The sequence below is a fragment of the Pseudoxanthomonas sp. GW835-FHT14C01 genome, assembly GCF_058793715.1.
In genome coordinates this window covers 508501-564310 of the sequence record NZ_JBXAGB010000002.1, presented here as the reverse complement: position 1 = coordinate 564310, position 55810 = coordinate 508501, and the positions used below count along the sequence as shown (strand labels likewise).

Sequence of the window (55810 nt, the reverse complement as noted above, 5' to 3'; positions counted from 1 at the left end):
GTGAGGGTACGGCGGAATCCAGGAGAGGGGAACGCACTGGACCCCGCCCGCTCTCATCCGCCCCATCGGGGCACCTTCTCCCGGCGGGAGAAGGAACAAGCATTTACGCGCGCGCTTCCTTCAGCAGCTTTCCACCGGCCTTCTTCTCGCGCGCAGCGCGGATGAAGCCGACGAACAGCGGATGCCCGTCGCGCGGCGTGGACAGGAATTCCGGATGCGCCTGGCAGGCCAGGAACCACGGATGCACGGCGCGCGGCAGTTCCACCATTTCCACCAACAGGTCGTCCATCGACTTGGCCGCGATCACCAGGCCGGCGTCTTCCAGTTGCGTGCGGTATCGGTTGTTGAACTCGTAACGGTGGCGGTGGCGTTCGGCCACCACGTCCTTGCCGTACAGTTCGCGCGCCAGCGTGCCGGGCTTCAGACGCTGCTCCTGCAAACCGAGGCGCATGGTCCCGCCGAGGTCGGAGCGCTCGTCGCGCTTCTCGACATCGCCGGTCGCCGTGCGCCATTCGGTGATCAGGCCGATCACCGGGTGCGGCGACTGCTTGTCGTTCTCGGTGCTGTTGGCGTCGGCCATGCCGGCGACATGACGCGCGTAATCGACGACCGCCGCCTGCATGCCGTAGCAGATGCCGAAATACGGCACCTTCTGCTCGCGCGCGAAGCGTGAGGTCAGCACCTTGCCCTCGAAACCGCGATCACCGAAGCCACCGGGCACCAGGATGCCGTCCACGTCGCGCAGCACGGCCATGTCGGTGCCTTCCAGCTCCTGCGCCTCGATCCACTTGAGGTTCACGCGCGTGCGCTGGCGCAGGCCACCATGCTTGAGCGCCTCACCGACGGACTTGTAAGCGTCCTGGTGGTCGACGTACTTGCCGACGACGGCGATGGTCACTTCGTCCAGCGGATTGAGCGTGGCATCGACCGCCGCTTCCCACTCGGACAGGTCCGCCGGCTGCGCGTTCTCGATGCGGAACTGGCGCAGCACGATCTCGTCCAGCCCCTGGCCGTGCAGGCCCATCGGGATGCGGTACAGCACGTCCACGTCCGGCACGCTGATGACGGCGCGCTCGGGCACATTGGTGAACAGCGAGATCTTGCGGCGTTCGGAATCCGGAATCGGCTGTTCGGAACGGCACAGCAGCACGTCGGGCTGGATACCGATCGAACGCAGTTCCTTCACCGAATGCTGGGTGGGCTTGGTCTTCAACTCACCCGCGGCGGCGACGTACGGCACCAGCGTCAGGTGCATGAACAGCGCCTTCTCCGGACCGCGCTCGGTGCGGATCTGGCGGATGGCTTCCAGGAACGGCAGCGACTCGATGTCGCCGACCGTGCCGCCGATCTCCACCAGCGCCACGTCGAAGCCTTCGGTGGCCTCGTCGATGCAGCGGCGGATCTCGTCGGTGATGTGCGGGATGACCTGTACGGTCGCACCGAGGTAGTCGCCGCGGCGCTCCTTGCGGATCACGTTCTCGTAGATCCGGCCGGTGGTGACCGAGTTCTTGCGGCTCAGGCGCGTGCGCACGAATCGCTCGTAGTGGCCCAGGTCCAGGTCGGTCTCGGCACCGTCGTCGGTGACGTACACCTCACCGTGCTGGAACGGGCTCATCGTGCCCGGGTCGACGTTGATGTAGGGGTCCAGTTTCATCATCGTGACCTTCAGGCCACGCGCTTCGAGAATGGACGCAAGCGAAGCGGCGGCGATGCCCTTGCCTAGCGAGGACACAACGCCGCCGGTAACGAAAATCAGGGGAGTCATGGGCGGGGCTCCGGAAAGCCATAGTCTACAGGCAACGCGTGTCTCCCGGAAGCGCGACGCCCCGCCGAAGCGGGGCGTCTGCCAGTGCTTTGTGTGCCGGAAAGCCTTGCCACGCAAGGCTTTCGCTGAGACCAGAAGCGTCAGGGCTTGCGCTCTTCGTCCTCTTCGCCAGCCTTCTTCTGCTGGCCTTCGGCGGCCTTGCGCTGTTTGGCGGCGGCCTCGTTGGCGGCGCGACGGCGCGCCTTGGCCTCCGGATCGGAAGGATCACTGGTCTGGGACTGGTCCTGCTTCGGCTTGTCGGCGTCGTTCCCGGTACGGGACTGGGCGAACGCCTGGACCGCGAACAGCGCGCCGATGGCAGCGGCGGACAGCAGCAACAGGTTGCGGGACTTCATGGCGAGGCTCCTCGTGGATAACGGAAATCTGGGGACGCCGGCTGGCGTTACCAAGGGCATCCCTGTCCACGGGCGCAGTGTCAGCATGTGAGACTGAACATGGCAAAAATCCGGTCCAGGCGGCACACTGCCGCACCCTTCGATCCCGACACAGGACGTCGCATGCGCTTCCCCCTTCGGCTGCTCGCCGCCCCCATGGTTGTCCTGGCCCTGCTGCCCGCGGCGGCCTGGGCGCAGCGCACGCCGCTGCCCCTGAAGGACATCCGTCTGGACCAGATGGCGCAGGATACCCAGCGCACCCACATCGGCGACGACACCATCGAGCTGGTCTGGGTGATCCCGTCGCTCTACTGGCAGGTGTCGGCGACGCAGCAGCAGGATCTGGCCGAAAGCGACCGCAAGCGTTTCCTCGGACAACTCGACGACTACCTGCTGATCGCCACCGTGCGTGGCAAGGTCGGCCTGCTGGGCATCGACCAGTTCGCCGGATCCGACACGCTGCTGGAAGACCTCCGCATCGTCGACGCCGGGGGGACATCGCACGCGCCGTTGGCGCCGGCACGCGTCCCGACGCAGCTCAAGAACCTGCTCGCCGTGCTGCGGCCGGTGATGGCCAACATGATCGGACCGATGGGCGACAACATGCATTTCGCCGTGTTCAATGCCCGCGACGCCAAGGGCAAGCCGCTGTTCGATCCGCTGGCGGACGGCCGCCTGCAGGTGCGCACCGCAAGCAATGCCTACGCGTTCCGGACGCCGCTGGGCAGCGTCCTGCCGCCCCAGCACGACCCGAAGACCGGCGAGAGCTTCCCCGGCGACTATCACTACAATCCCTATACCGGCGGAGCCCTGCAGGACTCCGCGCCGCTTCGCTGAGGCCACGCACGCATCATGAGCAGTCGCTACAACGCCGCCGACATCGAAGTCCTTTCCGGCCTGGATCCCGTCAAGCGCCGGCCGGGCATGTACACCGACACCGCGCGCCCGAACCACCTGGCGCAGGAAGTCATCGACAACGCGGTGGACGAAGCGCTGGCGGGCCACGCCGGCAGCATCGAGGTCACCCTGTACAAGGACGGCAGCTGCGAGGTCAGCGACGACGGCCGCGGCATGCCGGTCGACATCCACCCCGAGGAGAGGATTCCGGGCGTGGAACTGATCCTTACCCGCCTGCATGCGGGCGGCAAGTTCAGCAACAAGAACTACACCTTCTCCGGCGGCCTGCACGGCGTAGGCGTCAGCGTGGTCAACGCGCTGTCCACGCTGGTCGAAGTGCACATCAAGCGCGAAGGCAGCGAACACCGCATCACGTTCCGCAACGGCGACCGCGCCACGCCGCTGGAAGTGGTCGGCAGCGTCGGCAAGAAGAACACCGGTACCCGCGTGCGTTTCTGGGCCGACCCGAAGTACTTCGACACGCCGAAATTCAACGTGCGCGCACTCAAGCACCTGCTGCGCGCCAAGGCCGTGCTGTGCCCGGGCCTGAACGTCACCCTGTTCGACGAAGCGAGCGGCGAGCGCGACAGCTGGCATTACGAGGACGGCCTGCGCGACTACCTGCGCGGCGAAATGGCGGGCCGCGAGCTGCTGCCGCCCGATCTGTTCGTCGGGCAGCTGAAAAAGGACAGCGAGGTCGTCGACTGGGCCGTGGCCTGGATGCCGGAAGGCGAGCTGGTGCAGGAAAGCTACGTCAACCTGATTCCCACCGCCCAGCACGGCACGCACGTGAATGGACTGCGCAGCGGCCTGACCGACGCGCTGCGCGAGTTCTGCGATTTCCGCAACCTGCTGCCGCGTGGTGTGAAGCTCGCGCCGGAAGACGTGTGGGACCGCGTCCCCTTCGTGCTGTCGCTGAAGATGACCGACCCGCAGTTCAGCGGCCAGACCAAGGAACGCCTGTCGTCGCGCCAGGCCGCCGGTTTCATCGAAGGCGCCGCGCACGACGCCTTCAGCCTGTGGCTGAACCAGCACGTCGATCTCGGCGAGAAGATCGCGCAGATCGCGATCGAGCGCGCCAGCGCGCGCCTGAAGACCGAGAAGCAGGTCGTCCGCAAGAAGGTCACCCAGGGTCCTGCGCTGCCCGGCAAGCTGGCCGACTGCATCAGCCAGGACCTGTCGCGCACCGAGCTGTTCCTGGTGGAAGGCGACTCGGCGGGAGGCTCGGCCAAGCAGGCGCGCGACAAGGATTTCCAGGCGATCCTGCCGCTGCGCGGCAAGATCCTCAACACGTGGGAAGTCGCTTCCGGCAGCGTGCTGGCCTCGCAGGAAGTGCACGACCTGGCCGTGGCCATCGGCTGCGACCCGGGCAAGGACGATATCAGCGGGCTGCGCTACGGCAAGGTGGTGATCCTGGCCGACGCCGACTCCGACGGCCTGCACATCGCCACGCTGCTGACCGCGCTGTTCCTGCGCCACTTTCCTGCGCTGGTCGCGTCGGGCCACGTGTTCGTGGCGATGCCGCCGCTGTTCCGCGTCGACGTGGGCAAGCAGGTGTTCTACGCGCTGGACGAGGAAGAGAAGCGGCTGCTGCTGGAGAAGATCGAGCGCGAGAAGATCCGCGGCGCGGTCAACGTCACCCGCTTCAAGGGCCTGGGCGAAATGAATCCGTCGCAGTTGCGCGAGTCCACCATCCACCCCGACACGCGCCGCCTGGTGCAGCTCACCGTGGATGACGAGCCGCAGACGCGCGGCCTGATGGACATGCTGCTGGCGAAGAAGCGGGCATCGGATCGCAAGTCGTGGCTGGAAACGAAGGGCGACCTGGCTTCCTTGGAAGTCTGACCGGAACTGCTCATCGCTTGGAGCCGTTGCGACGGCCTCGTTGCCATCCGCATCGGATTTTTCCGGCGGCGCGGCCCGGAGACGGGCGCGATCCGGCTTCGCGGAAGGCCTGACGCCTGTTTCCGTTGCATGCGGCCGTCGCGACGGCCCTGTCGAGAGGCAGGATGTGCGTCGTGGCGCGGTTGAACACGTCGTTCACTCACCCGATGCGATAACCGTGGCATGGCAACGGATCGCGACACACACCCCTACACCTTCGGCCTGGAAGAAGAGTACTTCCTCGTCCGCCGCAACGGCCGTCGCCTGCGGCACATGCCGCGGCGATTTTTCAGCGAGTGCCGCGAGGCGCTGGGCGAGCGCTTCGGCAGCGAAATGCTGCAGACGCAGGTCGAGGTGCAGACCGGCGTGCACGACGACACGCGCGCCGCCGAAACCGACCTGCGCACGCTGCGTCGTACCGTCGGCGGGATCGCGCACCGGCACGGGCTCGGCATCCTGTCGGCCGGCACGCACCCGTCGGCGCAATGGCGCGGGCAACGCAGCACCGACAAACCCCATTACGATCAGGTGATGGGCGAACTGCAGATGCTGGGACAGCGCAATCTGCTGTGCGGCCTGCACGTGCATGTACAGCCGGCCGACCCGGACCAGCGCGTCGCGCTGATGGCGCGCATGCAACCGTTCCTGCCCCTGTTGCTGGCGCTCAGTACCTCGTCACCCTTCTGGATGGGGCATGCGACCGGCCTGATGGGCTACCGCCAGACCGCGTACCAGGAGATTCCACGCACGGGATTGCCGCCACTGTTCCGGAACCAGGCCGAGTACGACCACTACGTGCAGCGCATGACCGACGGCCGCGCGATCAAGGATGCGAGCTTCCTCTGGTGGGCACTGCGGCCGTCACTCGCATTTCCCACGCTGGAGCTGCGCATTACCGACGCGTGCACCGACCTGTGCGATGCGTTGGCGATCGCGCAGATCTACCGTTGCCTGGTACGGCATCTCGAGCGCAGGCCGACGCTGTACGCCGACCTGCACGCAGGCGACCAGGCGATCGTGGCCGAAAACCTGTGGCGGGCCCAGCGCTACGGATTCGACGCCGGCCTGATCGACCTGGGCAGCCGTCGCCTGGTGCCGGTGCGGGAGATGCTGGAGAACACGCTGGAGGCCCTGGACGACGACGTCCGCGCGCTGGACTGCGCATCGCAGGTCGAGCGGGTATGGCAGATCCTGACGGAAGGCACCAGCGCGCACGGACAGGTGGCGCGGTACCAGGAACGCAGGCGGGCGGGCGACAGTCACGCCGACGCGCTGTCGCACGTCGTGCACTGGCTCGCCGACGCGACCTTGGCCGGCTGACCGGCCGATCAGCGCGCGACGGTCTTCTGCTGCGACACCGCGAACACGCCCGCCATCACCAGCACGGTGCCCGCCACCTGCCAGGGCCCCATCGGTTCGCCGAGCAGCAGCAGGCTGAGCAAGATGGTCGATACGGGACCGATCATGCCGACCTGCGCCGCCAGTGCGGAGCCGATGCGCGCCACCGCCATCATCACCGCCAGCACCGGCAAAACGGTGCACAGGGTGCCGTTGACCAGCGACAGCGCATAGACTTCCCAGGGCAGTACCATCGCCTGCATCGGACGTACCACGACGAACTGCAGCAGGCACAGCACGCTGGCCACGCTGCTGGCGTAGGCGGTCAGGCGCACGGCGCCGACGCGTGCGACCAGTTCGCCGCTGCCGACGAGGTACAACGCATACGCCAGCGCGCTGCCGAACACCAGCGCACCGCCGAGCAGGATGTTGGAACCACCGGTCTGCAGGTCGTGCCCGAACGCCAGCGCCACGCCGGCGTAGCTGACCAGCAGCGCCAGTACCTGCCGCCGCGAGATCCGCTTGCCGAACGCCAGCCAGCCGATCAGTGCGACCAGCGTCGGCGTCAGGTAGAGGATCAGCCGCTCCAGCGTGGCGGTGATGTACGCCAGGCCCGCGAAGTCGAGGAAGCTTGCAAGGTAGTAGCCGAGGAAGCCGAGGAGCAGGATCCGCACGCGGTCCGCGCGCGACAGCGGCGCGCTGCGGCGGGCGGCCCAGAACCCCATCAGCAGGAAGAACGGGAACGCCACCAGCATGCGCAATGCCAGCAGCGTTACGGCATCGGTGTCGTAACGGTAGCCGAGCTTGACGATGATGGCCTTGCCCGAGAAGGCGATGGCGCCCAGGGCCGCCAGCATCAGGCCGGACCGGCTGACGGCATGCAGACCCGGCGGCGGATGCGGCGCCTCCGGCGCCTCGGCGGGCGCCACGTCGAGCGGTTGCGCCAGTTCGTCTTCCGCCTCCGGCCGTTTCATCGCGAGCGCCTCACGCCAGCGTACGCTCCAGCAGGCGACGGATCAGGGCCTGCGTCCGCGCCGCACGCTCCGGCAGGTAGACGAACGTGTCCTCGTCCATGTAGTTCAGCTGTGCCAGCTCCAATTGCACAGCCTGGACGCCATGGGCGACATCCGCGTAGTGGCGGGTGATGTAACCGCCACGGAAACGCCCGTTGGCCACGAAGCTGTAGTCCGATTGCGACGCCAGCACGGCTTCCAAGGCCTGCTGCAGGGCGGGCGAGCAGCTCGTTCCTCCCGCCGTGCCCAGGTTGAAATCCGGCAGGCGACCCTCGAACAGGAACGGCACCACGCTGCGTATCGAGTGGCCTTCCCACAGCACCACGCGCCCATGCGCGCCGTGGATGCGCGCCAGTTCGTCCTGCAGCGCGCGGTGGTAAGGCCGCCAGTACCTGTCGACGCGCGACGCGATCTCGCCGGGTGCAGGCTCCAGGCCCGGCAGGTACACGGGATCGCCGCTGAAGCGCACGGTCGGACACAGGCCGGTGGTGTTCTGTCCGGGGTAGAGCGAGACATCGTCTTCCGACCGGTTGAGGTCGACGACATAGCGCGAGCAGGTCGGCGCGATGATCGAGGCGCCCAGCTCGCGCGCGAACGCGTAGAGCTCCGCCACGTGCCAGTCGGTGTCCGGGACGCGGCGCGCTTCCGGCGTGAGGCGCGCCGCGATGTCGTCCGGAAGCGCCGTCCCGTTGTGCGGCAGGCTGATGAACAGCGGCGCGGTACCGCGATGCAGGGTGAAGGTATCCATGCCGCCATTGTATCGCTGCGCCCGACGGGGCCGGCTCACCGCATCAGCACGACTTCCTCGGCACTGGTCGGATGAATCGCCATGGTGTCGTGCAGATCGGCCAGCGTGATGCCCTTCTTCAGCGCCACGGCGAAGCCCTGCAGCATTTCGTCCGCACCTTCGCCGAGCAGATGCAGGCCGACGACGCGCTTGTCCGCGCCCGCCAGGACCAGCTTGAAGAGACTGCGCTGCGGCGAATCGGCCAAGGCATGCAGCATCGGGCGGAAACGGGTCGTCAACGCAGTCGTTTGATCGCCGTATCGCGCACGTGCCTCGGCCTCGGTCAGGCCCACCTGCGCTACCGGCGGATGCGAGAACACCACGGTCGGAATCAGCGTGTAATCCAGCCGCGCGTCCGCCTGGCCACCGAACAGGCGATCCATCAGCCGGCGTGCCGCCGCGATCGCCACCGGCGTCAACGCCGCCTGCCCGGTGACGTCGCCGACGGCGTGGATGCCGGCGACGCGCGTGTCCTGCCATTCGTCCACCTGCACGAAGCCCTTGGCATCGAGCGCCACGCCGACCGATTCCAGCCCCATGTCGCGCGTCGTCGCACGACGGCCCGTGGCGAAGATCACTTCGTCGAACGGCGACGTACGCGTGCCATCGTCGGCCAGCAGCACCACGCCGTCCTCCGGCGCACGCTCCAGCGCCGCGACGGAGTGTCCGAAGTGCAGGCGCACGCCATGCTGCCGCATGTCGGCGGCCAGTTCGTCGGTGATCTGCGTATCGAAGCCGTCGAGCAGGCGTGGCCCCCGCACGAATACTTCCACCTGGCTGCCCAGGGCCTGCAGAACGCCCGCCAGCTCGACCGCCACATAACCGCCGCCGATGACCGCCACGCGCGGTGGCGCGGCGCACAGGTTGAAGAAATCATCGGATACCTTGCCCAGGTCGGCGCCCGGGATGTCCGGCCGCGCCGGATGGCCACCGGTCGCGATCAGCATGTGCTTCGCATGCAGCTGCACGCCATCGGCGTTGACCACGGTACGGGCATCCAGCAGCCGGCCGCGGCACGGCATCACCACCACGCCGCTCTCGTCCAGCCGCTTCATGTAGCTGGCATGGATGCCGGCGATGTAGCGCTGGCGGTGGACAATGAATTCCTTCCAGTCCAGGGTCGGCGGCGCCGTGTCGAAGCCGAGCGACGATGCCATCGCGATCTTCTGCGACAGTTCGGCGGCCAGCCACATCGCCTTCTTCGGCACGCATCCCACGTTCACGCAGGTACCGCCGAGTTCCTTGGGCTCCAGCAGCGCGACCTTGGCGCCATGCGATGCGGCACGGAACGCGCCCGCGAGGCCGCCGGATCCGCCACCGATCACGATCAGGTCGAAGTCCTGCGGTTTCATGCGAATCGCTCCGGTCGGTACGGCGAAGGGTCGAAGGCGGGCGGGCGGCCGCTCATCAGGTCAGCCATCAGCTGGCCCGATGCGGCGCTCATGCTGATGCCCAGCATGCCGTGGCCGGCGGCCATCCAGACATGCGCATGCCCCGGCGCGCGCCCGAGCAGGGGCAGGTCGTCCCAGGTCATCGGACGCCAGCCGCACCAGCGCTCATGCACCTCGGCGCCGACGGGCTCGCGCAGGAATTCACGCGCACCCCGCTCCAGCGCCGCCAGCCGGGTTTCGTTGAGGGTGTTGTCGTGACCGGAGAACTCCATCGTGCTGCCGAGCCGGAAGCCGCTGTCCCAGACCGTCACGCACACGGAACGGTCCTTCAGCACCATCGGACGGCGCGGCACGAGGCCGGGGCGCGAATAGGTGATCGAATAGCCCTTGCCGGGCTGGATCGGCGCGCGAAGGCCCAGCGTGCGCGCGAAGGCCGGCGTCCATGCGCCGAGCGCGATCACCGCATCCCGCCCCTCGCGCTGGCCTCCCGGCGTGGTCAAGCGCACGCCGGTCGCGGTCGGCTCCAGCCGTTCCACGCGGCAATGCTCCTCGATGATGCCGCCCTGCCCGCGCACCACGCGGGCCAGTTCGGCCACATAACGGTCGGGACGCAGGCGTCCGTCGCCCGGGAAGCGGATCGCGCCGGTGACGCCCGGCAACATGGCGGGCTCGTCGCGCTCGTAGGCGGCGCCGTCGAACACCTGGGTGGCGATGCCGAACTCCGCCAGCACCTTCGCTTCGTCCACGTACTGCTGGAACCTGCGTGGATCGCGGAACACATAGTCCAGCCCTTCTTCCTCGAACTCGCACGCCAGGCGATAGCGCGCCACCCAGTCGGCCAGCCGCACCCTTGAATCGTTGAGCAGCGCCGCGCGCGACTGCGTGCTCTGCCGCCAGTCGCGCAGGTTGCAGCGCGCCGCGAAACGCAGCAGCCAATGCCACAGGGCCGGATCGATGCGGGGTTTCAGATAGAGCGGCGCATCCGGCGTGAACATCCAGCGCAGCGCCTGCGCCACCACGCCGGGTGCGGCCAGTGGCGGCGCATGGCTGGGCGTGATGGTGCCGCAGTTGCCGTGGGATGCACCGCCGCCGGCAGCGCCCGCGTCCAGGATGCAGACGCCGCGACCGGCTTCCAGCAGCGCCAGTGCGGTCGCCAGGCCGATGGCACCGCCGCCGATGATGAGGACGTCGTCGTGGGAAGTCACCGCGACAGTCTAGTCCGAATCACACGGTACGAAGCCGCAGCGGCTGCGGCTTCAGGTAGGTCAGCGAGCGCCACACCCACTCCATCGGACCGAAGCGGAAGCGCGACAGCCACCATCGGCTCAGCAGCACCTGCACGGCGAACAGCGCCAGCGCGAACAGCGGCTGCCACGCCCGCGCCAGCTGCTCGAAGTAGCCCAGGCCGTAACCGTAGAAGATCCACGTGCAGACCAGCGACTGCATCAGATAGTTGGTCAGCGCCATGCGGCCCGCCGGAGCCAGCCAGGACAGCAGTCGCCGCAATACCGGCGCGTCCAGCGCCCGCACCAGCCACGCCACGTAGCCCAGGCACATGAGCAGGTTGGCGAGCATCTGCAGCGCAAAGGCGTTGGACGTACGGAGGTTGAACGTCACCCCATCCATGGTGGGCGCCAGCGCCACCGAAGCCAGCATCGCGACCAGGCCCACCGGCAGGGCACCCCAGCGCAGGCCCGCGTAAAGACGGGGGAACCCGCGTGGACGCACGATGGCGCCGCTGCGCACGAACCACGCGCCCAGCAGGAACATGCAGACCACGATGAAGCCGAACAGGGTGATGTTGCTGAGCGCCATGACGGTGCTCTTCAGCCGCTGCCACGTGGCTTCGGCGTAGGTGCCGCTGCCGTAGGCCGCGCGCTCGCTCTCGATGAGCGCCTGCATTTTCGCGCCCGTCTCGGCGACGAACCTGTCCCAGCCCTCGGTGCCGCCGAGCAGCGAGCCCATCGCGCCCATCAGGTACATCAGGCCGATCGGTACGACATACGCGGCCAGTCCCAGCCAGAGACACCAGCGGGGAGGCAGCGGCCGGAGGGCCAGCAACAGGAAGGAGCACAGCGCGTACATCACCAGGATGTCGCCGGCCCAGAGGAAGACGCCGTGGAATACACCGAAGGCCAGCAGCACCAGGCCACGGCGCCAGTACACGCCGGCGAACGGCCTGCCCGCCTGCTCGGCCCGCTGCGACATCACCGCGAACCCCATGCCGAACAGCAACGAGAACAGGGTGTAGAACTTGCCCTGCACCAGCACATAGACCAGCAGGTCGACGGTGCGATCCATGTCCGTGAGCGTGGGATCCAGCCCCGTGCCGGACGCCATCACCGGCCCCACGAAGCCTTCCAGATTCATCAGCAGGATGCCCAGCAGCGCGAAACCGCGCAGCACGTCCATCGCCTCGATGCGCTCCGTTACCGCGACCGGTGCGAAGTTCTCCGTGATCGTCGCCGTCATTCCTTCCCCCTGTTTGATCGGACCGATTAGAGCATGCGCGATGCCGCATCCGGCCCGCCAAATGAAACGGCCCGCTTGCGCGGGCCGTCCGGATCGCACGATGCCGCACGACTCAGTGGTGGTGGCCGCCGTCGCCGTGCACGTGGCCGTGCTCGATCTCTTCCGCGCTGGCTTCGCGCACGTCCACGATCTCCACGTCGAAATGCAGGTCCTTGCCGGCCATCGGGTGGTTGAGGTCCACGTCCACCACGCTCATGCCGATCTTCTGGATGGTCACGGCGCGCGGACCGAAGTTGGTCTGCAGCACGACCTGCTGGCCCGGCGCCAGGCGCTGGTTGCCGAAGTGCTTCTTGGGCACGCGCTGGGTCAGGCCGTCGCGACGCTCGCCGTAGGCATCGGCCGCCGCCACGTCGACGCCGAACTTCTCGCCGGCCTCGCGGTCCTGCATGGCGTTCTCCAGACCCGGAATGATGTTGCCGTGGCCGATCAGGATCGCCAGCGGCTCGCGGTCGGTCGAGCTTTCGATCGGCTCCTGGCCGGCTTCGGACACGGTGTAGTGGAAACGGACGACGCTGTCTTTTGCGATTTTCATGCGGGACTCTGGACGGGGCCTGCCGACGGGCAGGACAGGCGCGGCTTGTCGGCCGCAAGGGAATGCGGCGAAGATGCGCCGCGATGAAGGCCCGACATTATCCCGGCTTGCCCATGCCCGCGCCACTTCGGCCCGGGACCACCGCCCTGCTCTGCGCGGTTCTGCTGGCGCTCGCCGGCTGCGGGGGTTCGAAACCCCAGGCCCACAAGCCAGCCCCGCCTCCGGCCCAGCGCGCATGGCCCGTGGTCGAGGCCGACGATCCGGCCGCTGCCACGTCGGTGCTGATGCGCGCGATCGGCCTGGTCGGCACGCCCTACCGGTATGGCGGCAACACGCCGGAGTCCGGCTTCGACTGCAGCGGCCTGGTGACCTACGTGTACCGGGACATGCTGGACCTGCGCCTGCCACGCACATCGCGCGAACTGGCGCAGGTGCAGGGACCGAAGATAGAACCGCGCCGCCTGGCGCCGGCCGACCTGGTGTTCTTCGGCACCCAGGGCAGCGTCACCCACGTGGGCATCTATGTCGGTGAGGGCCGCTTCGTCCACGCCCCCAGCACAGGGGGCACGGTACGTCTGGACCATCTGGACGGGCCCTACTGGCGGGACCACTACAGCGGCGCGAAACGCGTCCTTCGTTAGGATTCGGTCAAGTCTGTGACAGCGAACGTTCACGCTTAACGAATAAATAACGATTTATGAACCAAATCGGGCCGATCAGCCGGCATTATCACCCCTGACTTGTTAAATCCCTTCCGCGCGTGACGACCGACGACGACCTGCCAACAGGCCAGCCTGCCGCCACCCACCGCCTGCCGCGGAGGGTTTCCCGACTCCTCATCTGCCTTGGCCTGTGCGCCATGGCGTCCGTCGCGCAGGCCCAGACTGCCGCGACGGCCGTCGACGCCGCGTCAACGCCGGTCTCGCCCGATGCGGCGGCCCCCTTGCCGGTACCGGCGGCCAAGCCGGTCATCGCCAGCGTCAAGGAAAAGGCGGCCGAAGCCGCCACCGCCACGCTCTCCGCCTTGCTGCCGCGCCTGGCCGCCAGCGACACGCTGCCGCTGGTGGACCGTTCCGCCATGGTGGCCGGCGACATCAGCAAGCTGCTGGCCGCTTACGACCTGAGCAAGGAAGGCGTGGTCGCGCAGGAACAGCAGGGCGGCAAGGTCAACGTGGTCCTGCAGCGCGCGCTCGCCCTGATGGGCACGCCGTATCGCTGGGGCGGCACCTCGCCCGACAGCGGCTTCGACTGCAGTGGCCTGGTCGGCTATGTATTCCGTACCGCGCTGGGCATCGAACTGCCGCGGGTCTCCCGCGACATGGCCTCCAAGGCCGACGCCGAGCTGGTCGGTGCGCGCGAAGAACTGCGCCAGGGCGACCTGGTCTTCTTCGGACTGAAAGGCCGCATCAACCATGTCGGCATCTACGTCGGCGAAGGCCGCTTCCTGCATTCGCCGAGCAGCGGCAAGGACGTGCGCGTGGACAGCCTGATCACCGGCTATTGGGCCAACCGCTACCTCAGCGGCCGCCGCGTCGCGATGTAACAAGCACTTCCTCCGCAACTGCATGCAGAAGGCCGCCTCGCGCGGCCTTCGTGCTTTCCGGCGCCGGCTGCGGTGCGGCGCAGCTTGCACCTGACGTCGCATTGCCGCCATCCTCCGGTGGCGCGCCGATGACCGCGCATTACCTGTCCGTTGCGCGAAGGGGAGTCGTACGCGATGCAGGCTTCATTGTTGACCAATCTGCTGTTGCCACTGGCCCTGGGCATCATCATGCTCGGCCTGGGGCTGGGACTGACGCTCGAGGATTTCCGCCGCGTCGCACGCTATCCGCGTGCGGTGCTGATCGGCCTCGGGCTGCAGACGCTGGTGCTGCCGTGGGTCGCGTTCGGACTGGCGCTCGGTTTCGGCTTGCCGGCCGAGCTCGCGGTCGGGCTGATGCTGCTGGCGGCCTCGCCCGGTGGTGCGACCGCGAACATCTACAGCCACCTCGCCCACGGCGACGTGGCGCTGAACATCACGCTGACCGCGATCAACAGCCTGCTCTGCCTGCTGACGCTGCCGGTGATCCTCAACCTGTCGCTGGAGTACTTCCTCGGCGCTGGCCAGTACGTCCCGCCACCGACCAAGAAAGTGGTCGAGGTCGCGGCGATCATCCTGCTGCCTGTCGCGATCGGCATGCTGTTGCGCGCGAAGGCGCCCGGCTTCGCGGCACGTGCGGAGAAGCCGATCCGCCTGCTGTCTGTCCTGGTGCTGGCCCTGCTCGTGGTCGCCGCCGTGGCACAGGAATGGAAGACGCTGACCACGTACTTCGCCATCGTCGGCCTGGCCTGCCTCTTGTTCAACCTCGCGAGCATGGGCGCCGGCTATGCGGCACCGCTGGCATTGCGGCTGCCGAGGAGGCAGGCCATCGCCATCGCGATGGAAATCGGCATCCACAACGGCACGCTGGCGATCTTCATCGCGCTCAACGTGCTGCAGAACCCGACCGTGTCGGTACCGGCGGCGGTCTACAGCCTGCTGATGTTCGTCACCGCGGCGATATTCGCCTGGTGGGTGTCGCGCGAGAAGGCGTCGCCTGCCTGAGTCTTGTGAAAGCGTCCTGTGGGAGCGACGTCAATCGAAGAGACGGGATGCCTCCATCGCGACTGACGTCGCTCCCACAGCATCCCATCAGCCGGTCCGCGCCCCGCTTTCGTCGAGACCCACGTTGCTGGAGGCGCGCTCGTAGACCTCCCGGTCCAGCAGGCCGGTTTCCTTCGCCACCAGTACCGGCACCAGCATCTGGCCGGTAACGTTGGTCATGGTGCGCATCATGTCGAGGATGCGGTCGATCGCCACCAGCAGGCCGATGCCTTCCAGCGGCAGGTTGGCCGCGCTCAGCACCAGCGTGACCATCACCGTCGCCGTGCCCGGCACGCCGGCGGTGCCGAAGCTGCCCAGCACCGAGGCCAGCAGGATGACGAAGTACTGGTTCATCGACAGGTCCAGCCCGAAGTACTGGGCCACGAAGATCGAGGTCAGCGCTGGATAGATGGCACCGCAGCCGTCCATCTTGATGCTGGCGCCAAGCGGCACCGCGAATGCGGCATAGTCCTTGTCCACGCCGAGGTTGTGGGTGACGCTGCGCAGCGCGACCGGCATCGACGCGAAGCTGGACGAACTGACGAACGCCACCTGCATGCCCGGCGCCGCGCCGCGGAAGAACTTCCAGGGGTTCAACCCGTGCGCGAGCAGCAGGCTGCCGTACACCACCACGATGTGGATCGCGCAGGCGACATACAGCGCACCGATGTAGCTGCCCAGCGGCAGCAGCTTCTCGAACCCGTAGGTGCCGACCAGCGAACCGATCAGGCCGAACGTGCCGATCGGCGTCATTTCCAGCACGAAGCGCGTGACCTGCACCATGGTGTCGCTGGCCTCGCCGGCCAGCTTGCGCAGCCCGGCGCTGCGCTCGCCCAGCTTGACCAGCGCAAAGCCGAGCAGGCCCGCGAAGAAGATGACCTGCAGGATCTTGCCTTCGGTCAGCGCCTTGAACGGATTGGCCGGCACGATGTCCAGCAGTACCTGCACCGGCGTGGGGACTTCGCGCACCTGGTAATCGGGCGCCATCATCAGTCCGGTGAGGCCCTTGCCAGGCTGCACGATCCAGCCCACCGCCAGCCCCACGCATACCGCCAGCGCAGCGGTGGTGGCGAACCACAGGAACGTGCGTCCGCCGAGCGCGGCGACCGATTTCTGTCCGTGCAGGCTGGACACGGCGTTGATCACCGCGAAGAACACCAACGGCACCGCGATCATCTTGATCAGCGTGACGTAGAGATCGCCCAGCGGCTTGAGCCAGACGCCGGCCGCCGGCCCCATCAGCCAGCCCGCCAGTGCGCCCAGCACGAAGCCGGCGACGACGCGTTGCCAGAACGGGATCTTCAACCAGGCCGAGACCAGCTTCATCCGGACGACTCACACAAGTGGACGCGACACCTTAGCCGAAGGCCCTGCGGCCGGCGACCCTGCACGCGGAATGGCGGGTGTCATGAACAGGACACTGCGTGGACGGCATAATTGCGTACCCCGCCCGTGCCGGCGCGTGAAGGACACGCCGCCCGCAGACAGGTGGCCGACCGCCGCCACGGCGACAAGACGACTGAGGACAACGCACGCCCCGGCGTCATGAGATGAGCAACACTCTGCCCCGACAAGGAAACTCGATGCACCGGCTTCCCCCGTTCCTGACCGCGTTGCTGGCCGTATCGCTGGCCGGCTGCGCCAGCGCGCCGCCCTCCCCCGCTTCCCGTGCCACCGCGCCGCACGTCGATGTCCCCACCGTCGCGCACCCGCAAGGCGAAACGCCGCAATGGTGGTATCGGAATGGTGCGGCGAAGGCCGCCGCGAACGGCGCGATGCAGGGCCGGGCGAAGAACGTCATCGTGTTCCTCGGCGACGGCATGAGCCTGACCACCGTGGCGGCGGCACGCATCTTCGAAGGCCAGCGCAAGGGCACGCCCGGCGAGGAGAACCTGCTGAGCTGGGAGCGCTTCCCGCACACCGCCTTCAGCAAGACCTACAACACCGATTCGCAGACGCCCGACTCCGCCGGCACGATGACCGCCGTCGCCACCGGCGTGAAATCGCACATGGGCGCGATCGGCGTCTCCGCGGGACGCAAGGGCGAGTGCACACCCGATGGCAGCAAGGACCTGCTCAGTTGGCTGACGCTGGCCGACAGCGCCGGGCTGGCCACCGGCATCGTCACCACGGCTCGCATCACGCACGCGACGCCGGCCGCGACGTACGCGCATGTCTCGCACCGCGACTGGGAGAACGACAGCGACCTGCCGCCGGACGCCATCGCGGCGGGCTGCAAGGACATCGCACAGCAACTGCTCGCCGCATCGCGCTTCGGGAAAGGCCCCACGGTCGCGCTGGGCGGCGGTCGCGGCGAATTCTTCCCGGTCGACGTGCGCGATCCCGAAGAGGACGACAAGGTCGGCCAGCGCCTGGACGGCCGCAACCTCGTGGAGGAATGGAAGCAGGTGCATCCGCAGGGCGCCTACGTCACCAACACGCAGCAACTGGAAGCGGCAGCCGGCGCACCGCAGCTGCTCGGCCTGTTCGAGTACGACCACATGCAGTTCGAACACGATCGCCGCAAGGACGCGCAAGGCGAGCCGTCGCTGGCCGACCTGACGCGCGTCGCCATCCGTACCCTGTCGCGCCACCACGAGGGCTTCGTGCTGCTGGTCGAAGGCGCACGCATCGACCATGCGAACCACTACGGCAACGCCTACCGCGCGCTCGACGAGACCGTCGCGATGTCGGACGCCGTGCAGGCCGCCGTGGACGCGACATCGCGCGACGACACGCTGATCCTAGTCACCGCCGACCATTCGCACACGCTCAACTTCGTCGGCTATCCGGTGCGCGGCAACCCCATCCTGGGCAAGGTGCGCGGCCAGGGCGGCGAAGACGACATGCCGGGGGATCTCGCCCGCGACCAGAACGGCCAGACCTTCACCACGCTCACCTACGCGAACGGTCCCGGCTACACCGGCGCCAGCAACCGCCAGCCGGCCGGCCCGAAGCGCTTCCTGCATGCGCCCAGCAGCGTCGAACCGTCGGAAGGCCGCCCCGACCTGAGCCATGTCGACACCGAACATCCCGATTATCTGCAGGAGGCACTGGTGCCGCTGAAGTCGGAATCCCACGGCGGCGAAGACGTCGGCATCTGGGCGATCGGCCCCGGCAGCGACGCGGTGCGCGGCACCGTCGAACAGAACACGATCTACCACGTCATCGTGCAGGCGGCGCCGGCGCTGCGTGCACGCCTGTGCGCGGCGGGGACGTGCGATGCGAACGGCGTGCCGGTGGAACTGCCGAAGCCGGCGGATTTCCAGAAGAAGTGAGGCCGACGCCCCGCGCATGCCGGGGCGCGTGGATCAGAACGGCTTGGCCAGGACGAGCCAGATGACCGCGATCAGCGCGAACAGCGGAAGTTCGTTGAACCATTTCAGCGCCGTCGGCGAAGGCAGCGCCTTGCCCTTCGCCACGCCCTTCAGCCAGCGGCCGGTGACGATGAAGTGCACCAGGATCAGCGCGACCAGCGTCAGCTTGGCGTGCAACCAACCGCCGCTGATGCCGAAGTGGAGCCACAGCACGGCACCCAGGATCACCGCAATGCCGAACATGCTGTGGCCGAAACCATACAGGCGACGGCCCATCAGCAGCAGGCGCGCCTGCACGTCGGCTTGTCCCGTCGTCTCGGCGAGGTTGACCAGGATGCGCGGCAGGTAGAACACCGTCGCCATCCAGGCGATGACGAAGACGAGGTGGAAGGTCTTGACCCACAGGTACATGCGGCTGGCTCCGTCTGGCGGCGCGGGAGGGTGTGCGCCTAGGATAGCGCGCCGCATCGCGTAAGCTTCCCGCCTTTCCGCACCCCGGGACCCGCGCATGACCAAGCAGTACGACGCCGACTATTTCCAGCGCTGGTACCGCGACGGGGACATCGGCGGTGCGCCGCGGCTCGCACGCAAGGTGGCGCTGGCCGTGGCGGTGGCCGAATACCACCTGGAGCGCCCGGTCCGCACCGTGCTCGACATCGGCTGCGGCGAAGGCGCGTGGCGGGCACCGCTGCTGAAACTGCGGCCGAAGCTGCAGTATCTCGGCTTCGACGCCAGCGAGTACGCCGTGCGCCGCTTCGGACGCACGCGCAACCTGCACTACGCCCGCTTCGAGGACTTCCAGTACCTGCGCCCCTGCGAACCGGCGGACCTGCTGGTGTGTTCCGACGTGCTGCACTACGTGCCGACGCGCGAGTTGAAACGCGGCCTGCCCGGGCTGGCGGAACTCTGCGGGGGCGTGGCGTTCCTGGAGACCTTCGCGAAGGAAGACGCGTTCGAGGGCGACCATGACGGCTTCCAGCCGCGCAGGGCCGCGTGGTACCGGCAGGCCTTCGACGGCGAGGGCTTCCAGTCCATCGGCAACCACTGCTGGCTGGGGCCGCGGCTGGCCGGCGATGTCGCGGTACTGGAGGCCACCGACTACCGGCCGATAACCTGAACAGGCCACGCGCGGCCACCCTGCCTTTGGGGTATGCTGCGGCGCAGCACCACGCACCAAAAGCGGGATTCCGGAACGCCATGACCCTGTACCAACTGCACGAACTCGGACGCGCATGGATGGCGCCGCTGGCCTACATGGCCGAAGCCAATGCACGGATGTTTTCCACGCCGACCAGTTGGCTGTCCAACGTGCCCGGTGCCGAGCGGATCGCGGCCGGCAACGAACTCGTCCACCGCATCGGCAAGGATTACGAAAAGCCGGCGTGGGACATCCGCGAAGTCGAAGCGCACGGCCGCACCGTGCCGGTCGTGGAACTGGAAGCGCTGAAGAAGCCGTTCTGCCGCCTGTTGCGCTTCAAGCGTTACACCGACGATGCCGCGACCATCGCCGAGTTGAAGGACGACCCCACCGTGCTGGTGGTCGCGCCGCTGTCCGGGCACCACGCCACCCTGCTGCGCGATACCGTGCACACGCTGCTGCGCAACCACAAGGTCTACGTGACCGACTGGGTCGACGCACGCATGGTTCCCGAGTCGGACGGCGCGTTCAGCCTCGACGACTACGTCGCCTACGTGGAGGAATTCATCCGCCACATCGGCGCGGAGAAGCTGCACGTCATCAGCGTCTGCCAGCCGACGGTGCCGGTGCTCGCCGCCGTCTCGCTGATGGCCGCGCGCGGCGAAGCGACGCCGCGTTCGCTGGTGATGATGGGCGGCCCGATCGACGCGCGCCGCAGTCCCACCGAGGTCAACAGCCTGGCCACGCGCAATCCGCTGTCGTGGTTCGAGAACAACGTCATCCACACGGTGCCGATGCCCTACCCGGGCGAAGGCCGCCGCGTGTATCCCGGCTTCCTGCAGCATGCCGGCTTCATCGCGATGAACCCCAGCCGCCACTTCATGTCGCACTGGGACTTCTACGCCGACCTGGTGAAGGGCGACCTGCAGGACGCCGAATCGCACCGCAAGTTCTACGACGAGTACAACGCCGTGCTGGACATGCCGGCCGAGTATTACCTGGACACCATCCGCACCGTCTTCCAGGAGTTCCTGCTGCCGCGCGGCAAGTGGAAGGTCAACGGCGAACTGGTCACGCCGGCGGCGATCAGGAAGACCGCGCTGATGAGCATCGAGGGCGAACTCGACGACATCTCCGGCCAGGGCCAGACCGCGGCGGCGCACGACCTTTGCACCGGCATCGCAAAGGCGCACCACAAACATCTGACCGTCGAGGGTGCCGGCCACTACGGCATCTTCAGTGGTCGTCGCTGGCGCGAGAAGGTCTACCCGCAGGTACGCGACTTCATCGCCAAGTACGCCGACTGACGTCACACGATGTAGAGCCGAGCCCGCTCGGTTCCGCACGATGACAAGGAACAGCGGAGCAAGCGCCGCTCTACGCAAGAAAAGCCGCCCAATGGGCGGCTTTTCCTGTGATGGTGGAGCGATCTCACACCACCGGCGTGCGCACCAGCAGGTGCTTGGCGAGCCAGCCGTGGAAGATGCCGACGACGCGCGCCAGGTGCAGGGTGGCGAACAGCAGGATGACGCCGACCACCGATGCCAGGGGCAACAACCACGGCGCCTCGGTGACGAGGTTCCAGTCGCCGAAGTTCATCACGTAACCATGGGGCAGGAAGAACGCCACCGGTGCCGCGATCAACCCCAGAGACAGCGCCAGCAGGGTGATGGCGACCGAGAAGTACAGCACGCCCAGCGGGTGCATCAGCAGCAGGTACAGCGTCGCCGTCCAAGTGCGTCCATCGGTGAACAGCTCTTTCAGGCGGGTGAGCCAAGGCTTGTCGCGCTGCGTGTACAGCGGCCGGCGCGGCATGCGCTCGCCGAGCAGCACTTCGACCACGCGGCCTTCGACCAGCGACAGCAGCCGCACCGACATCAGGAACAGCAGCAGCAGCGGGATGCCGACGATCAGGATCAGCAGGCCGATCGACAGGCTGGCGCCGGTGACGACCCAGGTGAAGTAGAACGTACCGGTCGCGAGCGACAGCAGCATGTAGAACAGCGCGCCATACGTGCGCGGATCCGCCGCGACGCCGAAGAACCGGCCCAGCACCGAGGTGCGCTTCCGCGGCACCGGCGGACGCAGCGCCTTGGCGACGGTGACCTCGGTGTCGCGGTAGATGTCGGCGACTTCCTCCGGCGCGCCGTAGCTGCCGGCGACCGAGGCGATCACCTCGGCTTCGGACTTGCCCGGGTTTTCCGCCAGCTCCGAGCGCAGGTATTCCTCCGCGTCGTAGACGGCGTCCTGGATCATCGCCTTGTCGGCGCCGGCCAGCGCGGCGCGCAGCTGATCGAGGTATTCCGGAATGGTGGTGGGCAGGCGGCTGCCCGCGACGGTGGTGGTGTTCATGCAGGAATCCCCTCAAGCACGGAATCGACGGAATCGCGGGTGGCGCGCCAGGCGGCGGCCCAGGACTGCAGGGTCTGCCGCCCTGCCTCGGTGATGCGGTAGTAGCGGCGCGGCGGTCCGGCGACGGAGGGTTCGACGAAGCTGTCCAGCAGCCCGCCGCCTTCCAGATTCCGGAGCACCGGATAAAGCGCGCTCTGCTTGCCGCTGAGCACGCCGTCACCGATGCGCTCCAGCTGCTTGGCGATCAGGTAGCCGTACAGCGGCTCGGCGGCACGGGACAGCACCGCCAGCAAGGCGAGCGACACCGTGCCGGCGCTGAGCTCTTTCTGGAACTTCTTCAGATGGATGTCGGGTTCGTTCATCGCCTTCCCCCTGCGGAACCACCGCTAGGTTGGAGACGATGCTATTGCGAAGTCTGATATAGCGAATGTGCCAGTAGTCATCCAATCCTTCGGCTGTGTCGCACGACGTCCAAGTCCCCCAGGGCACGCCCGTCAGGCGTCCGTCCGCCGTGCCTGTGCGCGGGCCACGCGCAGCAGCAGCGGCAGCGCGACCGTCCACGCGGCGGCGAGCCAGGCCAACCCATGCCACGCAGGCGGGTCAAGCGCACGGCGGCCCAGCCGTTTGCCGCGGCGAGGTAAGCCAGCGGCCCGCCGATGCCCCCCACCACCGCGCCCGCCCACGGACGCGACTGCAGCGCGCGCATGCCCGTGTCGAGCGTGACCGCCAAAGATGCCCACAAGGCCAGGATCCATGGCGGCGCCAGCAGGCCACCGAAGGCGGCGGCGCGGTAGACCAGCCACTCTTGCGCCGACGCCACGCCATCGACCAGCAGACCGCACAGCAGCGCCAGGGCCACCAGCCGCACTTCGTCCCGGCGCCGAGCGACCTTCAGCAGGTGCAGGCAGACGAAGACGGCGGCGGCCACCACGGCCGGCCAGGCATGGCCGCGTCCCGCGGCGATGACGGCAATGAACCAGACGATCTGGTTTCCCAGCAGGTTGAAGATCAGGCGCTTCGATTCGGGACGCATCGCGTCGTACCGGAGGGACGTGATGCAGGTACGCGACGCCGTGGCGGATGGATGCGGGCACGCGCCCGCGGACCGCTACTTGACCCGCCGCTTCTCGAGCTTGCGCGCCAGCGTGCGCCGGTGCAGTCCCAGACGGCGCGCGGCCTCGGAGATGTTGAAGTCGCTGGCAGCGAGCGCCTCGTGGATATGCTCCCACTCGAGGGTCTTGATCGACGTGGTGCGCGCGGTCAGTTCCACGTCGGCATCGCCGGCGGCACGCTGGAAGGCGGCTTCGATGTCGTCGGTATTGGACGGCTTGGCCAGGTAGTGGCGCGCGCCCAGCTTGATCGCCTCAACCGCAGTCGCGATGCTCGCGTAGCCGGTCAGCACGATGATGACCATGTCCGGGTCGAAGGCATGCAGGTGCTTGACGCTGGACAGGCCCGACGCGCCGGCGGCGAGCTTGAGGTCGACGACGGCATGGGTGGGCGCGAAGTCCTCCAGCAACGCCGGCATGCCCTCCTCCCCGGCGAGATGCCGCACCCGGTAACCACGGCGCTCGAACGAACGGACCAGCGTGCGCGCGAACGCCGCATCGTCCTCGACGATCAGCAGGCGGCGATCACTCTTGCTCATCATCGTCGTCCTCCTCGATAGCGATCGCGCCCAGCGGAAGCGTCAGCGTGACCATCGCCCCGCCCTGAGGCCGGTTCTTCGCCGTCAGGCTACCACCCAGCGTGCGCGCGACATTCACCGAGAGGAACAGGCCCAGCCCGCCTCCGGGCCGGCCCTTGCTGGTGTTGTAGGGCGTTCCGAGCTTCTGCAGGACGTCGGGCACGAAACCCGTCCCCGCGTCGCTGATCTCGATCACCAGCGTGTCGCCGTCGCTGCGCGCGTCCATCGCCACCCATTGCGGCGACGATTCCAGCGCGTTGTCGAGCACGTTGAAGACCATCTGCCGCAGACCGACGTCCGACACGATGTCCGGGTCCACATCGCAGCGGTTGCTGTAGCGGAACGACAGTGGATTGCGCGCCTCGCGCCATTCGGCCGCGAGGTCGTCCAGCATCGCGTGCAGCGTGGTCTCGGTCGGCGCCTCGGCGCGCGGTCCGCCGGCGGCCAGCAGGATGTTGGTGACGATGGACTTGCAGCGGGCCACCTGCGCCTGCATTTCCAGCACGTCGTTGTGCAGTTCGCCGTCGGACGCCATCGTCGGCAGGTGCTGCCAATCGCCCAGGATCACCGACAGCGTGGACAGCGGCGTGCCCAGCTCGTGCGCTGCACCGGAGGCCAGCAGGCCCATGCGCACGATGTGCTCCTCCTCGACCGCCCGCTGGCGCAATTCGGCCAGGCGCGCGTCGCGCTCGCGCAGGATGCCGCCGATGCGGGTGATGAACACCACCAGCAGGCCGGCGATCAGCAGGAAACACACCAGCAGCCCCTGCACGTAGTGGTCGGCCAGCCCGCGTGCCGGCTCCACGGCGAGTTCGATCGGCGTGCGGACCAGCGTCAGTCCGGTGACGCAGAGCGCGGCGGCGGCGGCGATCACCCAGCTCAGGGACGCGCGCAGCAGCACCGTGCCCAGCACCACCTGCAGCAGGTAGAGGAAGACGAAGGGATTGGTGATGCCGCCCGACAGGTACAACTGAATCGTCAGCGACGCCACGTCGACCAGCAGGCCGATCAGCAATGCGATGCTGGAGACATGCTCGCTGCGTCGCCACCACAGTTGGCTGACCAGGTTGAATAGGGCCAGCGCGGCCAGCACGCCGCACATCAGACCCAGCGGCAGCGCAATGCCGAGGCCGTAATGCACCACCAGAATGGTCGCCACCTGTCCCACTACGGCGATCCAGCGCAGTTGGATCAGCTGCTGCATGTTGCGCAGCCCTGCCCGGTCGCGGGAACTGCTCACGGTGGAGGTCCTGCGTGCGGGGCCGGCTACCTCATCCTGGCTCGTGGCTGCGTGCATGGTCGGGGTGCGTGCCTTTCCGGCGCCGATCATGGCGCAATCGGCGCTCCGACGCGACCAGATGGCCGCCGGCGAGCAGCGTCAGCAACGCCAGACCGAACCAGGTCAACGCGTAGGACAGGTGCGAATCGCGGAACTTCACCACCGTCAAGCCGCCGCGCGGCCAGTCGGGCGACGTCGCATCGCGATCCGCATCGATGAAGAACGGTGCGACCCGCCCCGCGGGGAGCCCCTGCTTCTGCGCGATGGCGGCAACGTCGCGCGAGTACCAGCGGTCCTGCTCCGGCACGTTGTGGCGCAGGAAGCCGCCCTCCGGTTCGCTGATGCGCAGCAGGCCCTGCACCGACACCTGGCCTGCCGGCGCTGGCGCAGTCGCAGCGCCGCTCGGCACGAAGCCCCGGTTCACCAGCACGTAGTCGCCCTCATCGGTCTGCAGGGGCTGCAGCACCCAGAAGCCGCCGCCGAGCTCGGTGACCGCCTGCGTGCGCGTTTCGTTGTCGGACACGAACCGACCCGTGACCGACACGCGCCGGTAGCTGTCGGTCGCGTCGCCGACGGCGGGCCACTGCGCACGAGGGGGTGCAGGCACGGCATCGGCGTGGATGCGCGCATCGACGCGGGCGATCAGGTCGTGCTTCCACGCCATCCGCTGCAGTTGCCAGATCCCCAGTGCGACGAATCCGCAGAAGGCGACCGCCAGCAGTGCGCCGAACGCGACCCGCCATCGCCTGCGCGGCGCATGCAGGGGGATCGCGGCGGCCGGATCGCTCACGGCAGGCTCTGCGCCGCTTCCTGCATCTGATGCATATCGTGCGTGCCGGGCATCATGTTGGTGTTCATGTTGTGCATGACCCACAGCGTGCCGATCAGCACGATCACCAGCAGGACCGCGGTGAAGATCAGCGCGAACAGGTTCCAGCCGCCTTCCGACTTCGGATTCATGTGCAGGAAGTAGACCATGTGCACGACGACCTGCACCATCGCGAAGGCCAGGATCACCAGCGTGGTGATGGCGGGCGTGGGCAGCACCTTGCCCATCACCAGCCAGAACGGGATCGCGGTGAGGATGACCGCCAGTACGAAGCCGGTCACGTACTCCTTCACGCTGACGTGCGGAATGCCGTCTTCGAGGAAATCGTCGTCGTGGTGCGAAGGGGAGGAAGGGTTGCTCATCACTGCACGCCCATCAGGTAGACGAAGGTGAAGACGCCGATCCAGACGACGTCGAGGAAGTGCCAGAACATCGACAGGCAGGCGATGCGGCGCGTGGTGGTCCGGTTCAGGCCCCACTTGCGTACCTGGAAGCACAGGACGACCAGCCAGACGACGCCGAACAGCACGTGCAGGCCGTGCGTGCCGACCAGCGTGAAGAACGCCGACAGGAACGCGCTGCGCTGCGGGCCCGCGCCGATGTGGATCAGGTGGTGGAACTCGTAGAGCTCGATCGACAGGAAGCCCAGGCCCAGCAGGCCGGTGACCAGCAGCCAGCCGATCGTGGCACGGCTGTTGCGCTTCATCATCGCCAGCATGGCGAAACCGTAGGTGATCGACGACACCAGCAGGATGCCGGTATTGATCGCGATCAGGTGCAGGTTGGGCAGGAACAGGTCGCGACCGGACGGGCCGGCGGCGTAGCTGCCGGAGAACACGCCGAAGGTCGCGAACAGGCTGCCGAAGATCATCAGGTCGCTGAGCAGGTAGATCCAGAAACCCAGCAGCGTGCCGTTCTCCGGATGGTGCCTGCCCTCGGTGTCCAGGAACACCGGCGAGCCGTCGGGTCGGGTCAGGGCGATGGACTCAGACATGGGCGTGCTTCGCGAGGCCTTGGTTCAACAGTGCGCGTTCCAGCTGTCCGGTGCGCGCCTGCTCGGTTCGCGCAACCTCGTCGGCCGGGATGTGGTAGTCACGGTCGCGATCGAAGCTGTGCCAGATCGCATAGACGATCGTCGCCAGCAGCGACACGCCTGCCAGCCACCAGACATGCCAGATCATCGCGAAGCCGCACAGGGTGCTCAGCACCGACAGGATGACGCCGGCGCCGGTATTGCGCGGCATATGGATGGCCTTGAACCCGTCGCGCGGACGCTGGAATCCCCGCTGTTTCATGTCCGTCCAGGCATCGGTGTCGTGCACGACCGGGGTGAACGCGAAGTTGTAGTCCGGCGGCGGCGACGAGGTCGACCATTCCAGCGCGCGGCCACCCCACGGATCGCCGGTGTGGTCGCGCAGCTGTTCGCGGCGGCGGAAGCTGATGTAGATGCAGTAAAGGAACGCGGCGATCCCGATCGCCACCAGCACGGCGCCGAACGCGGCGATCTGGAACCAGATCTGCAGCGACGGGTCGTCGAAGTGGCTCATGCGGCGGGTCACGCCCATCAGGCCCAGCACGTACAGCGGCGTGAACGCGAACCAGTAGCCGGCCAGCCAGAACCAGAACGAGACCTTGCCCCAGAAGTCGTCGAGTCTGAAGCCGAAGGCCTTCGGGAACCAGTGCGTCATCGCCGCGAACAGGCCGAACACCACGCCGCCGATGATGACGTTGTGGAAGTGCGCCACCAGGAACAGCGAGTTGTGCAGCACGAAATCCGCCGGCGGGACGGCCAGCAGCACCCCGGTCATGCCGCCGACCACGAAGGTGACCATGAAACCCATCGTCCACAGCATCGGCACCTCGAAGCGGATGCGGCCGCGGTACATGGTGAACAGCCAGTTGAAGATCTTCGCGCCCGTCGGGATCGAGATGATCATCGTGGTGATGCCGAAGAACGAGTTGACGCTGGCGCCCGAGCCCATCGTGAAGAAGTGGTGCAGCCACACCAGGTACGACAGCACGGTGATGCAGACCGTGGCGTAGACCATCGACGAGTAACCGAACAGGCGCTTGCCCGAATACGTGGACACGATCTCGGAGAACACGCCGAACAGCGGCAGGATCAGGATGTAGACCTCCGGGTGGCCCCAGATCCAGATCAGGTTGACGTACAGCATGGCGTTGCCGCCAAGGTCGGTGGTGAAGAAGTTGGTGCCGACGTAGCGGTCCAGCGTCATCAGCGCGAGCACGGCGGTCAGCACCGGGAACGACACCACGATCAGCACGTTGGTGCACAGCGCCGTCCAGGTGAACACCGGCATCTTCATCATGCCCATGCCCGGCGCGCGCATCTTCAGGATGGTCACCAGCAGGTTGACGCCGGACAACAACGTGCCGACGCCGGCGATCTGCAAGGCCCAGATGTAGTAGTCCAGCCCCACCCCGGGATCCTGGTTGCCCAGGTTGGACAGTGCCAGCCAGCCCGAGGTCGAGAATTCGCCCAGGAACAGCGACAGCATGACCAGCACCGCACCGGCGGTGGTCATCCAGAAGCTGAAGTTGTTGAGGAACGGGAACGCCACGTCGCGCGCGCCGATCTGCAGCGGCACCAGGTAGTTCATCAGGCCGGTGACCAGCGGCATGGCCACGAAGAAGATCATGATCACGCCGTGGGCGGTGAAGATCTGGTCGTAGTGGTGCGGCGGCAGGTAGCCCAGGTTGTCGCCGAAAGCCATCGCCTGGTGCAGGCGCATCATGATGGCGTCGGCGAAGCCGCGCAGCAGCATCACCAAGCCCAGCACCATGTACATGATGCCGATCTTCTTGTGGTCGATGCTGGTGAACCACTCGCGCCACAGCCAGCCCCACAGCTTGTACTTCGTGATCACCGCGACCAGCGCGAGACCGCCGAGGCAGGTACCGATGAAGGTCGTGGCGATGATCGGGTCGTGCAGCATGGGAATCGCGTCCCAGGCCAGGCGACCGGTGATCGGAGAATGCGTGACGGTGCTGGTATCGAAAGCCATCGGGCGAATCCGGTGAATCCAGTAGTGCGGCGGCGAAGCGCGTCAGGGCGCTTTCAGGCCGCCCGCGGTGGTGACAGGCGAAGCGAGGGCCGCCGCCTGCGCGGTCTCGACGGTGCAGAGGTCGGCGCGGACGAACGGACCAGCGGCGAGATTGCCGCGACGCGGACGTTGCAACGGGTCGGCGCTGTCCAGTCCACGCCCGCCCATCGCGTCGTAGGCCATCACCTGGTCCATGCACAGGCGGTCGGTGTCGACGCAGCGGTTGACCACCGCATCGAACAGGCCGGCATCGACGGATGCGTAGAGACGCGCCGGCTCGCGCGAACTCGGCACTTCGAGCTGCAGGTACTCGCCGCGGGTCAGCGCCTTGCCGCCCGCGCGGGCGGTTTCGATCCAGCGGTCGAAGCCTTCGTCGGTCAACGCATGGAAACGGAAGCGCATATGCGAAAAGCCCGCGCCGCTGTAATGCGACGAGAAGCCTTCGTAGTCGCCTTCCTTGTTCATCACCGCGTGGAGCTTGGTCTCCATCGCCGGCATCGTGTAGATCATGCCCGCCAGTGCCGGCACGTAGAACGCGTTCATCGTGGACGACGATGTCAGACGGAAGGTGATCGGACGATCGACCGGCGCGGCCATCTGGTTGACCGACGCGACGCCGTACTCGGGATAGACGAACAGCCACTTCCAGTCCAGCGCCACCACCTGCACTTCTAGCGGCTTGACCGCTTCCGGCACCGGACGCCCTTCGGCGATGCGGCCCAGCGGGCGATACGGATCGAGCAGGTGGGTACCGATCCACGTCACCGCACCCAGCGCGATGATGATCAGCAGCGGCACGCCCCAGATGACCAGTTCCAACTGCGTGGAGTGGTCCCAGTCGGGCTTGTAGGTGGCCTGCGTGTTCGACGCGCGGTAACGCCAGGCGAACCAGAACGTCAGCGCGATCACAGGAATGATCACGACCAGCATCAGCGCCGTCGCCACCAGGATCAGGTTGCCCTGGCGGGCGGCGATGTCGCCGGCGGGATTGAGGACCTGCAGGTTGCAGCCCGACAGCACGGCGGCGGCGGACATCGCCACGGCGGCCTGCAGGGCTCTGCGCATGAGGGACATGGGCGTGGGGCTTACGGATTGATCCGGATCAATGTAGTGCGCCGGCCCTGCGCGGAGTATTGGACGTTTTGTCCTATCGCGACGGCGGGTGCGGTCTGCGACCCTATGGGCGTACCTTTCCCGCAGTCCGACCCGGCAGCCCTTCCCATGGCGTCCACCAGCCCCACGACTTCCACCCACGACCACGGCACCAAGGCCCATGCCGATGTCGCCCCGGGCGAGATCGCCGTCGGTGTGGTCATCGGGCGCGCATCGGAATACTTCGACTTCTTCGTCTTCGGCATCGCATCGGCACTGATCTTCCCGTCGGTGTTCTTCCCGTTCGTGGATCGCCTGGAAGGCACGCTGTGGTCGTTCGCGCTGTTCGCGCTGGCGTTCGTCGCGCGTCCGTTCGGCACCATGCTGTCGATGAAGATCCAGGCCCGCTGGGGCCGCGGCCTCAAGTTGACGGTCGCGCTGTTCCTGCTGGGCACGGCGACCGCCGGCATCGCCTTCCTGCCCGGCTATGGCGCGCTGGGCGCGGTGTCGATCGCGCTGCTCGCGTTCCTGCGCGTGCTGCAGGGCCTGGCGCTGGGCGGTTCGTGGGACGGCCTGCCGTCGCTGCTCGCGCTCAATGCGCCGAAGGAGCGCCGGGGCTGGTACGCCATGCTCGGCCAATTGGGCGCGCCCGTCGGTTTCATCGTCGCCGCCGGCGTGTTCGCCTTCCTGTACGCCAATCTGGAAGAGGCCGATCTGCTGACGTGGGGCTGGCGCTATCCGTTCTTCGTCGCCTTCGCCATCAACGTGGTGGCGTTGTTCGCACGCCTGCGCATCGTGGTCGCGGACGAATACCAGGACAAGATGGGCGAACTGGAACTGGAACCCACCCCGGTCCGCGAACTGTTCCAGGCCAAGGGCCGCCACGTGGTGATCGGTGCGTTCGCCGCGCTGGCGAGCTATGCGCTGTTCCACATCGTCACCATCTTCCCGCTGTCGTGGATCCTGCTGTATTCGCAGCAGTCCGTCGTCAGCTTCCTGCTGGTGCAGATCCTCGGCGCCTTCATCGCGGCCGGGGCGATCGTGGTCTCGGGCCTGATCGCCGACCGCGTCGGCCGTGCGCGCACGCTGGGCGGACTGGCGGTCGGCATCGCGATGTTCAGCGGCTTCGCACCGACGCTGATGGAAGGCGGCCCGGTCGGCCAGAGCGCCTTCATCCTGATCGGCTTCGCCCTGCTCGGCCTGTCGTACGGCCAGGCGGCGGGCGCGGTCACGGCGAATTTCGGTCGCCGCTACCGCTACACCGGCGCCGCACTGACGTCCGATCTTGCGTGGCTGATCGGCGCCGGCTTCGCGCCGCTGGTGGCGCTGGGCCTGTGCGCCAACTTCGGCCTGTCGTGGCTGGGCGCCTACCTGCTGTCGGGCGCGCTGGGCACGCTGATCGCGCTGGGCATCAACCGCGCGAAGAACTACAAGACCTGATCGGCCGCGGCTCCGTCCTCGACAGAGCCGGCTACCCGCGCGCCGGGCGCACTACAATCGGGGCATCCCGTGCCCCGGAGTGTCCATGCGCCGTCTTCCGCTGCTGCTCGCCTGCCTGCTCGCCCTGCCCCTTGCCCACGCGTCCGAACCGCCAAAGCCGATGACGGCCAAGGAGATCCTCGACGCCTCGCCCGACGCGGACTGGCGCACGCTGGATCCGGCCAACACGCTGTACATGGACGTGCCCGGCGGCCGCGTGGTGATCGAACTGGCCCCGGCCTTCGCGCCCGAACACGTCGCCAACATCCGCACGCTGGCGCACGAAGGCTTCTGGAACGGACTGGCCATCTATCGCTCGCACGACAACTTCGTCGTGCAGTTCGGCGATGCCGATGCGGAAGACACCGCCAAGGCCAAGTCGCTCGGCACGGCGAAGACGAAACTGCCGGCAGAATTCTCGCGCAAGAGCGCAGGTCTGAACTTCACACGCCTGCCGGATGTCGATGGCTGGGCACCGCAGGTGGGTTTCGTCGACGGCTTCCCCGCCGCGCGTGATCCGAAGGCTGGCGACGCCTGGCTGACGCATTGCTACGGCGCGCTGGGCGCAGGCCGCGGCGGTCCGCCGGACAGCAGCAATGGCAGCGAGCTGTACGTCGTCACCGGACAGTCGCCCCGCCAGCTCGACCGCAACATCACCCTGGTCGGCCGCGTGGTGAAGGGCATGGAACTGCTCAGCGCGATCCCGCGCGGTCCGGAGCCGATGGGCTTCTACGAGAAGGCTGAAGAACGCACGCCGATCACCGCGATCCGCCTCGCCCGCGACGTGCCGGACAACGAACGCGTTCCGCTGCAGGTGCTGCGCACCGATTCGAAGACCTTCGCCGCCGCCACCGAAGCGCGCCGCAACCGCCGCGACGACTGGTACGTACGCACGGCGGGCCATATCGACCTGTGCAACGTGCCGCTGCCCGTGCGCGAAGCGAAGCGTTGAATCGATAGCCTCACTGTGGGAGCGACGTCAGTCGCGATGACGCTGTCCTGACGCCGTGATCGCGACTGACGTCGCTCCCACAACGGCCATCAGTCTTACGTCGCCCGCTGGCTCACCGCCACGCTGCCCAGGATCAATGCGCCGGCAGCCAGCATCGCCGGCGTGACCGGTTCGTTGAGGAACAGCCACGCGAAGCCCGCACCGAACAGCGGCACCAGGTACGTCACCGTCGCCGCGCGCGCGGGACCGATGCGGTGGATCAGCCGGTAATAGAGCAGGAACGCATAGCCCGTGCAGAGCACGCCGATGGCGATGGCCGCACTCCACGGACCGGCACCGATGGCGGCCGTCGGCCAATGCGTCGCCGCGAACGGCAGCACCAGCAGCGCCGCACAACTCAACGTGGCGGCGGCGGCCGCCGCCGGTGGAATGCCGGCCAGATGCTTGCGCACCAGGTTCACGCCGACCCCGTACAGCAGCGCGGCGGTCGCGCCCGCGACGACGGCACCGCCCACGCTCAGCCCACCCGCCTTGCTGGTCGCCAGGACCACCACGCCGATGAAGCCGACCAGCAGCGCCAGCGAACGGCGCAGGCCGATCTTCTGGCCGAAGAACAGGAAGCCGACCATCGCGGCGAACAGCACCGTCATCGCATTGCAGATCGCGCCGATCGCCGCCGGCGAGCGCTGCGCAGCCCAGGCGAACAGCAGGAACGGGATCGCTGAATTGATCGCCCCGATGATCGCGAGCGTCGGCCACAGCTCCGCGCGGAAATGCGCGCGCTCCCGCCACAGGAACGGCAGCAGGACGGCGGCACCGAGCGCGAGCCGCACTTCCACCAGCGCGAACGGACCGAACGGATTGGCGGCGATGCGCATGAACAGGAACGAGCCGCCCCAGATCGCCCCCAGGAGCAGCAACTCCAATGGCGTGCGCCAGTCGCGCCCCACCACGTGGGGCGGTGTCATGACGACGCTGTCTCCCTGTGCCATCGCGGCCGTCCTCGTTCGTGCCTGCGCCCATTCTGGCGGAAGCGGCATGGCCCACAAGCGCGTACCATGCGCGCGAGCCACAAATCTGGCTTGTGCCTGGAGCGATCATGAGCCTGCGCCCCGCCCTGCTGCCCGCCCTTGGCGTCTTCGCCGCTGCCGCCCGGCACCAGAACTTCGCCCACGCGGCGGACGAACTCCACCTCACCGCCAGCGCAGTCAGCCATCACGTGCGCAAGCTGGAAGGGCTGCTCGGGGTGGTGCTGTTCCAGCGCCATGCGCGCGGGGTGAAGCTCACCGCCGAAGGCCGGCAACTGGCGGACGCGGCCAATGCGGCGCTCGGCGACATCGACGCGGTGGCCTCGCATCTGCAACTGGCCGGCAGGACCACCACCCTGCGCATCACGACGCTGCACTCGCTGGCCTACTGCTGGCTGCTGCCGCGGCTCCCGCGCTTCTGTGCGCGGCATCCGGATATCCGCTTGCACGTGGATACCGGCATCGCGCTGACGCGTTTCGATGACGACGGTCCGGAACTCGGCATCCGCCACGGCCCCGGCCACTGGGCCGGACTCACTGCCCACCACCTGATGGACGACGAACTGTTTCCGGTCGCCTCGCCCGCGTTGCCGGGACTGGATGCCGTGCAGGAGCCGCGCCAGATCGCCCAACTGCCGCTCGTTACCGACCTCGCACTGCAGGGCTGGCGCGACTGGTTCCGTGCTGCCGGTGTACGCGGCCTGCGCCTGCCGCCGATGCACAGCTTCAACGACAGCACCGACGCGATGCGGGCGGCCGTGTACGGCGTGGGCGCGGCACTGGCGCGTCGCCATGTGGCGCAACCGTACCTGCAGCGCTACGAACTGGTGCGACTGCCGGGCCCCGCGCTGAAGGCCCGCTTCGCGTACTACGCCGTGCATCCCGCGCACCGGCCGCCAAGTGCGACCGCACAGGTCTTCATCGACTGGCTCAAGGAGGAAGCGCGCGACGCGCGCACGCCGCTGCCGCCGATGCCGGACGACTTCCTGGGACGGAACGCGCAGCGGGTGCGCTAGAGGCTGGCGCCGTCGTACGCCGTGACCTTGAGCGAAGACAGATCCAGGGCCGGCAGGCAACGCACGTTGACGGCGGCCATCTGCACACCGGTCTTCGGATGCGCGGCTTCGCCATACGGCGCAATGCCGCAGACCGCGCAGAAATGATGCTGGATGTGATGCCTGTTGAACGTGTAGGTCGACAGGTCGCCTTCCGGCGTCTTGAGCACCAGTGCCTCGCGCGGCGCGAACCATAGCAGGCCGCCGCGGCGGCGGCACAGCGAGCAGTTGCAATCGATGACGTCGGCGATGTCGCCCTCCACCTCGAACGCGATGCGCCCGCAATGACAGCTTCCTTCGTGCTTCATGACCGCGATTCCGGGACCGGGGGCGCCAGCGTATATCGAATGGCACAGGCCCGGGCATGACCTTCGGCCTATGCTGCCGGCTCCGCCCCATCATGCACCGCAACAGGACTCCCATGCGCAAGACCCTGCTCGCCGCCGCCCTGCTGGCCTCCCTGTCCGCCTGCCAGAAGAGCGAAGCGCCCGTGGCCACCCCCGGCGCGGTATCCGCCGCCACGGCCGCGGATACCGCCAAGGCCGACGCGGCCTTCGCCGACCTGTCCAAGCGCGCGCTCGAGGGCTGGCTGCAACTGTCGCCGGTCAGCGCCACCCAGATCGGCGAACACCGGTACGACGGCGAACTGGACGACCTCAGCGCCGCCGGCCGCCAGAAGGGCCTGGATTTCAGCAGGAAGACGCTGGGCGAACTGGATGCGATGGACGTCGCGGCGCTGTCGCGCGAGAACCAGGTCGACGCCGCCATCCTGCGCAACCAGCTGCAGTACGACATCTGGACCGCGGAAACGCTGCAGAGCTGGGCCTGGGACCCGCAGGTCTACAACAACGTCGCCGGCGGTGCGCTCTACAACCTGATGGCGCGCGAATTCGCCCCGCTGCCGGAGCGCCTGAAGTCGGCGACCGCGCGCATGCAGAAGATCCCGGCGCTGCTGGCGCAGGCGCGCGAGAACCTCGACCCCGCGCGCGTGCCGAAGATTCATGCCGAGACCGTCGCCAGGCAGAACGCCGGCATCCTCAGCATCGTCGAGACGTTCATCGCACCGAACCTCAAGGATCTGCCGGAAGCCGACCGCCAGCAGGCGGAGGCCGCGATCGACGGCCTGAAGAAGGCGGTCGCCGAACACCAGGCGTGGCTCGACAAGACGCTGGTACCGAACGCGAAGGGCGACTTCCGCATCGGCCAGACGCTGTACGACCAGAAACTGCAGTTCGCCCTGCTGTCGTCGCTGTCGCGCGCGGACATCAAGCAGCGCGCGGAAGGCGAGTTGAAGCGCGTGCGCGAAGCGATGTACGGCATCGCCCGCACCGTGCTGAAGGACAGGCCCGGCGCGCCGGCGCTGCCGGACACGCCGACCGCCGACGAGCAGCAGAAGGCCATCGAGGCGGCGCTGGAACTGGCTTACGCCGAGCGTCCCGCACGCGACAAGGTGGTGCCGGATGCGGAAGCGGCGCTGGCGCAGGCCACCGAGTTCGTCCGCAAGCACGATCTGGTCACGCTGCCCGATGCGCCGGTCGAGATCATCGAGATGCCGGAGTTCCAGCGCGGCGTCGCGGTGGCTTACTGCGATTCGCCAGGCCCGCTCGACAAGCACCTGAAGACCTTCTACGCCGTCTCGCCGATCCCGGAAGACTGGAGCCAGCAGCAGGTCGATTCGTTCCTGCGCGAATACAACAGCCGGATGATCCACCTGCTGAGCATCCACGAAGGCACGCCGGGCCACTACCTGGAAGGCTGGCACTCGGCCAAGTTCCCGTCCACGCTGCGCGCCGTGCTGCGCTCGGGCATGTTCGCCGAAGGCTGGGCGGTCTACACCGAGAAGATGATGTCCGACGCCGGTTACCTGGACAACGATCCGCTGTTCCACCTGGTGCAGATGAAGTTCTACCTGCGCACGATCGCCAACGCGATCCTCGACCAGGGCGTGCAGGTGGATGGCTGGACGCGCGAGCAGGCGATGGACCTGATGGTGCGGCAGACCTTCCAGCAGGAGCGCGAAGCCGCCGGCAAGTGGACGCGCGCGCAGCTGACCTCGGCGCAGCTGCCGACGTACTTCGTCGGCGTGCAGGAGCACTTCGACCTGCGCAAGGCCGCCGAAGCCAAGCAGGGCGCGCAGTTCAACCTGAAGGCCTACCACGACCAGGTGCTGTCCTACGGCGCCCCGCCGGTGCGCTTCGTGCGCCAACTGATGCTGGACGAACCGATCAAGTGACGTCCCGGTGTGCGCGCAGCGCGCCTTTGCCGGGACGTCATCCCCGCGAACGCGGGGATCCAGTGGCTTCCGGCAACTCGACCACCCCGTAGAGCGGAGCTTGCTCCGCTGCTACACCAACAAGCAGCCGAGCAAGCTCAGCTCTACGTAAAGCGGAACAGCGCGCCTGTGCGGGGACGCAACACACGCGCAGGCGGCGCGGGCAGTGACTTCCGGCACCGCCAACGTTCTTGTAGAGCCGAGCTTGCTCGGCTACGCGCAGAAAAGCAGCGGAGCAAGCTCGGCTCTACGCCAGGCGCGCGTGGGCGACCAGCACGCCATTGGCATCCGCATAGATCCAGTCGCCCGGCGTGACCGAGACACCGGCGAACGATACCGGCACGTCCACCTCGCCCAGACCACGCCGGTCCGTCTTCATCGGATGCGCGGCCAGCGCCTGCACGCCCAGCGGCAGCGTGGCCAGCACCTCGACGTCACGCACGCAACCGAAGATCACCAGGCCGGACCATCCGTTCTTCACCGCATTCGCCGCAATCAGGTCGCCCAGCAGTGCGCGCGTCAGCGAACCGCCCCCATCGACGACGATCACCCGGCCCTCGCCCGGCGTCGCCGCAAGTTCGCGTATGCGGGAGTTGTCGTTGAGGCACTTCACCGTGACCGCCGGACCGGCGAAGCGCGCCTGCCCGCCGAAGCCGCGGAACACCGGTTCGGCCACCTGTACATCGGGAAACTGGTCGCAGAGGTCGGGCGTGGTCCAGGACATGCGGCATCTCCGAGGGCGCGGGCTGACCGCATGGTAACCCCGGCGCTGGGCGCTCCGGGCTATGCTCGGCGCATGGACGACTTCTTCGCCTCCGCACCTCCGGCTCCCACCGACGGCATCCGCGTCGGCATCGGCGGCTGGACCTATGCGCCTTGGCGCAGCAACTTCTATCCGTCCGGGCTGGTACAGCGGCGCGAGCTGGAATACGCCAGCCGCCAGCTGACCGCCATCGAGATCAACGGCACCTACTACGGCGCGCAGAAGCCGGCGACCTATGCGAACTGGCGCGACCAGACGCCCGACGGTTTCGTGTTCTCCGCCAAGGCACCGAAGCGCATCATGCAGTCGCGCTCGCTGGCGTCGACGCAGGCGCAGGTGCAGGACTTCGTCGGCGGCATCGCCGAACTCGGCGCACGCCTGGGACCGCTGGTGTGGCAGTTCGAATCCGGCCGGCGCGTCGATGCCGACGAACTCGATGCCTTCCTCACGCTGCTCCCGCGCGAGATCGGCGGACGACCGTTGCGGCATGCGCTGGAAGTCCGCGATCCAGCGGCGGTGAATGCCGATCTGATCGACCTCGCGCGCCGCCACCAGGTCGCCACGGTCTTCACCGATTCCACCGACCATCCGTCCTTCGCCGACCTCACCGCCGATTTCGTCTATGCGCGGCTGATGCGCTCGCAGCCGATCGACACCGGCTATCCGCCGAAGGAACTGGCGCTATGGGCCGAGCGCGCACGCGCCTGGTCGCGCGGCGAGGACATCGCCGGGCTGCCGCATGTGGGCGAACCCGCACCGGCGCTGCCACGACGCGACGTGTTCGTTTACTTCATCAGCAGCGCGAAGGAACGCAATCCGGCTGCGGCGATGGAACTGATCCGCCGGCTGGGCGCGTAGCGCGGCGGATCAGTAGCGCAGCGGCCGCTTCACCAGCACGTAGACCGCCACGGCCACGCCGACCGCACAGGTGAGCGCCACATAGTGCGCGGGCGCGAGGACGCCCATGCGTTGCGACAGCCAGCCGATCAGCGGTGGCGTCACGCCGCCGAACACGGCATACGCCACGTTGTACGAGAACGACAGCCCGGAGAAGCGCACCGCCGGCGGGAACGCCGCCACCATCAGCGCCGGCGTCACGCCGGTCACCCCGCAGCAGAAGCCGGCCAGCGCATACCAGGCCACGAACTGATCGTGGTGGCCGGCGACAAGCGCGCCGTACAGCGCATAGGCCGACACGCCCAGGCCTAACGAGCCGATCAACAGCGCGCGCCCCACGCCGATCCGGTCCACCGCCCAGCCTGCGGCGAGGCAACCGAACACCAGCGCCAGCGTCGCCAGGCTGTTGCCGCGGAACGCGGTCGCGGCATCGATGCCGAATCCCGTCTGCACCAGCGTCGGCGTCAGCAGCACGACCACCACGATGGCCGCGGTCAGCTGCCACGAGGCCAGCATCGACAGCACCACCGCCGGCCGGTGCGCGGCCAGCACCTGCTTCACCGGCAGCTGCCGCGCCAGCTGCCTGCGTTCGCGCATCTCGACGAACACCGGCGTTTCCTCCAGCCAGCGCCGCAACCACACCGCGATGAAACCGAACACGCCGCCCAGCACGAACGGCAGCCGCCAGAGGCCTGCCTGCACTTCCGCCGGGCTGTAGTTCGCATTGATCCACGCGGCCAGCAGCGAGCCGATCAGGATGCCGGCCGTCAGCCCCGCGGTCAGCGTGGCGCAGGCGATGCCGACGCGGCGGCGCGGCACGTGCTCGGCCACGAACACCCACGCGCCCGGCACCTCGCCGCCTACCGCGATCCCCTGCACCAGCCGCATGACCAGCAGCAACACAGGCGCCAGTACGCCGACCTGCGCGTAGGTCGGCAGCAGGCCGATCAGCAGCGTGGGCACCGACATCATGAAGACGCTCAGCGTGAACATCCGCTTGCGCCCCAGGCGGTCGCCGAAGTGCGCCATCACGATGCCGCCCAGCGGCCGCGCCACGTAGCCTGCGGCGAAGATGCCGTACACCTGCAGCTGGGCCAGCCAGGGTTCGGTCCCCGCAGGGAAGAACAGCGCGCCCAGCGCCTTGGCGAAGAACACGAAGACGACGAAGTCGTAGAACTCCAGCGCCCCGCCCAGCGCGGACAGGCCCAGCGTCTTCGCATCCCGTCGATTGAAGGGTCGTTGCAGCGGGTGCGACGCGTCGCCGGTGCTCATGCGGGAATCCTGCGGCTCGGTACGGCCGTGGCGCGCGAACATCGCATGGCAAGCGATAGGCGTCCAGCCTCGCCTCCCGCTCCCTGCAGGAGCGACGTAAGTCGCGACCGTTCCCTTGCCGGGCAATGGAGCCCCATCGCCGGCAGCACATGCGCTGCCATACCTGTCTGGTGACGGTCGGTTCGCGGTCGCGACTTACGTCGCTCCAACAAGGGAAGGCCGCGCACCCATCGCCAGCCGCGCAAGGCTTCGGCGACAATGCACGCATGCCGATGACCCCGACCGCCAAGGCCCAGCTGCAGATCCACCTGTGCGTGCTGCTGTGGGGCTTCACCCCCATCCTGGGCAAGCTGATCAGCCTGTCCGCGCTGCCGCTGGTGTGGTGGCGCATGCTGATTGTCGTCGTCGCCCTCGCCTTCCTGCCGCGGGTCTGGCGCGGGCTGCGCGCGATGTCGCCGAAACTGGTGCTGGCCTACTGCGGCATCGGGGTGATCGTGGCGCTGCACTGGCTGACGTTCTACGGCGCGATCAAGCTGTCCAATGCCTCGGTGGCGGTGACCTGCATCGCCCTGGCGCCGGCCTTCACGTCGGTGATCGAACCGTGGCTGACGCGGCGGCCGTTCTCGTGGCGCGAGCTGCTGTTCGGCGTGGCCGTGCTGCCCGGCGTGGCGCTGGTGGTCGGCGGCATTCCCGACGGCATGCGGCTGGGCGTGCTGGTCGGCGCGATCTCGGCATTGCTGGTGGCGGTGTTCGGTCCGCTCAACAAGCGCCTGATCGACCATGGCGAACCGCTGACCATCACCGGGCTGGAGCTGGGCGCCGGTACGCTGCTGCTGACCCTGCTCGCGCCGCTGATGCCGATGCTGTTTCCCGCCTTCGCCGGCGACCTGTTCGTGCTGCCCGGCCTGCGCGACGGCGCACTGCTGGTGGTCCTGTCGCTGGCCTGCACGCTGCTGCCGTTCGCGCTGTCGCTGGTCGCGCTGAAGCACCTGAGCGCGTACGGCGTGCAACTGGTGACCAACCTGGAGCCCGTCTACGCCATCCTGCTGGCGATCGTGCTGCTGGGCGAACAGCGCGAACTGACGCCGCTGTTCTACCTGGGCGTGGGCATCATCCTGGCCGCGGTGTTCCTCCATCCGCTGGTGCAGCGCCCGAAGCGCATCGAACATCCGGAAATGCTGGGTACGTCCGAGGCCAAGAACATCGTCGACTGAAACGCCCGCACGCGGAAGCCGCTCAGCGCGCGACCAGCACCGGCACCGGGCTCAACGCGATGACCTTCAGTGCGACCGAGCCGACGAACAGCTGCTTCAGCGCGCCGCGGCCATGCGTGCCGACGACGACGAGGTCGGCCTTCGACGCCTTCGCCTGCTTGACGATGCTTTCTGCGGGCTCGCCCACCAGATAGGTCTCCCGGAACGGCAGCCGCGCGCGCTTGAACGCGGTGCGTGCTTTCTTCATCGCGTACGCGGCGTTCTCCGCGTGGTAACTCACCACGCCGTCCTTGCCCAGATTCAAGGCGACCGAGCGCAACAGCGGCGGATCGGCATAGAACAGGGTGATGTCCGGCGGTTCCGCCAGCGCCGCACTGAAGTCGACCAGCTGCCGCACGGCGGCCAGGCCGACCTCGCTTCCATCCACTGCCACCAGGATCTTCATCGTCGTGCTCCGCATGCAGGGCGAGCGCACGATGCGCCGCCGACACGGGCACGATGCGTCCGCGGGTCGCAGCGCGCATTGATCGCGATCAATTCAGCCGGCGGCGACCACCCGGTCGCGACCGCTGCGCTTCGCTTCGTAGAGGGCCTGGTCGGCGCGCCGGAACAGGGTCTCTGCGGTATCGTCCCGCAGGCGGGCGGACAGGCCGATGCTGACCGAAACCGGCAGGCCGATCGGCAGCAGGCCCACGCTCTGCCGCATGAACTCGCACTGCAGGCGGGCCTCCTCCAGCGTGGCGCCCGGCATCAGGATCACGAACTCCTCGCCGCCATGGCGCGCCGCCAGGCCGCGGCCGGCCGCCTGCGACTTGAGCATGTCGGCCAGCGCCACCAGCATGCGGTCGCCCTCGTCGTGGCCGTGGAGGTCGTTGACGGTCTTGAAATGGTCCACGTCGAGCACCGCGACGGCGAGCGGCTCGTCGCTCTGCGCGGCCTTCCGCATGGCGCCGTCGAGCGCGGCGGCGAAGGCGCGCCGGTTCGGCAGACCGGTGAGCGGATCGGTCTTCGTCTGCTCGGACAGGTCGGCGTTCTGCTGTTCCAACTGGTCCTGGTACAGCTGCATCTGCTGCTCGTACCACGCGCGCTCGTGCAACTGGTGGCGGAGCTGCTTGCTGACGCGGCGCAGTTCGAGCAGTTGCACAACCTGCCGCGACAGCGCGTCCAGCGCTTGCAGCTGGAACGGCGCCAGCTCATGCGGCTTGTCGTCCACCACGCACAGCGCGCCCAGGGCGAAACCCTCCTGCGTCACCAGCGGTGCACCGGCATAGAACCGGATGCCGTTGGCCGCGGCCACCAGCGGATTGCCTGCGAAGCGGTGGTCGCGGGTCGCGTCCGGGACCACCGTCGCGGCGGTCGGATCGAGCACGGTGTGCGCGCAGAACGAGGTGTCGAGCGAGGGATCCGGACGTTCCATGCCGACCTGCGCCTTGAACCACTGGCGGTCGCGGTCGATCAGCGTGACCGCCGCCATCGGCACGCCGCAGATGCCGGCGGCGATGCGGACCAGGTCGTCGAACGCGCGCTCGGGTTCGCTGTCGAGGATGTCGAAGCTGCGCAGCGCAGCCAGGCGGGCTTCTTCGTTGTCGGGCTTGGGCGGTCGACTCATGCCCGGGAGCGGAAGGAAGGGACCGCGAAAGTATGCCTGCAGTCGCGGGCAGCGGAAGCCACCTGGGCAGGGACTGACGTCACGCTATGGGCTCACCAGCTCTCCTGCTGCGGCAGCAGGCCGCGCAGTTCTTGGTCGGTGAGGTTGCGCCAGCGCCCGGCCTTCAGGTCGCCGAGCCTGACGTTGTCGATGCGCACGCGACGCAGCTGGGTGACGCGGTAGTCGAACGCCGCCGCCATCAGGCGGATCTGCCGGTTGAGGCCCTGCGTCAGGGTGATGCGGAAACCGAACTTGGCGATCCGGCCGGTCTTGCACGGCAGCGTCATCTGTCCGTGCACGCGCACGCCGCGCGCCATGCCACGCAGGAACTCGTCGGTCACCGGCTTGTTCACCGCCACCAGGTATTCCTTTTCGTGGCGGTTCTCCGCGCGCAGGATCTGGTTGACGATGTCGCCGTTGCTGGTCAGCAGGATCAGTCCTTCCGAATCCTTGTCGAGCCGGCCGATCGGGAAGATGCGCTGCTCGTGGCCGATGAAGTCGACGATGTTGTCCTTCACCGACGACTCGGTGGTGCAGGTCACGCCGACCGGCTTGTTCAGTACGATGTAGACGTGCTTGCGCTTGCCGGCCTTCACGGCGCGCGCCTTGACCGGCTGGCCGTCGACGCGCACGTCGTCGCCCTCGCCCACCACGGCACCGACGCCGGCGGCGATGCCGTTGACGGTCACGCGGCGCTCGGCGATCAGGCGGTCGGCCTCGCGGCGGGAACAGAAGCCGGTCTCGGCGATGTGCTTGTTGAGGCGGGTGGTCATGCGGCCATTATCCGGGATCGGCCGGCCGGCGTGCGCATCACGTGCCGCAAGGGCAGCGGACGCCCGCGCGCGAATGTGCCGCGTCAGAGCGCGACGTCCTGCGCTTCGGCATCCACGACGCGGTCGCGTCCCGCGCGCTTGGCCCGGTACATGGCCTCGTCGGCGCGCCGCAGCAGTGAGGCGGCGTCCGTATCCTCCTGCACCAGGGTGTCCAGGCCGATGCTGGCGGTGACGGTGAGCCCATCGATACCCAGTCCCGCACCGGCCGCGCTCACCTGGTTGCGCATGGCCTCAAGGCGCGCGCGCGCGGTCGCGCCCCCGATGCCGGGCAGCAGCACCAGGAACTCCTCGCCGCCCATGCGGATGACGTCCGCCGGATCGCGCACCGCCGAGGTCAACGTCGCCGCGACAGCGACCAGCACGCGGTCGCCCGCCGCGTGCCCGTGCACGTCGTTGATGCGCTTGAACAGGTCGATGTCCAAGAAGCCCACCGCCAGCGCGTCATCGACGGCACGCGCCTCGCGCATGTGCTGCTCCAGCCGCTTCAGGCCGGCGCGCCGGTTCGGCAGGCCGGTCAGCTCATCGGTATCGGCGAGTGCGCGCATCTCGTCGCGCTGGCGGCGCAGCTGCCCCAGCCGCAGGTTCAGCACGTAGGCGCTGACAGTCAGGAACCAGGTGATCGAAAGCTGGATCGCTTCCACCCGGTACTCGATCAGCAGGCGGTTGTCGGCCAGGTCCATCGCCGCCATCGCCAGGAACGGAAGCACCGCGGCCATCGCCGGCACGGCGTCGGCGCGATGGCGGCGCAGCAAGGCCAGTCCCAGTGCGAACACCACCACGCATCCCATCACGAAGCCGCTGTCCATCGCCGTGGCCAGTTGCGACAGGCCGGCGGTCGGCAGCCACACCGTCGCCACGCCCAGCGCGCAGAGACCGGCGGTGAACCACGGCAGCCAGCGCTGCGTCGTCGGCCAGAGGCGTGCGCCACCGACCAGCAGCCACATCACGTACAGCAGCACCGGCAGTCCCAGGCACGAGAACGCCACCAGCCAACGGCTTTCCTGTCCATCCACCGGCAGCCACGGCTCCGGATAGCCGCTCAAGCCGCTGAGCACCGACTGCCCCAGCACGCTCAACGCGCACAGCAGTGCGTAACCGAGGAAGACGCGATCGCGGGTGCTCAGGAAACCCATCAGTGCCATGAAGGCCAGCGCGATGGCGATGGCCACGCAGGCCGTGCGCACCAGCAGGCGCGCGGTATCGAACTGCTGTACCGGACTCGGCGCGCCGATGCGCACCGTCGGGATCCAGCCCGGCTTGAGCGGCTTTTCCCACGCGACCTGGATCGGCTCGCGATTGCCCGCCGGAGGCACCACCACCATGCCCACGCCGGCGCGGAACCGCGAGTCGCGCGTGCGCGCATCGTGCATGCGCCCACAGATCTCGCGGTCGCCGTGGTGCACGCGCACTTCGCCGGCGAAGATGTTGAACACGTTGATCGCCTGCGGCGCGCCCGACCAGCCGGCGGGCGGCGCGGGAATCTCGACGCGTTCGGTCAGTTCCGCCTGCATTTCGGGCGTGCAGTGACGCTGCGGGGCCTGTTCGGACGTGGGCGCGCCCGTCACCAGGTAGTCGCGCCCCTGCTGCGGAGCGGCCAGCGCCGGGCACGACAGGGCCACGAGCAGCCACAGCCACCCCATGATCCCGACGATTCGCCCCCTGCTCCGCTTCACTGACACTCCGGTACGTCGCCGCTTCCCGACCTCCGGTGCGCTGGCTTACGTCTACGAAATGCAATTTCCATGCCACGCCCGACGCGGTTGCGTCGGCGTCCCTTGTCTCCCGGCGCGCTGACGCCGGTGGACGTCACCCGGTCACTCGCGCGGCGGCCCCTTGCGGTGCGGCTTGCCCGCGCCGAACGGCTTGTCGCCGCGCGGCTTGCCCTTGCCCGGTCCACCGAACTTGCGCGGCGGTGCGGCGCCCGCACCGGCACCGCCGCCCTCGCCCGGCTTGTGGATGCGCAGCTGCTGGCCGGACACCCAGACCTTCTTCAGGTGCATCAGCACTTCGCGCGGCATGCCTTCCGGCAGGTCGAGCGTGGTGTGGTCGTGCTGGATGTCGATGCGGCCGATGTAGCGGCTTTCCAGCCCCGCTTCGTTGGCGATCGCGCCGACGATGTTGGCCGGCTTCACGCCATGCGCATGGCCCACCTCGATGCGGTAGGTCTCCATGCCCACGTCCGGCTTGTCGCCGCGCGGCGGCTTGTCGGCGCGCGGCCGATCAGTGTCGGGGCGCTCGATGCGCGAACGCTCGGGCTTGTCGAAACTGCGCGCGGGACGTTCGCCCTGGCTATCGTCGCGACGGGGACGGTCGTCGCGCTCGCGGCGCGGCGCGTTGCCGTAGGTTTCGCTGCGGGCCGGACGCTGTTCGCGCGGCGTGCGCTCCTGCGACAGCAGCAGCGGCGTATCGCCCTGCACCAGCTGCGCCAGCGCGGCGGCGATGTCGACCGCCGGCACGTTCTGCTCGCGTTCGTAGCGTTCGATCAGCGCACGGAACTCGCCCGCCTTGCCCGACGCCAGCGTGTCGGTGATGCGCGCCAGGAACTTCTCCACGCGCCGGTCGTTGACCGCCTCGACGCTGGGCAGCTGCATCTCTTCGATCGGCTGGCGCGTGGCGCGCTCGATCGACCGCAGCATGCCCTTCTCGCGCGGGGTGACGAACAGGATCGCGTCGCCGGCGCGGCCGGCACGGCCGGTACGGCCGATGCGGTGCACGTAGCTTTCGGTGTCGTACGGAATGTCGTAGTTCAGCACGTGGCTGATGCGCTCCACGTCCAAGCCGCGCGCGGCCACGTCGGTGGCGACCAGGATGTCGAGCTTACCGTCCTTGAGCTGCTGGATGGTCTTCTCGCGCGCCGCCTGCTGCATGTCGCCGTTGATCGCCGCGGCGGCCAGGCCGCGGGCCTGCAGCTTGTCGGCCAGCTCCTCGGTCGCCGCCTTGGTGCGGGCGAACACGATCATGCCGTCGAACGGCTCGACTTCCAGGATGCGGGTCAGCGCATCCAGCTTGTGCATGCCGCTGACCCACCAGTAGCGCTGGCGGATGTTGGCCGAGGTGGTGGTCTTGGAGGCGATGTTCACCTCCACCGGATCCTTCAGGTAGGTCTGCGCGATGCGGCGGATGGCCGGCGGCATGGTCGCGGAGAACAGCGCCACCTGGCGGGTTTCCGGCGTCTTCTTCAGCACCGTCTCGACGTCGTCGATGAAACCCATGCGCAGCATCTCGTCGGCTTCGTCCAGCACCAGCGTGGTCAGGCCGGACAGATCGAGCGAGCCGCGCTCGAGATGATCGATGACGCGGCCCGGCGTGCCGACGACGACATGCACGCCGCGCTTCAACGCCTGCAGCTGCGGGTAGTAGCTCTGCCCGCCGTAGATCGGCAGCACGTGGAAGCCGGGGATCCTGCCGGCGTACTTCTGGAACGCCTCGGCCACCTGGATGGCCAGTTCGCGGGTGGGCGCCAGCACCAGCGCCTGCGGACTGCCGGCGCTCGGGTTGATGTTGGCCAGCACCGGCAGCGCGAACGCGGCCGTCTTGCCAGTACCGGTCTGGGCCGTGCCCAGCACGTCGCGGCCGGCCAGCATGGCCGGGATGGTGGCCGCCTGGATCGGCGACGGGGTCTCGTAGCCCACCGCCGTGACGGCGGCCATGACGGGCGCCGGCAGGCCGAGATCGGCGAACAACAGGGGGGCGGACAAGGGGGATTCGGTAGACATGCGGACACTCCGGGGCGTCGCGGAGCCGCACGCCGAGCCGCATATTGTGCGCCTTCGGGGGCCTCCTGTCGCGTTGCAGCACGATCGGACGGCCTGCGGGCGTGATTTTCCCGGCGTCCCGGCGAATCACCTGCCAGACCGCACAATCCACGGGTGCCGGGATGGAATCGATCACGATCATGAACCGCTTCACGGAGACCGACGCCGGCACGGAGTTCCCGCGACTGCTGCAACAGCACCGCGGCATCTTCGCCAAGGTGGCCGGCACCTACGCCTGGCACCCCGACGACCGCGACGACCTGATGCAGGAGATCGCCGCGCAGCTGTGGCGCGCGTGGCCGTCCTACGACAGCGGCCGCCCCTTCGCCACCTGGATGTACCGGATCGCACTGAACGTGGCGATCTCGCAGGTTCGCAGCCGGACGCGCGCGCCGTCGTCCGAAGCGTGGAGCGAGGACCACCACGACCTGGCCGATCCTCACGCGCACGACCACGAAGGCCGCCAGCAGGTCGACCTGCTGTACCGCTTCATCCAGGCCCAGCCGCCGCTCGACCGCGCGCTGTTGCTGCTCTACCTGGAAGACCACAGCTACCGCGAGATGGCCGATGTGCTCGGCCTGAGCGAAACCAACGTCGCCACCAAGATCAGCCGGCTGAAGCAGCGTCTGCGCGACGAACTCTGATGAACACCGACCACGGAGCCCTCACATGGAACCGGATGAACTGAAAGCCGCCTGGCACGCGCTGGGTCAACGCCTGGAACGACAGGAAGCCATCCAGTGGCACCTGCTGCGCGACCGCAAGCTCGATGGCGTGCGATCCACCGTGCGCGCGCTGTTCTGGGCGCAGGCGCTGCAGGCCGTGCTGGGCGCCAGCCTGCTGGTGCTGGGCGTGGCGTGCTGGGGCCGCAACACGGAGGTACCCGGCCTGTTCGCCACCGGCATCGCGCTGCATGCGTTCGGCGTGATCACGATGGTCATGGCGTTCATCACCATGAGCCTGATCGGCACGATCGATTACACGGCACCGGTGCTGAAGATCCAGAAGCGCTTCGCCCTGCTGCAGCGCTTCTACGGGATCAACTCCATGGTCTGCGGTGCGCCTTGGTGGATCATGTGGCTGCTGGTCGTGGTCGGGCTGGCCGGACTGGGTCCGGTGGACCCGCACGCGGGTACGCCGCCGTGGATCGCCTGGAGCTTCTTCATCAGCATCACAGGCTTCATCGGCACGGTCGCGGCCGTGTACTGGCACCGCCATCGCCATCCGGGCGTGGACCGTAGCTGGGAGGAAAGCGCGGGCGTCCGTCGCGGCCGCACGCTGCTGGCCGAGATCGCGCATTTCGAAAAGGAATGACGGCCGGCTGGCTTACACTGCGCGCATGCAACGCATCGACTTCGATCTGGACGCCGGCCACGACTACGTGGAACTCAACCAGCTGCTGAAACTGGTCGGCATCGCCGACAGTGGCGGCCAGGGCAAGGCCATCGTGGCCAGCGGCGCGGTGACGGTGGACGGCGCGGTGGAGCTGCGCAAGACCGCCAAGATCCGCGCCGGGCAGGTGGTGCAGATCGACGACGCCGAGGTCCGGGTGCGCGGTGCGCAGGACTGACAACGGCGTGCATCGGTAGAGGCATGCCACCTGCTGTTCCCTTCCCCGTGCAACGGGGAGAGGGTGCCGGAAGCGGATGAAGCGCTGTTGCCCTCGCATCCCCTCATCCAGCGCTGCGCGCCACCTTCTCCCACAAGGGGAGAAGGCAACAGGGTGCGCTACACGCCCGTCCGGCCCGGCTCTCCCTAGGGCGATGTCCCCGACGTGTCCTCGGGCAACACCGGCGTGTCGTCGCTGTCGGCCATGCGATCGAACTCGGACAGCGGGCTGTCCGCCGGGCATTTGATGTCCGGGAAACCGAACTGCGTGCGCAGTTCCAGGCCGCAGGCCTGCATGTCGTCCAGCCCCGCGCCCGACTTCTTGCACGTGCTGTCGAAGCTGCGCATGAAGGCGTCGCGACGCATGACGAAGTCGTCGCCGCAACGGCGCATCAGCTGCAGGCGGTCGAGGTCGTCCTGTGCGGCGTTGGTGCCATCCAGGCCGTACTCCTGCAGCTCGTCCTTGCTGAGCAGGCGCAGGCGGCGGTTGGGCACGGTCATCATCAGGTCGGCGACCGCCACCGCCACGCCGTTGCGTTCCAGGTAGTCCTTCACGCGGCCGTAGACGCCGCGCAGTTCCTCGTTGAGTTCGGCGCGGGTGGTGGCGGTGGAACTCATGCGGATGATGCGGTGCACGCCCACCTTGCCGGAGATCAGGCGGTTGTCGCCGGCGCCCAGCACGAATACGCAGGCACTGTGGCAGACCGAGCCCTCGCGCACCCAGATGGTCCAGCCGCCGGCCCCGATGACGTCGCCGGCCTTGATCGCGTCCTCGACCTGTCCGCCGGCGGAGTCGAGGTCGAGGATGCGCTTGTGGATGCCCATGCGGCCGGCGATGTCGGCCACGCGCGCGACCAGATCGGTGAAATCGGCGGCGATCTTGCCCTGGTAGCGCAAGCGCAGCACCCCACCCTTCTGGCAGGGCGACAGTGCGTCCACCACGCTGAAGAACGCGAGCGATTCGAGCGCGGCGCCGTCGCCCTCTTCGGTGTTGTACTCGGCCTGGCAGCTGACCCAGGCCTGGCCGGAGGTCACTTTCGACACCGGCCAGTCGGTTGTCATTTCCCGCGGGGGCGCGGCTTCCGGCGGCGACGCCAACGGCCCGGTCGACACGGCACCATCGCCCCGTTCGGCCTGCCTGGCCGGCGTGTCCGCGAGCGCTGGCGACGCTTGGGCCATCGCATCGGCCGCACCTTCGGGAGTGGCCGGACCGCAGGCGGCCAGCAGGACGGCAATCAGCAGCGCAGCGAAGGCGAAGGGGGAGTTGCGGGACAGCATCCGGTCGATCACGGCACGACGCCAGCCGGGGACGGCATGGCAGGAAGGGGAGCGGCCTAGTCTAGGGTCAAACCCGGCATGCCGACCCACCCTGCGATGAACCCGTGTCGCGCACGGGCATCACAGCAAGGCCCACAGCACCTGCAGCAGCCCCCACAGGGAAATGCCCCAGATCACGGTGCGCAGGTAGGGAATGCCTGCCGCATACACCGGCACGTAGGCGAGCCTCGCCCAGAAATAGCATTGCGCGCCCAGCGCCGTGGCGGCGTCGCCGCGCTCCAGCACCACGACGGCGAGCACGGCGGCAGCGAAGAACGGGAACGTCTCCAGGAAGTTGCGCAGGGCCCGATCCATCCGCGCGGCGACACCGGTCAGTGGCGGCAGCGTGGCATCGCGCGCACCGACGTTCCACTTCACGCCCCGCTGCCGGGTAGTGAAGGCCGCGCCCAGCAGCACATGGACCAGACCCAGGGCGACGGACCAGGCGAGCATCTTCACTTCGATCAGCATGGCAGTCCTTCCAACGAGAGGTGGAGGCCACTCTAGCGCAGCCTCTGCGCGCGTCCCCCGCCACATCAACGCCGACCGGCTACACGCATTTCGTGCCTGCCGGCGGCTTCCCGGCAGACAAGGGCCCCCGCGCTTCCTGAACAAGGGCGGGCGTGCTTGCGGCTGGCCGGTGATTTGGGTATCACAGTCACACGGAGCGTCGGCTCCGCAGGGGAACGCATTGGCAATACACCAGGACCTTTGGCGGCCCGTCCAATGGGCGCAGCGCTTTGCAGCCGGGTTCGCCTGGCTGTTGGCCGCCACGCTCACTCTGGTGGATGCCGGCAGCGGCCATTTCCTCGATGACAGCGTGCCGGTGGTCGGTGTGCTGGTGGCGATCGCCACGTGGCGCAGCACGCAGCGCCCGGTGCGCTTGGCGGTGGCGGGCCTGCTGAGCGTCCTGCTTCTGCTGCACCTGTGGCAGTTCCATGCGCTGGGCACGTGCCTGGTGCTCGTCGCCGCGACCGTGATCGCCTGGACGAGGGTCTGGCGCGGATTCTGGCCGGAATTCGTCATGCGCGTCTTCGCCGCTGCGCTGCTGCTCCTCGCCATGCAGCCGGTGCTGGGCGCGCTGCAGGCCGGCCGCAGCGTCCCGGAAATCGGCTGGGCGCTGTCGCTGTCGGCGCTGGCGATGTTCCTGCTGGTGTACACGCCGTCGCTGCGCGATGGACGCACGCTGGACACCAGCACCGAGCTGGTCGCCTTCGTCCTGGCATTCGCGGTGATCGCGCTGGTCGGCTGGCACGTCCCCGGCAGCCTGGTCGGCAAGATGGGCGTGGACTTCCCGCCGATGCGGCCGATGTCCACCCTGTGCGTCGCCGGCGTCGCTCTGGCCCTGTTGCTGCGGCAGCGCGAGCAGGAGCGCGCGGCGTGGATCGTGCTGGCCCTGGTCACGGTGCCCTTGCTGTTCACGCTGCTGCAGACGCTGGGCGGCATCACCACCCCGGTCAATGCGCTGCTGCACCGGCTGGGCTGGCTGCCGACCCTGCCGCTGATCGGCGGCTACACCGATTACGGCGTGCTGACGGCATGGATCGCGGTGGCCGTACTGCCGCAGTCGCTGCAACGGTGGGAAAGCCTGCGCTGGGGCATCACCCGCGGTCTCGGCATCGCGATGGCGTCGGTCGCCGGCATGGCCACGCTGGGCCTGCTGATCCAGCTGCCCTACCACCGCGAAGGCCTGTCGATCTACCAGATATCGCTGACCGCGTCGGCGCAGCTGGTGGCGCTGGGCCTGGCGCTGGCGGTGGCCGGCGAGAACTCGCTGCGCGAGCGCATGTTCGGCGTGCTGCCGATGGCCGCCGCACTGGTGTTGGGCGGGCTGTACTGGACGGCGGCGTCCGGCGATCGCGATGCGATGGCGCGCAACGTCATGAAGACGCAGACCGCCACCACCACGCCGACCTTCCTGCGCGGCATCGAGCTGCGCCGCAGCGCGCTGCGCCAACTGTCCGCCTCGTTGACCGCCGCCACGCCCGAGGCGGCCGAAGACCTGTTCGATCATTACGTGGACGACATGGTCGGCGCCTTCGCCGGCTTCCGCGTCGTGCGCAGCGTCGGCGAAGGCCACGAGTTCCGTTGGGTACAGCCCGGCTTCGACGCGCCGGTCGCGCCCTCGCCGCCCATGCCGGTGGCGGCGGCCGGCCACCTGCAGCCGGTGGTGGGGGGCTGGTGGCTCACCGTCGATACCACCGGGCGCCGCACGCAGGGTTTCATCGCGCTGGACGATTTCGTCCGGACGCTGAGCAAGGCCGTGCTGTCGGACCGCTCGGTGCGCGCCACCGCGGCCGGCATGCCCACGGTGATCCAGGGGCAACCGCAGGGCACCCCGCTGTCGGTGGAGCATGTCGCGCTGCCCGGCCATGATGTGCAACTGGAACTGTGGGCGCCCCCCGCGCTCACGTCGTTCACGCTGCCGCGCGCGCTCGTGGTCGGCGGCCTCAGCAGCGGCCTGCTGCTCGCGCTGGTGCTGTTCCTGCTGGACATCTCCCGGCGACGCTCGTCGGAGGCCGCGGAGACCGCGCGCTCGCTGCTGCTGGAAACCGAACGCCGGCTGGATGCGCAGCGCCGGCTCAACGACGCCGCCGCGATGGACAGTGCGACCGGCCTGCCCCGTTTCTCGGCCCAGGCCAGCCTGATCACCGAACGGGTCGCGGCGCCGTCGGCCTACGGCCATGGCCTGGCGTTCGTCGACCTGGACGGGTTCGGCATGGTCAACGATTCGTTCGGCCACGATGGCGGCGACGAAGTGCTGCGGCGCATGGGCCAGCGCATCCTCGCGGCCTGCGACGGCCAGGGCAGCGTGTACCGCTATGGCGGCGAAGGCTTCCTGGCGCACTTCGCCGACATCGACATCGACCAGCTCACCCGGCTGGCCGAAGACATCCGCCGCGCGGTGGGCCAGCCGATCGCGCTGTACTCGACGCATCCCTCCTTCACCGTCACCGCCAGCATCGGCTTGGCACATTCGCCCGAACACGGCGCCGACCTGCAGACGTTGCTGCGCAGCGCCGACGACGCGCGCCACCTGGCCAAGCGCGCCGGCCGCAACCAGGTGCGCCTGCCGTCGGCGAGTACGCAGCAGGAAGCCAACGATCGCCTGAGCCGCGTCACCGCACTGCGCGAGGCGGTCGCGCGCGGCCAACTGCGGCTCGCCTACCAGCCGGTGGTCGCCGGCGATACCGCGCAACTCATCGGTTTCGAGGCGCTGGCGCGCTGGCGGCATCCGGCCTGGGGCGACGTGCCACCGTCGGTGTTCATTCCGCTGGCGGAGAGCGCGGGGCTGATGGAGGACATCGGCCACTTCGTGCTCGAACAGGCCTGCCAGCAACTGGCGCGCTGGCGCGGCATGGGCCTGCGCACGCTGGGCATGGCGGTGAACCTGTCGCCCAGCCAGCTCGGCCAGCCCACGCTGGCGCCGTGGATCGCCGACTGCCTGCAGCGCCATGAGCTGCCGGCGGATGCGCTGACGCTGGAGCTGACGGAAAGCGTGCTGGTCGAAGACATGGGCGCGGCGCAGCAGATGCTGCAGACGCTGCATGCGCTCGGCGTGCGGCTGGCGCTGGACGATTTCGGTACCGGCTACTCCAGCATGGCCTACCTGCAGCGCCTGCCGCTGGACATCATCAAGATCGACCGCAGCTTCGTCGACGGCATCGCGACGGAGAGCACCGACCGCGCCATCGCACGCACCATCCTCGTGCTGGCGCACGAGATGGGCTTGCGCACGATCGCCGAGGGCGTGGAGACGTCCGAGCAGATGCACGCGCTGCAGCAGATGGGCTGCGACGAGATGCAGGGTTACTTCTTCGGCCGACCGATGGAAGTCGACGAGGCCACCACGCTGGCGCGCGGCGAACTGCGGCATGCCATCGGCTGAGGTTCACCCGCGCAGCAGATCCCTCGTCGCGGCCACGCCGCCGCTGTCGGGGAATACGCGAGCATCGAGCGTGGCACGCGCGATGCCGAGGTGATCGCCCACCACGCCCTTGAACACACTGCGCAGGTCAGTGGTCGCGCGCAGGTCACGGCCATCGTTGAGCTGCGTGGGCGCCAGGCCCGGCCAGTCGCCGGCGATGCGCCCGCCCGCCACCGCGCCGCCGGCCAGCATCGCCAGCGTGCCGGTGCCGTGATCGGTGCCGCCGGTGCCGTTGACCGCCGCGGTGCGGCCGAACTCGGTGACCACCATCACCACCGTGCGCGACCACGCCGCGCCGATGTCGTCGTGGAACTGCTTGAGGCCCTGGTCGAGTTCGGCCAGCTTGCGCGCCAGCACCGGTCCCTGCTGTGCATGCGTATCCCAGCCGGTGTTCTCGACGAAGCCGATGCGCGGACCGTCGGCGGCGGCCATGAACCTCGCCGCCGCCGCCATCGCCTGCGGCAGCCGCGCCACGTTGCCGCCGGCCTGCATGCCCTGCGCGGCGACGGCCTGTTCGAACGGATGCGCCAGTTGCGCGTCAACGGCGTACAGCGTCTGCAGGCGTTGCAGCAGGATCGGGTTGACGTCGTCCGGCAGCGGTGGCGACCACGTCGTCGCCTCGGCGGGACCACGCAGGATCAGCGGCATCACCGTGCTGACCGACAGCGCGCGCGAGGCAGGCAGCGCGGCCACGCAGCGGTTGAGCCAACCGTTCGCTGCGCCGCCGGTAGCCGCCGTGCCGTTCTCCAGATTGTCCTGCGCCTCGAAGTGCGAGCGCTGCCGGTATGGCGGCGCCACTGCGAGCACCGGCAACCATTCGCGCCGCGCGTACAGCTGATGGCTGAAGGCGAGCGCCGGATGCAGGGTGAAATCCGCATCCAGCCGGCGCGCACCGGCGACCGCAAGGCGGCCGCGCAACGCGGCATGCTGCGGATCGCCGTTGGGAATCACCGCGTGCAGACCATCCAGTCCGCCGCGCAGCAGCACGATCAGCAGGCGCGTGTCGTCGCCGCCCGCCGCCTGCGCGAAGCGCGGCCACAGGCTGAGCGTGGTGGCGGCCGCACCGGCGGCGAGGAAATGGCGTCGGCTGATCGACATGGTCAGGTCCTCCACTGGAAGGCGGGACTGGCGAACAACAGGGCGAGCCCTTCGCGCGGCGATTCCGCACGCCGCAACGCGGCCAGTGTGTCGGCATCGAGCGCATCGCCGAACACGACCGCCGCGGTACGCAGCGGATCGGGGTCTTCGCCCGCGGCGGTTTCGGCCAGCGACTGCGCGGCCTGGATGCGCTTCCACACCGCATCGGCACCGCTCCAGTCGTCCGCCGCATCGGCGAAGCCTTCCGGCGAGCGCGGCGTGAACGGCGGTTGCCCGAGCCGGCCCAGCAATCCCGCCACCACGCGCGGTTGCGCGACGGTCGTCGTGCCGGTGCTGCGCAGCGTCGACACGACGAAGTCGTCCGGCGTCTTCAGCTTGCGTGCGTCGGCCGACCACGCCGCGTCGCTGTCGATCAGTGCCGTATACACCGGCCGCAACGCACCGCCGCTGCGCTGCCACGCGGCCGTCATGCGTTCGATCACCGCCGGCGGCGGCGTATCGCGGATGAAATGCCGCGCCAGCTTGCCGCAGACATGCCGCGCGGTGGCCGGATGCACGGCCAGGTCGCGCAGGATGGCGCGGCCCTGCGCTTCGCCATCGGCGGCGTAGCGACGACCGAGCACCTGGCGCGGGCCGGCCTCGTGCGCATTCGCGCGGAACTGGAACATGGTGCCGGCAGCGCCCTGCCGTTCGCGCGGCGCCGGCACGCTCCAGCCGGTGATCGCGCGCGCGAGTT

General features: G+C 68.3%; 52 protein-coding genes (1 of these 52 cut by a window edge). 19 read left to right on the top strand and 33 right to left on the bottom strand.

Features of this window, described 5'->3' with window-relative positions; all coding sequences use genetic code 11:
• Positions 1-103 precede the first annotated feature (103 nt).
• Positions 104-1765, bottom strand: a complete 1662-nt coding sequence (gene pyrG / locus AC1Q5B_RS09295) for a CTP synthase (protein WP_492631401.1) — start codon at positions 1763-1765, stop codon at positions 104-106.
• A 140-nt stretch (positions 1766-1905) separates the two neighbouring features.
• On the bottom strand, positions 1906-2160 hold the full coding sequence (locus tag AC1Q5B_RS09290; protein WP_492631400.1) for a hypothetical protein: 255 nt from the start codon (positions 2158-2160) through the stop codon (positions 1906-1908).
• Between the two features lie 162 nt (positions 2161-2322).
• Here AC1Q5B_RS09290 and AC1Q5B_RS09285 point away from each other — a divergent pair, with 162 nt between their 5' ends.
• The 3 genes from AC1Q5B_RS09285 to AC1Q5B_RS09275 all read left to right on the top strand — a co-directional run bounded on the left by AC1Q5B_RS09285 (position 2323) and on the right by AC1Q5B_RS09275 (position 6300).
• Positions 2323-3036, top strand: a complete 714-nt coding sequence (locus tag AC1Q5B_RS09285) for a hypothetical protein (protein ID WP_492631399.1) — start codon at positions 2323-2325, stop codon at positions 3034-3036.
• A gap of 15 nt (positions 3037-3051) precedes the next feature.
• The gene (gene parE / locus AC1Q5B_RS09280) at positions 3052-4941 is read left to right on the top strand and encodes a DNA topoisomerase IV subunit B (protein WP_492631398.1); all 1890 of its coding nucleotides are present in this window, start codon (positions 3052-3054) and stop codon (positions 4939-4941) included.
• Between the two features lie 222 nt (positions 4942-5163).
• Positions 5164-6300 (top strand): carboxylate-amine ligase, encoded by a 1137-nt coding sequence (locus AC1Q5B_RS09275; RefSeq protein ID WP_492631397.1) that lies wholly within the window; start codon positions 5164-5166, stop codon positions 6298-6300.
• Between the two features lie 8 nt (positions 6301-6308).
• Here the strand turns inward: AC1Q5B_RS09275 and AC1Q5B_RS09270 are convergent, their stop codons facing one another.
• The 6 genes from AC1Q5B_RS09270 to AC1Q5B_RS09245 all read right to left on the bottom strand — a co-directional run bounded on the left by AC1Q5B_RS09270 (position 6309) and on the right by AC1Q5B_RS09245 (position 12573).
• Positions 6309-7175 carry a DMT family transporter gene (locus AC1Q5B_RS09270; RefSeq protein WP_492632072.1) on the bottom strand — a complete coding sequence of 289 codons (867 nt, stop codon included), beginning with the start codon at positions 7173-7175 and terminating at the stop codon, positions 6309-6311.
• 127 nt (positions 7176-7302) lie between these two features.
• Positions 7303-8079 carry an N-formylglutamate deformylase gene (gene hutG / locus AC1Q5B_RS09265; protein ID WP_492631396.1) on the bottom strand — a complete coding sequence of 259 codons (777 nt, stop codon included), beginning with the start codon at positions 8077-8079 and terminating at the stop codon, positions 7303-7305.
• Positions 8080-8114: 35 nt separating this feature from the next.
• Complete coding sequence (gene gorA, locus AC1Q5B_RS09260; RefSeq protein WP_492631395.1) at positions 8115-9470, bottom strand: glutathione-disulfide reductase; 1356 nt, start codon at positions 9468-9470, stop codon at positions 8115-8117.
• Positions 9467-10714: an NAD(P)/FAD-dependent oxidoreductase gene (locus AC1Q5B_RS09255; protein WP_492631394.1), complete on the bottom strand. Its 1248-nt coding sequence runs from the start codon at positions 10712-10714 to the stop codon at positions 9467-9469. Before AC1Q5B_RS09255 ends, gorA begins: the two co-directional genes overlap by 4 nt.
• Positions 10715-10733: 19 nt before the next feature.
• A complete protein-coding gene (locus AC1Q5B_RS09250) occupies positions 10734-11981 on the bottom strand; it encodes a DUF418 domain-containing protein (protein ID WP_492631393.1) in 1248 nt (415 codons plus the stop codon).
• Between the two features lie 112 nt (positions 11982-12093).
• Positions 12094-12573, bottom strand: a complete 480-nt coding sequence (locus tag AC1Q5B_RS09245) for an FKBP-type peptidyl-prolyl cis-trans isomerase (RefSeq protein WP_492631392.1) — start codon at positions 12571-12573, stop codon at positions 12094-12096.
• 113 nt (positions 12574-12686) lie between these two features.
• Between AC1Q5B_RS09245 and AC1Q5B_RS09240 the strand changes: the two genes are divergently transcribed.
• The 3 genes from AC1Q5B_RS09240 to AC1Q5B_RS09230 all read left to right on the top strand — a co-directional run bounded on the left by AC1Q5B_RS09240 (position 12687) and on the right by AC1Q5B_RS09230 (position 15157).
• Positions 12687-13214 carry a C40 family peptidase gene (locus tag AC1Q5B_RS09240; RefSeq protein WP_492631391.1) on the top strand — a complete coding sequence of 176 codons (528 nt, stop codon included), beginning with the start codon at positions 12687-12689 and terminating at the stop codon, positions 13212-13214.
• 119 nt (positions 13215-13333) lie between these two features.
• Complete coding sequence (locus AC1Q5B_RS09235) at positions 13334-14116, top strand: C40 family peptidase (protein WP_492631390.1); 783 nt, start codon at positions 13334-13336, stop codon at positions 14114-14116.
• A gap of 174 nt (positions 14117-14290) precedes the next feature.
• The gene (locus tag AC1Q5B_RS09230) at positions 14291-15157 is read left to right on the top strand and encodes a bile acid:sodium symporter family protein (protein ID WP_492631389.1); all 867 of its coding nucleotides are present in this window, start codon (positions 14291-14293) and stop codon (positions 15155-15157) included.
• Between the two features lie 87 nt (positions 15158-15244).
• On the opposite strand, the gene AC1Q5B_RS09225 is transcribed toward AC1Q5B_RS09230, so the two are convergent.
• Complete coding sequence (locus tag AC1Q5B_RS09225) at positions 15245-16522, bottom strand: dicarboxylate/amino acid:cation symporter (RefSeq protein WP_492631388.1); 1278 nt, start codon at positions 16520-16522, stop codon at positions 15245-15247.
• A gap of 257 nt (positions 16523-16779) precedes the next feature.
• Between AC1Q5B_RS09225 and AC1Q5B_RS09220 the strand changes: the two genes are divergently transcribed.
• Positions 16780-18474: an alkaline phosphatase family protein gene (locus tag AC1Q5B_RS09220; RefSeq protein ID WP_492631387.1), complete on the top strand. Its 1695-nt coding sequence runs from the start codon at positions 16780-16782 to the stop codon at positions 18472-18474.
• A gap of 33 nt (positions 18475-18507) precedes the next feature.
• Here the strand turns inward: AC1Q5B_RS09220 and AC1Q5B_RS09215 are convergent, their stop codons facing one another.
• Positions 18508-18924 carry a CopD family protein gene (locus AC1Q5B_RS09215; protein WP_492631386.1) on the bottom strand — a complete coding sequence of 139 codons (417 nt, stop codon included), beginning with the start codon at positions 18922-18924 and terminating at the stop codon, positions 18508-18510.
• 97 nt (positions 18925-19021) lie between these two features.
• On the opposite strand from AC1Q5B_RS09215, the gene AC1Q5B_RS09210 reads away from it, so the two are divergent.
• On the top strand, positions 19022-19630 hold the full coding sequence (locus AC1Q5B_RS09210; RefSeq protein ID WP_492631385.1) for a class I SAM-dependent DNA methyltransferase: 609 nt from the start codon (positions 19022-19024) through the stop codon (positions 19628-19630).
• A gap of 80 nt (positions 19631-19710) precedes the next feature.
• The gene (locus tag AC1Q5B_RS09205) at positions 19711-20958 is read left to right on the top strand and encodes a polyhydroxyalkanoate depolymerase (RefSeq protein ID WP_492631384.1); all 1248 of its coding nucleotides are present in this window, start codon (positions 19711-19713) and stop codon (positions 20956-20958) included.
• 124 nt (positions 20959-21082) lie between these two features.
• Here AC1Q5B_RS09205 and AC1Q5B_RS09200 read toward each other — a convergent pair whose 3' ends face one another.
• The 10 genes from AC1Q5B_RS09200 to cyoA form a co-directional block, all read right to left on the bottom strand.
• A complete protein-coding gene (locus AC1Q5B_RS09200) occupies positions 21083-22003 on the bottom strand; it encodes a sensor domain-containing protein (RefSeq protein ID WP_492631383.1) in 921 nt (306 codons plus the stop codon).
• Positions 22000-22365 carry a PadR family transcriptional regulator gene (locus AC1Q5B_RS09195; protein WP_492631382.1) on the bottom strand — a complete coding sequence of 122 codons (366 nt, stop codon included), beginning with the start codon at positions 22363-22365 and terminating at the stop codon, positions 22000-22002. The genes AC1Q5B_RS09200 and AC1Q5B_RS09195 overlap by 4 nt, the downstream gene beginning before the upstream one ends.
• Positions 22366-22442: 77 nt before the next feature.
• Complete coding sequence (locus tag AC1Q5B_RS09190) at positions 22443-23036, bottom strand: DUF2878 domain-containing protein (RefSeq protein ID WP_492631381.1); 594 nt, start codon at positions 23034-23036, stop codon at positions 22443-22445.
• A 75-nt stretch (positions 23037-23111) separates the two neighbouring features.
• Positions 23112-23651 (bottom strand): response regulator transcription factor, encoded by a 540-nt coding sequence (locus AC1Q5B_RS09185; protein WP_492631380.1) that lies wholly within the window; start codon positions 23649-23651, stop codon positions 23112-23114.
• Entirely contained in the window at positions 23638-24930 is a 1293-nt protein-coding gene (locus AC1Q5B_RS09180) for an ATP-binding protein (protein ID WP_492631379.1), read from the bottom strand. The genes AC1Q5B_RS09185 and AC1Q5B_RS09180 overlap by 14 nt, the downstream gene beginning before the upstream one ends.
• Before the next feature lie 31 nt (positions 24931-24961).
• Entirely contained in the window at positions 24962-25759 is a 798-nt protein-coding gene (locus AC1Q5B_RS09175) for an SURF1 family protein (protein ID WP_492631378.1), read from the bottom strand.
• Entirely contained in the window at positions 25756-26160 is a 405-nt protein-coding gene (cyoD, locus tag AC1Q5B_RS09170) for a cytochrome o ubiquinol oxidase subunit IV (RefSeq protein ID WP_492631377.1), read from the bottom strand. The genes AC1Q5B_RS09175 and cyoD overlap by 4 nt, the downstream gene beginning before the upstream one ends.
• Positions 26160-26792, bottom strand: coding sequence for a cytochrome o ubiquinol oxidase subunit III (cyoC, locus tag AC1Q5B_RS09165; RefSeq protein ID WP_492631376.1), 633 nt, complete (start codon positions 26790-26792; stop codon positions 26160-26162). The genes cyoD and cyoC overlap by 1 nt, the downstream gene beginning before the upstream one ends.
• The gene (gene cyoB, locus AC1Q5B_RS09160; RefSeq protein WP_492631375.1) at positions 26785-28824 is read right to left on the bottom strand and encodes a cytochrome o ubiquinol oxidase subunit I; all 2040 of its coding nucleotides are present in this window, start codon (positions 28822-28824) and stop codon (positions 26785-26787) included. Before cyoB ends, cyoC begins: the two co-directional genes overlap by 8 nt.
• Before the next feature lie 42 nt (positions 28825-28866).
• Positions 28867-29928 carry a ubiquinol oxidase subunit II gene (cyoA, locus tag AC1Q5B_RS09155; RefSeq protein WP_492631374.1) on the bottom strand — a complete coding sequence of 354 codons (1062 nt, stop codon included), beginning with the start codon at positions 29926-29928 and terminating at the stop codon, positions 28867-28869.
• 156 nt (positions 29929-30084) lie between these two features.
• Between cyoA and AC1Q5B_RS09150 the strand changes: the two genes are divergently transcribed.
• Both AC1Q5B_RS09150 and AC1Q5B_RS09145 read left to right on the top strand, forming a co-directional pair.
• Positions 30085-31395, top strand: a complete 1311-nt coding sequence (locus AC1Q5B_RS09150; protein WP_492631373.1) for an MFS transporter — start codon at positions 30085-30087, stop codon at positions 31393-31395.
• 85 nt (positions 31396-31480) lie between these two features.
• Positions 31481-32386, top strand: coding sequence for a peptidylprolyl isomerase (locus AC1Q5B_RS09145; RefSeq protein ID WP_492631372.1), 906 nt, complete (start codon positions 31481-31483; stop codon positions 32384-32386).
• A gap of 95 nt (positions 32387-32481) precedes the next feature.
• On the opposite strand, the gene AC1Q5B_RS09140 is transcribed toward AC1Q5B_RS09145, so the two are convergent.
• Positions 32482-33354 carry a DMT family transporter gene (locus AC1Q5B_RS09140; protein ID WP_492631371.1) on the bottom strand — a complete coding sequence of 291 codons (873 nt, stop codon included), beginning with the start codon at positions 33352-33354 and terminating at the stop codon, positions 32482-32484.
• A 131-nt stretch (positions 33355-33485) separates the two neighbouring features.
• Here AC1Q5B_RS09140 and AC1Q5B_RS09135 point away from each other — a divergent pair, with 131 nt between their 5' ends.
• Entirely contained in the window at positions 33486-34430 is a 945-nt protein-coding gene (locus tag AC1Q5B_RS09135) for a LysR substrate-binding domain-containing protein (protein ID WP_492631370.1), read from the top strand.
• On the opposite strand, the gene AC1Q5B_RS09130 is transcribed toward AC1Q5B_RS09135, so the two are convergent.
• Positions 34427-34777, bottom strand: a complete 351-nt coding sequence (locus tag AC1Q5B_RS09130) for a GFA family protein (RefSeq protein ID WP_492631369.1) — start codon at positions 34775-34777, stop codon at positions 34427-34429. The two genes, AC1Q5B_RS09135 and AC1Q5B_RS09130, sit on opposite strands and share 4 nt — an antisense overlap.
• A 113-nt stretch (positions 34778-34890) precedes the next feature.
• Here AC1Q5B_RS09130 and AC1Q5B_RS09125 point away from each other — a divergent pair, with 113 nt between their 5' ends.
• Positions 34891-36702, top strand: coding sequence for a DUF885 domain-containing protein (locus AC1Q5B_RS09125; protein WP_492631368.1), 1812 nt, complete (start codon positions 34891-34893; stop codon positions 36700-36702).
• A gap of 286 nt (positions 36703-36988) precedes the next feature.
• Here the strand turns inward: AC1Q5B_RS09125 and rraA are convergent, their stop codons facing one another.
• A complete protein-coding gene (rraA, locus tag AC1Q5B_RS09120) occupies positions 36989-37465 on the bottom strand; it encodes a ribonuclease E activity regulator RraA (protein ID WP_492631367.1) in 477 nt (158 codons plus the stop codon).
• Between the two features lie 72 nt (positions 37466-37537).
• On the opposite strand from rraA, the gene AC1Q5B_RS09115 reads away from it, so the two are divergent.
• Positions 37538-38362, top strand: a complete 825-nt coding sequence (locus tag AC1Q5B_RS09115; protein WP_492631366.1) for a DUF72 domain-containing protein — start codon at positions 37538-37540, stop codon at positions 38360-38362.
• A gap of 9 nt (positions 38363-38371) precedes the next feature.
• Here AC1Q5B_RS09115 and AC1Q5B_RS09110 read toward each other — a convergent pair whose 3' ends face one another.
• The gene (locus AC1Q5B_RS09110; protein ID WP_492631365.1) at positions 38372-39673 is read right to left on the bottom strand and encodes an MFS transporter; all 1302 of its coding nucleotides are present in this window, start codon (positions 39671-39673) and stop codon (positions 38372-38374) included.
• 266 nt (positions 39674-39939) lie between these two features.
• Between AC1Q5B_RS09110 and AC1Q5B_RS09105 the strand changes: the two genes are divergently transcribed.
• A complete protein-coding gene (locus AC1Q5B_RS09105) occupies positions 39940-40887 on the top strand; it encodes a DMT family transporter (protein ID WP_492631364.1) in 948 nt (315 codons plus the stop codon).
• Positions 40888-40909: 22 nt separating this feature from the next.
• Here AC1Q5B_RS09105 and AC1Q5B_RS09100 read toward each other — a convergent pair whose 3' ends face one another.
• From AC1Q5B_RS09100 to AC1Q5B_RS09080, 5 genes are all read right to left on the bottom strand, one after another.
• Entirely contained in the window at positions 40910-41332 is a 423-nt protein-coding gene (locus AC1Q5B_RS09100; protein ID WP_492631363.1) for a universal stress protein, read from the bottom strand.
• A 93-nt stretch (positions 41333-41425) separates the two neighbouring features.
• A complete protein-coding gene (locus AC1Q5B_RS09095) occupies positions 41426-42496 on the bottom strand; it encodes a GGDEF domain-containing protein (RefSeq protein WP_492631362.1) in 1071 nt (356 codons plus the stop codon).
• Between the two features lie 92 nt (positions 42497-42588).
• A complete protein-coding gene (locus AC1Q5B_RS09090; RefSeq protein WP_492631361.1) occupies positions 42589-43308 on the bottom strand; it encodes a pseudouridine synthase in 720 nt (239 codons plus the stop codon).
• Positions 43309-43391: 83 nt separating this feature from the next.
• On the bottom strand, positions 43392-45008 hold the full coding sequence (locus AC1Q5B_RS09085) for a sensor domain-containing diguanylate cyclase (protein ID WP_492631360.1): 1617 nt from the start codon (positions 45006-45008) through the stop codon (positions 43392-43394).
• 174 nt (positions 45009-45182) lie between these two features.
• Complete coding sequence (locus tag AC1Q5B_RS09080; RefSeq protein WP_492631359.1) at positions 45183-47084, bottom strand: DEAD/DEAH box helicase; 1902 nt, start codon at positions 47082-47084, stop codon at positions 45183-45185.
• 179 nt (positions 47085-47263) lie between these two features.
• Between AC1Q5B_RS09080 and AC1Q5B_RS09075 the strand changes: the two genes are divergently transcribed.
• From AC1Q5B_RS09075 to AC1Q5B_RS09065, 3 genes are read left to right on the top strand one after another with little or no spacing between them, the layout of a single operon-like run.
• Complete coding sequence (locus AC1Q5B_RS09075; protein WP_492631358.1) at positions 47264-47767, top strand: RNA polymerase sigma factor; 504 nt, start codon at positions 47264-47266, stop codon at positions 47765-47767.
• 25 nt (positions 47768-47792) lie between these two features.
• Positions 47793-48437: a hypothetical protein gene (locus tag AC1Q5B_RS09070; RefSeq protein WP_492631357.1), complete on the top strand. Its 645-nt coding sequence runs from the start codon at positions 47793-47795 to the stop codon at positions 48435-48437.
• A gap of 25 nt (positions 48438-48462) precedes the next feature.
• Positions 48463-48693 carry an RNA-binding S4 domain-containing protein gene (locus tag AC1Q5B_RS09065; RefSeq protein ID WP_492631356.1) on the top strand — a complete coding sequence of 77 codons (231 nt, stop codon included), beginning with the start codon at positions 48463-48465 and terminating at the stop codon, positions 48691-48693.
• Positions 48694-48878: 185 nt separating this feature from the next.
• On the opposite strand, the gene AC1Q5B_RS09060 is transcribed toward AC1Q5B_RS09065, so the two are convergent.
• Together AC1Q5B_RS09060 and AC1Q5B_RS09055 are read right to left on the bottom strand one after the other, a co-directional pair.
• A complete protein-coding gene (locus tag AC1Q5B_RS09060; RefSeq protein ID WP_492631355.1) occupies positions 48879-50009 on the bottom strand; it encodes a COG3904 family protein in 1131 nt (376 codons plus the stop codon).
• Between the two features lie 120 nt (positions 50010-50129).
• The gene (locus AC1Q5B_RS09055; RefSeq protein WP_492631354.1) at positions 50130-50519 is read right to left on the bottom strand and encodes an MAPEG family protein; all 390 of its coding nucleotides are present in this window, start codon (positions 50517-50519) and stop codon (positions 50130-50132) included.
• A gap of 220 nt (positions 50520-50739) precedes the next feature.
• Here AC1Q5B_RS09055 and AC1Q5B_RS09050 point away from each other — a divergent pair, with 220 nt between their 5' ends.
• Positions 50740-53937 (top strand): putative bifunctional diguanylate cyclase/phosphodiesterase, encoded by a 3198-nt coding sequence (locus AC1Q5B_RS09050; RefSeq protein ID WP_492631353.1) that lies wholly within the window; start codon positions 50740-50742, stop codon positions 53935-53937.
• A gap of 3 nt (positions 53938-53940) precedes the next feature.
• Here the strand turns inward: AC1Q5B_RS09050 and AC1Q5B_RS09045 are convergent, their stop codons facing one another.
• Positions 53941-55074 (bottom strand): DUF1501 domain-containing protein, encoded by a 1134-nt coding sequence (locus AC1Q5B_RS09045; RefSeq protein ID WP_492631352.1) that lies wholly within the window; start codon positions 55072-55074, stop codon positions 53941-53943.
• Between the two features lie 2 nt (positions 55075-55076).
• On the bottom strand, positions 55077-55810 hold the 3' portion of the coding sequence (locus AC1Q5B_RS09040; protein WP_492631351.1) for a DUF1800 domain-containing protein. It continues 661 nt past the right edge of the window; the window shows 734 of its 1395 coding nt (coding positions 662-1395); its start codon lies off the right edge, out of view — the gene reads right to left on this strand; its stop codon occupies positions 55077-55079.

Excerpts from the sequence above, each read along its gene's own strand:
- pyrG (WP_492631401.1), bottom strand. The coding sequence starts at position 1,765 with ATGACTCCCCTGATTTTCGTTACCGGCGGCGTTGTGTCCTCGCTAGGC.
- AC1Q5B_RS09290 (WP_492631400.1), bottom strand. The coding sequence starts at position 2,160 with ATGAAGTCCCGCAACCTGTTGCTGCTGTCCGCCGCTGCCATCGGCGCG.
- AC1Q5B_RS09285 (WP_492631399.1), top strand. The coding sequence starts at position 2,323 with ATGCGCTTCCCCCTTCGGCTGCTCGCCGCCCCCATGGTTGTCCTGGCC.
- parE (WP_492631398.1), top strand. The coding sequence starts at position 3,052 with ATGAGCAGTCGCTACAACGCCGCCGACATCGAAGTCCTTTCCGGCCTG.
- AC1Q5B_RS09275 (WP_492631397.1), top strand. The coding sequence starts at position 5,164 with ATGGCAACGGATCGCGACACACACCCCTACACCTTCGGCCTGGAAGAA.
- AC1Q5B_RS09270 (WP_492632072.1), bottom strand. The coding sequence starts at position 7,175 with ATGCTGGCGGCCCTGGGCGCCATCGCCTTCTCGGGCAAGGCCATCATC.
- hutG (WP_492631396.1), bottom strand. The coding sequence starts at position 8,079 with ATGGATACCTTCACCCTGCATCGCGGTACCGCGCCGCTGTTCATCAGC.
- gorA (WP_492631395.1), bottom strand. The coding sequence starts at position 9,470 with ATGAAACCGCAGGACTTCGACCTGATCGTGATCGGTGGCGGATCCGGC.
- AC1Q5B_RS09250 (WP_492631393.1), bottom strand. The coding sequence starts at position 11,981 with ATGACGGCGACGATCACGGAGAACTTCGCACCGGTCGCGGTAACGGAG.
- AC1Q5B_RS09245 (WP_492631392.1), bottom strand. The coding sequence starts at position 12,573 with ATGAAAATCGCAAAAGACAGCGTCGTCCGTTTCCACTACACCGTGTCC.
- AC1Q5B_RS09240 (WP_492631391.1), top strand. The coding sequence starts at position 12,687 with ATGCCCGCGCCACTTCGGCCCGGGACCACCGCCCTGCTCTGCGCGGTT.
- AC1Q5B_RS09230 (WP_492631389.1), top strand. The coding sequence starts at position 14,291 with ATGCAGGCTTCATTGTTGACCAATCTGCTGTTGCCACTGGCCCTGGGC.
- AC1Q5B_RS09225 (WP_492631388.1), bottom strand. The coding sequence starts at position 16,522 with ATGAAGCTGGTCTCGGCCTGGTTGAAGATCCCGTTCTGGCAACGCGTC.
- AC1Q5B_RS09220 (WP_492631387.1), top strand. The coding sequence starts at position 16,780 with ATGCACCGGCTTCCCCCGTTCCTGACCGCGTTGCTGGCCGTATCGCTG.
- AC1Q5B_RS09215 (WP_492631386.1), bottom strand. The coding sequence starts at position 18,924 with ATGTACCTGTGGGTCAAGACCTTCCACCTCGTCTTCGTCATCGCCTGG.
- AC1Q5B_RS09210 (WP_492631385.1), top strand. The coding sequence starts at position 19,022 with ATGACCAAGCAGTACGACGCCGACTATTTCCAGCGCTGGTACCGCGAC.
- AC1Q5B_RS09205 (WP_492631384.1), top strand. The coding sequence starts at position 19,711 with ATGACCCTGTACCAACTGCACGAACTCGGACGCGCATGGATGGCGCCG.
- AC1Q5B_RS09200 (WP_492631383.1), bottom strand. The coding sequence starts at position 22,003 with ATGAACACCACCACCGTCGCGGGCAGCCGCCTGCCCACCACCATTCCG.
- AC1Q5B_RS09195 (WP_492631382.1), bottom strand. The coding sequence starts at position 22,365 with ATGAACGAACCCGACATCCATCTGAAGAAGTTCCAGAAAGAGCTCAGC.
- AC1Q5B_RS09190 (WP_492631381.1), bottom strand. The coding sequence starts at position 23,036 with ATGCGTCCCGAATCGAAGCGCCTGATCTTCAACCTGCTGGGAAACCAG.
- AC1Q5B_RS09185 (WP_492631380.1), bottom strand. The coding sequence starts at position 23,651 with ATGAGCAAGAGTGATCGCCGCCTGCTGATCGTCGAGGACGATGCGGCG.
- cyoD (WP_492631377.1), bottom strand. The coding sequence starts at position 26,160 with ATGAGCAACCCTTCCTCCCCTTCGCACCACGACGACGATTTCCTCGAA.
- cyoC (WP_492631376.1), bottom strand. The coding sequence starts at position 26,792 with ATGTCTGAGTCCATCGCCCTGACCCGACCCGACGGCTCGCCGGTGTTC.
- cyoB (WP_492631375.1), bottom strand. The coding sequence starts at position 28,824 with ATGGCTTTCGATACCAGCACCGTCACGCATTCTCCGATCACCGGTCGC.
- cyoA (WP_492631374.1), bottom strand. The coding sequence starts at position 29,928 with ATGCGCAGAGCCCTGCAGGCCGCCGTGGCGATGTCCGCCGCCGCCGTG.
- AC1Q5B_RS09150 (WP_492631373.1), top strand. The coding sequence starts at position 30,085 with ATGGCGTCCACCAGCCCCACGACTTCCACCCACGACCACGGCACCAAG.
- AC1Q5B_RS09145 (WP_492631372.1), top strand. The coding sequence starts at position 31,481 with ATGCGCCGTCTTCCGCTGCTGCTCGCCTGCCTGCTCGCCCTGCCCCTT.
- AC1Q5B_RS09140 (WP_492631371.1), bottom strand. The coding sequence starts at position 33,354 with ATGACACCGCCCCACGTGGTGGGGCGCGACTGGCGCACGCCATTGGAG.
- AC1Q5B_RS09135 (WP_492631370.1), top strand. The coding sequence starts at position 33,486 with ATGAGCCTGCGCCCCGCCCTGCTGCCCGCCCTTGGCGTCTTCGCCGCT.
- AC1Q5B_RS09130 (WP_492631369.1), bottom strand. The coding sequence starts at position 34,777 with ATGAAGCACGAAGGAAGCTGTCATTGCGGGCGCATCGCGTTCGAGGTG.
- AC1Q5B_RS09125 (WP_492631368.1), top strand. The coding sequence starts at position 34,891 with ATGCGCAAGACCCTGCTCGCCGCCGCCCTGCTGGCCTCCCTGTCCGCC.
- rraA (WP_492631367.1), bottom strand. The coding sequence starts at position 37,465 with ATGTCCTGGACCACGCCCGACCTCTGCGACCAGTTTCCCGATGTACAG.
- AC1Q5B_RS09115 (WP_492631366.1), top strand. The coding sequence starts at position 37,538 with ATGGACGACTTCTTCGCCTCCGCACCTCCGGCTCCCACCGACGGCATC.
- AC1Q5B_RS09110 (WP_492631365.1), bottom strand. The coding sequence starts at position 39,673 with ATGAGCACCGGCGACGCGTCGCACCCGCTGCAACGACCCTTCAATCGA.
- AC1Q5B_RS09105 (WP_492631364.1), top strand. The coding sequence starts at position 39,940 with ATGCCGATGACCCCGACCGCCAAGGCCCAGCTGCAGATCCACCTGTGC.
- AC1Q5B_RS09100 (WP_492631363.1), bottom strand. The coding sequence starts at position 41,332 with ATGAAGATCCTGGTGGCAGTGGATGGAAGCGAGGTCGGCCTGGCCGCC.
- AC1Q5B_RS09095 (WP_492631362.1), bottom strand. The coding sequence starts at position 42,496 with ATGAGTCGACCGCCCAAGCCCGACAACGAAGAAGCCCGCCTGGCTGCG.
- AC1Q5B_RS09090 (WP_492631361.1), bottom strand. The coding sequence starts at position 43,308 with ATGACCACCCGCCTCAACAAGCACATCGCCGAGACCGGCTTCTGTTCC.
- AC1Q5B_RS09085 (WP_492631360.1), bottom strand. The coding sequence starts at position 45,008 with ATGGGGTGGCTGTGGCTGCTCGTGGCCCTGTCGTGCCCGGCGCTGGCC.
- AC1Q5B_RS09080 (WP_492631359.1), bottom strand. The coding sequence starts at position 47,084 with ATGTCTACCGAATCCCCCTTGTCCGCCCCCCTGTTGTTCGCCGATCTC.
- AC1Q5B_RS09075 (WP_492631358.1), top strand. The coding sequence starts at position 47,264 with ATGAACCGCTTCACGGAGACCGACGCCGGCACGGAGTTCCCGCGACTG.
- AC1Q5B_RS09070 (WP_492631357.1), top strand. The coding sequence starts at position 47,793 with ATGGAACCGGATGAACTGAAAGCCGCCTGGCACGCGCTGGGTCAACGC.
- AC1Q5B_RS09065 (WP_492631356.1), top strand. The coding sequence starts at position 48,463 with ATGCAACGCATCGACTTCGATCTGGACGCCGGCCACGACTACGTGGAA.
- AC1Q5B_RS09060 (WP_492631355.1), bottom strand. The coding sequence starts at position 50,009 with ATGCTGTCCCGCAACTCCCCCTTCGCCTTCGCTGCGCTGCTGATTGCC.
- AC1Q5B_RS09055 (WP_492631354.1), bottom strand. The coding sequence starts at position 50,519 with ATGCTGATCGAAGTGAAGATGCTCGCCTGGTCCGTCGCCCTGGGTCTG.
- AC1Q5B_RS09045 (WP_492631352.1), bottom strand. The coding sequence starts at position 55,074 with ATGTCGATCAGCCGACGCCATTTCCTCGCCGCCGGTGCGGCCGCCACC.